Source organism: Delftia sp. CH05, from assembly GCF_009827015.1.
Taxonomy (GTDB): Bacteria; Pseudomonadota; Gammaproteobacteria; order Burkholderiales; family Burkholderiaceae_C; genus Comamonas; species Comamonas tsuruhatensis.
Genome location: NZ_WUMG01000045.1, coordinates 1 through 48,609, shown reverse-complemented (window position 1 = coordinate 48,609; position 48,609 = coordinate 1). Strand labels below are relative to the sequence as shown.

Below are 48,609 nucleotides of genomic sequence, written 5' to 3'. Positions count from 1 at the left end.
ACGCAGGGGGGAGCCGGGGGCTCGGTTGGAGTTTTGCTGGCGGGCCATGGTGGTCGGTCGCGCTTGTCTTGCGTGGGGGCGTGGATGGGAGGGGACAATGGCCGTGGAAAACGGGCGCGCGATTTTAGCGGCGAAACAGGCCATTGCCGGTGACAGCCAGGAACTGCGGGGAATCCCCAGGTAGACGCGCCCAAGGGTGTTTCAGTCAGTGGCATGTAAGACCGGCCCCCGACAGTCACACCACAATTTTTATTTGGCCAGCCCAGGAGACAAGCAAGCATGAGCACCGCAACAGCATCCCCCATTGAATCGGTACTGGTGGAGAACCGGGTCTTCCCGCCGCCGGCAGACTTTGCCGCCAAGGCCCGCATCTCCGGCATGGAGCAGTACAAGGCGCTGTGCGCCGAGGCAGAGAACGACTACCAGGGCTTCTGGGCCCGCCTGGCGCGCGAGAACGTGGTCTGGTCCAAGCCCTTCACCCAGGTGCTGGACGACAGCAATCCCCCCTTCTTCCGCTGGTTCGCCGATGGCGAACTCAATGCCAGCGCCAATTGCCTGGACAAGCACATGGGCACGGCCGTCGAGCACAAGACGGCCATCATCTTCGAGGCCGATGGCGGCGAGGTCACCAAGGTCAGCTACCGCGAGCTGCTGGAGCGCGTCTCGCAGTTCGCCAACGCGCTCAAGGCGCAGGGCGTGCAAAAGGGTGACCGTGTCCTGATCTACATGCCCATGACCATCGAGGGCGTGGTGGCCATGCAGGCCTGCGCGCGCATCGGCGCCACGCATAGCGTGGTGTTCGGCGGCTTCTCGGCCAAGGCGGTGCAGGAACGCATCGTCGACGTGGGCGCCGTGGCCGTGATCACCGCCAACTACCAGATGCGCGGCGGCAAGGAACTGCCGCTCAAGGCCATCGTGGACGACGCGCTGGCGCTGGGCGGCTGCGAGGCCGTGCGCCATGTCTTCGTCTACGAGCGCACGGCCACCGCCTGCGCCATGACGGCGGGCCGCGACAAGACCTTCGGCGAGATCCTGGCCGGCCAGAGCACGGAGTGCGCGCCCGTGGCCGTGGATTCCGAGCACCCGCTGTTCATCCTCTACACCAGCGGCTCCACCGGCAAGCCCAAGGGCGTGCAGCACTGCACGGGCGGCTACGTGCTGTGGGCCAAGCAGACCATGGAGTGGACCTTCGACCTCAAGCCCAGCGACGTGTTCTGGTGCACGGCCGACATCGGCTGGATCACGGGCCACACCTACGTGGCCTACGGCCCGCTGGCCGCTGGCGCCACGCAGATCGTGTTCGAGGGCGTGCCCACCTTCCCCAATGCGGGCCGCTTCTGGCAGATGATCGAGCGCCACGGCTGTACCATCTTCTACACGGCGCCCACGGCCATCCGCTCGCTGATCAAGGCCGCCGACAGCGATGCCGCCGTGCATCCGAAGAACTGGAACCTGTCCAGCCTGCGCCTGCTGGGCAGCGTGGGCGAGCCCATCAATCCCGAGGCCTGGATGTGGTACCACAAGCATGTGGGCGGCGAGCGCTGCCCCATCGTGGACACCTTCTGGCAGACCGAAAACGGGGGCCACGTGATCGCCCCCATGCCGGGTGCCACCCCGCTGGTGCCGGGTTCGTGCACGCTGCCGCTGCCGGGCATCATGGCCGCCATCGTCGACGAGACCGGCCACGAACTGCCCAACGGCGCAGGCGGCCTGCTGGTGGTCACCAAGCCCTGGCCCAGCATGATCCGCACCATCTGGGGCGACCCCGAGCGCTTCAAGAAGAGCTATTTCCCGGCCGAACTCGGCGGGCAGACCTATCTGGCAGGCGACGGCGCCGTGCGCAGCGAGGACCGGGGCTACTTCCGCATCACCGGTCGCATCGACGACGTGCTCAATGTCTCGGGCCACCGCATGGGCACGATGGAGATCGAATCGGCCCTGGTCGCCAAGACGGATCTGGTGGCCGAGGCCGCCGTCGTGGGCCGCCCCGACGACCTGACCGGCGAGGCCATCTGCGCCTTCGTGGTACTGAAGCGGGCACGCCCCACGGGCGAGGAAGCCAAGCAGATCGCCAAGGAGCTGCGCGACTGGGTGGCCAAGGAAATCGGCCCCATCGCCAAGCCCAAGGACATCCGCTTCGGCGACAACCTGCCCAAGACGCGCAGCGGCAAGATCATGCGCCGCCTGCTGCGCTCGATTGCCAAGGGCGAGGCCATCACCCAGGACACGAGCACGCTGGAGAACCCGGCCATCCTCGACCAGCTGGCCGAGACGAACTGAGGTCCGACACGACCGCCATGAAGAACCGGAGCCCTGGCTCCGGTTTTTTCTTGGCCGGACTGCGGGTGGCGCCCTGTCTTGCAGTCCTATTTTGTGTGGGCCGACAGCTCAGGCATGATGGTTGCGGTACAACCGAAGCTGTTGCTTTCACCACTGCCGAGGGAGGCCTTTCACCATGAATCTGAGAACCCTGTCGTTGCTGATCACCGTGGCCCTGATTGCGTTGCTGGCGGCATTCAACTGGAACACGCTGGCCGCGCCATCCGTCGTGTCGCTGGGCGTCACCGATGTCCAGGCGCCGCTGGGCGTGCTGATGCTGGCGCTGACCTGCCTGCTGGGCGTGTTCTTCGTCGCCTATGTGCTGTGGCTGCAGGGCTCGGTGCTGATGGAGGCGCGCCGACACGCCAAGGAAATGCAGGCCCAGCGCGACCTGGCCGACAAGGCCGAGGCCTCGCGCTTCACCGAGCTGCGCACCGTGCTGGAAGACCTGCATGCGCGTGACAAGGAGGTGCTGATGGCGCGGCTGGATGCGCTGGAGGCCCATCTGGTGCAGCGCGCCCAGGAGTCGGACAACAGCACGGCCGCCTATGTGGGGCAGCTGGAGCAGCAGGTACGCCTGCACCAGCAGCCCGGCACGGGCGCTGCGGACTACAGGTAAGGGGGCCGGGCCCGGATTCACCGGCGGACCATGAAAAAACCGCGCGACTTGCGTTGCGCGGTTTTTTTGCGGGCCCTGAGGCGGGGCCCCGAAGGAAAGGCGGAGCCTACTTCAGCGACATCACCCAGGCGGCCAGCTTCTTGGCATCGGCTTCGTTGACCTGGGGGTTGGCGGGCATGGGAACCGGGCCCCAGACACCGCTGCCGCCCTTCATGATCTTGCCTGCCAGCTTGTCCACGGCGTCCTTCTGGCCGGCGTACTTGGCGGCCACATCCTTGTAGGAGGGGCCCACCAGCTTCTTGTCCACTGCGTGGCATGCCATGCAGTTCTTGGAGGTGGCAAGTGCCTGGTCGGCCATGGCGGGGGCCACGGCGGCGACGGTCAGGGCAAATGCAATCAATGTCTGCTTCATCATGAGTTCCTGGGGTGTTGTCGGGAATAATTATGCGAACCATTGTAGTGGGCGCGCATGCGTGATGCGTTACCTCGTGTGAAGCGCTTTGTGGCGAAGGAGAAGTGATGTATCTGTTGGGAATTGCGGTCCTGCTCACCTTGCTCAAGCTGGCCGATATCGAACCTGTCGCCACCTGGTCGTGGTACGTCATCCTGGGCGCCTATGGCTTGACGGCGGCCTGGTGGGCCTGGGCGGACATGTCGGGCTACACCAAGCGGCGCGCGGCTGACAAGATCGAGCAGCGGCGCCTGAAGCGCATCGAAAAGAACAAGGAAGCCATGGGCACGGGCACGCGTTCGCGCCGCTGATCGGATCTGAATTGCGCAGCAGGCTTCGCCGCAGGCGATGCCTGGGGTCTGCAAAGGGGCGGTCCACGCCGGCCGGGGCATTCCTGCGCCCCAGCGGTGCGGCGGGTGCTGCGCCATAATCTTCGCCCAGACCCTGGCCTTCCCCACAGGACCAGGGACGGACCGAGACGACAGACAACTGGATTGCCCATGCCCGCATACCGTTCCAAGACTTCCACCGGCGGCCGCAACATGGCTGGTGCGCGCGCCCTGTGGCGTGCCACCGGCATGAAGGATGGCGACTTCGACAAGCCCATCATCGCCATCGCCAATTCCTTCACGCAGTTCGTGCCCGGCCACGTCCACCTCAAGGACCTGGGCCAGCTGGTGGCGCGCGAGATCGAGGCCGCAGGCGGCGTGGCCAAGGAATTCAACACCATCGCCGTGGACGACGGCATCGCCATGGGCCACGACGGCATGTTGTACTCGCTGCCCAGCCGCGACATCATCGCGGACTCGGTGGAGTACATGGTCAACGCCCACTGCGCCGACGCGCTGGTGTGCATCTCCAACTGCGACAAGATCACCCCCGGCATGCTGATGGCCGCCATGCGGCTGAACATTCCCGTGATCTTCGTCTCGGGCGGCCCCATGGAAGCGGGCAAGACCAAGCTGGCCAATCCCACCACGCACACGCTGGAATTCAAGAAGCTGGACCTGGTCGATGCCATGGTGATCGCGGCCGACTCCAACTACACCGACGAGCAGGTCGCCCAGGTCGAGCGCTCGGCCTGCCCCACCTGCGGTTCGTGCTCGGGCATGTTCACCGCCAACTCCATGAACTGCCTGACCGAGGCCCTGGGCCTGTCCCTGCCCGGCAACGGCACGGTGCTGGCCACGCATGCCGACCGCGAGGAACTGTTCAAGCGCGCCGGCCGCCGCATCGTCGAGCTGGCCCGCGAGTACTACGAGCAGGAAGACGCATCCGTGCTGCCGCGCTCGGTGGGCTTCAAGGCCTTCGAGAACGCGATGACGCTGGACATCGCCATGGGCGGCTCCACCAACACCATCCTGCACCTGCTGGCCATTGCCCGTGAAGCCGAGATCGACTTCACCATGGCCGACATCGACCGCCTCTCGCGCCAGGTGCCCCAGCTGTGCAAGGTCGCGCCCAACACGCAGAAGTACCACATCGAGGATGTGCACCGCGCCGGCGGCATCTTCGCCATCCTGGGCGAGCTGGCTCGCGCCGGAAAGCTGCACACCGACGTGCCCACCGTGCACGCCAAGACCCTGGGCGAAGGCCTGGCGCAGTGGGACATCACCACCACCCAGGACGAAGCCGTGCGGCACTTCTACCTGGCAGGACCGGCCGGCATCCCCACCCAGGTGGCCTTCAGCCAGAACACGCGCTGGCCCAGCCTGGACCTGGACCGTGCCGAAGGCTGCATCCGGTCCTACGAGCATGCCTTCTCCAAGGAGGGCGGCCTGGCCGTGCTGACGGGCAACATCGCCCTGGACGGCTGCGTGGTCAAGTCGGCCGGCGTGGACGAAAGCATCCATGTGTTCGAGGGCACGGCCCACGTGACCGAGTCGCAGGACGAGGCCGTGCAGAACATCCTGGACGACAAGGTCAAGGCCGGCGACATCGTCATCGTGCGCTACGAAGGCCCCAAGGGCGGCCCCGGCATGCAGGAAATGCTGTACCCGACCAGCTACATCAAGTCCAAGGGCCTGGGCAAGGCCTGCGCGCTGCTGACGGACGGGCGCTTCTCGGGCGGCACCTCGGGCCTGTCCATCGGCCACTGCTCTCCCGAAGCTGCCGCTGGCGGCGCCATCGGTCTGGTGAAGAACGGCGATCGCATCCGCATCGACATTCCCAACCGCAGCATCAACGTGCTGGTCTCCGACGAGGAACTGGCCCGCCGCCGCGCCGAGCAGGATGCCAAGGGCTGGAAGCCCGCCCAGCCGCGCCCGCGCAAGGTCTCGGCCGCGCTCAAGGCCTATGCCAAGCTGGTGATGTCGGCCGACAAGGGCGCCGTGCGCGACCTGTCGCTGCTGGACGACTGACACCGGGCTGCACCGCCGCCCGGCGGTGCGCACCCGATGGAAATGAAAAGGGATGGAAGGCCTTGCGGCTTTCCATCCCTTTTTCTTTTCTCTTCTCTCAGGCCCTTGAGGGCTCTTGTTTCATCGTGGGGCGACCGGCTTGCCGTTTCATCGTGGCTGCCGGTTCGGGTTTTCATCGTGGAGCAAACAGCCCACTCTCATTTATGGGAAGTGCCTGAAAAACTGGCGCGGCCAAAACAAGGGACAGCGAGCAAGGGCCGCCCCGCCGCGAGGCTGTCGTCCCCCTCCCGCGAAGCGAGAGAGGGGGAAGGCGCGAAGCGCCTCAGGGGGAGCTTCATTCAGGCGGGCTCGCCCATCTTGCTTTGCAGGTAGTTGGGCAGGCCGATCTTCTCGATCAGGCCCAGTTGCTTCTCCAGCCAGTAGGCGTGGTCTTCCTCGGTATCGCGCAGCTGGGCCAGCAGCAGGTCGCGGCTGTTGTAGTCGCCGTGGCGCTCGCACAGGGCCATGGCCGAGCGCAGGCTGTCGCGCACGCGGTATTCGGTGGCCAGGTCCTTGCGCAGCATCTCTTCGACGGTCTCGCCGGGCGTGAACTCATGCGGGCGCATGTCGGGGCGGCCGCCCAGGAACAGGATGCGGCGCAGGATGGCGTCGGCGTGCTGGGTTTCCTCTTCCATCTCATGGCCGATGCGCTCGAACAGGCGCAGCAGGCCCTGGTCCTCGTACTGGCGCGAGTGGATGAAGTACTGGTCGCGTGCGGAAAGTTCGCCGCGCAGCAGCTCTATGAGGCATTCGATGACTTCTGGCTGGCCTTGCATGTTCTTCTTCTCCTGACTGTGTTGAACACCGCAAGTATCGCGTGAACCCCCGGATCGGCCAAAACACCTGCCGCAATTCCCCGCGTGCCGCGCATTGCATGCATGCGCGACGCAGAAGCATTCGCATCGCCACCGGTCTGGGTGGTGACCGGCCTAGGGTAAACGCTGTATTGCTATGTCGAATAATAGTTATTTATCATAACGATTATGGATCCGAAGCATCGGTGTCCAACCTCCCATTTCCCTTTTGCACAAGGAAGCGCAATGAGCACCGAACGTACCGAAGAACAGACCGTGTCCTGCACCGTCGAAGGCCGCGTGGCCTGGGTGAAATTCAACCGCCCCGAAAAGCGCAATGCCATGAGCCCCCAGCTCAACCGCCAGATGATGCGCGTGCTCGACGACCTGGAGTTTCGTGACGACGTGGGCGTGGTCGTTCTGGCCGGTGAGGGCACGGCCTGGACTGCCGGCATGGACCTGAAGGAATACTTCCGCGAGACCGAGGCCACGGGCCTGGCCGGCACCCGCAAGGCCCAGCGCGAGAGCTATGGCTGGTGGCGCCGCCTGCGCTGGTTCCAGAAGCCGACCATCGCCATGGTCAACGGCTGGTGCTTCGGCGGCGGCTACGGCCCGCTGTTCGCCTGCGACCTGGCCTTTGCCTCGGATGACGCCAAGTTCGGCCTGTCCGAAATCAACTGGGGCATCCTGCCCGGCGGCGGCGCCTCCAAGGTGGCGGTGGAGCTGCTGTCCTTTCGCCGCGCCATGTACCACGCCATGCTCGGCGAGAACATCGACGGCCGCACGGCGGCCGAGTGGGGCCTGGTCAACGAATCCCTGCCGGCCGACCGCCTGCAGGCCCGCGTCACCGAAGTGGCCGAGGCCCTGCTGCAGAAGAACCCCATCGCCCTGAAGGCCACCAAGGACGCCATCCGCCGCGTGCGCGACATGAGCTACGACAACGCCGAGGACTATCTGGTGCGTGCCCAGGAAGCCGCCAACAGCTTCGACAACGAAGGCCGCAAGGAAGGCATGCGCCAGTTCCTGGACGACAAGACCTACAAGCCAGGTCTCGGAACCTACGACTTGAGCAAGCAAGTCACCCCCTGAGGCGCTTCGCGCCTTCCCCCTCTCTAACTCGCTTCGCGAGTGAGGGGGACGACACCCTCAGTGCGGGGCGGCGCGGCCGGCTTAGGCCCTTCCTCGGTGTCCCTCGCTTGGGCAGCGTCCACCACGCGCGGTAGGCCTCCCAGCTTTAATCATTGGAGACAAGAATGACAACGACAGAGATGGCGGCCGCCGTGCGGCCCGACATCGGCAGGCTGCTGAGGCCGCGTTCCATCGCCATCGTCGGCGCCTCGGCCACGCCGGGGGCGCTGGGCGCATCGGTGCTGGGCAATCTGGAGCGCAACGGCTTCGCTGGCGACATCCACCTGATCAATCCCAAGCGCAGCGAGATCGCCGGCCGGGCCTGCCTGGCTTCGGTGGACCAGCTGCCCGAGGGCGTTGACGTGGCCGTGCTGGCCATCCCCCAGCCCTTTGTGCTGGACACGGTGCGCGCGCTGGCGGCGCGGCGCGTGGGCGCGGTGGTGATCTTCTCGGCCGGCTTTGCCGAGGCAGGCGAGCGCGGCATGGCCGAGCAGCGCGAGATCGCACGCATCGCCGCCGAGGCCGGCATGGTGGTGGAGGGCCCCAACTGCCTGGGCTGCATCAACTACCTGCAGCGCGTGCCGCTGACCTTTGTCGAGGTGAATATCGACGCGCAGCAGGTCGATGCCGCGCGGCCCGCCATTGGCGTGGTCTCGCAAAGCGGCGCCATGATGACCGTGCTGTGCACCACGCTGGCCAGCCGCGCGCTGCCGCTGTCGCACGCCATCTCCACGGGCAACGAGGCCGCCAGCCATGCCGAGGACTATGTGGACTTCCTGCTGGAGCAGCCTTCCACGCGCGTGGTCGCCATGATCGTCGAGCAGTTCCGCCAGCCCGGGCGCATTCTGGCCGCCGTGGCCCGTGCGCGCAGCCTGGGCAAGTCGGTGGTGCTGCTGCATCCGGGCAAGAGCAGCGCGGCGCGCGCCTCGGCCGCCACGCACACCGGCGCCATGGCCGGCGACTATGCGCTGATGCGCACCAAGCTGGAACGCGCAGGCGCTGTGTTTGCCGAGACACTGGAGGAGCTGGGCGACATCGCCGAGATCGCCATCCGCTGCCCGGTGCTGCCATCGGCTGGTGCAGCCGGTGCAGCAGCTGCAGCTGGAGTTGCCGTGCTGGGCGAGTCCGGTGCCTTCAAGGCGTTGACGCTGGACTGGGCCGAGGAGCTGGGCCTGGCGCTGCCCGCCATCGGCGACGACGACTCGCCCGCGCTGCGGGCTGCGCTGCCCGAGTTCGTGGGCGTGAGCAACCCGCTGGACCTCACGGCCCAGGGCCTGGTCGAGCCGGACCTGTATTTCCGCACGCTGGATGCGCTGTTTGGCGATGCGCGCTTTTCCACCATCATCGTCGGCCTTATCCAGGGCGACCCGGTGACCTGCGGCATCAAGATGCCGCCCGTGCTGCGCGCCGTGCGCGAGCTGCGGCCGGCCAAGCCCGTCATCGTGGCGGGCCTGGACGAGGGCGCGGCCGTGCCTGCCGAGTTCATCGCCGAGATGCGTGCGCTGGGCGTGCCGTATTTCCCCAGCACCGAGCGTGCCCTGCGCGCCGTGCAGCGCCTGACCGCTTTCAGCGAGCGCAGTTTCGAGCGCACCGATGCCCAGCCCGTCGCGCTGGCCCTGCCCGCAGGCCGCACGGTGGTGCCCGAGTACGAATCCAAGGCCGTGCTGGCCCAGGCCGGCGTGCCGTTTGCGAAGGGCCGCCTGGCCACCTCGGCCGAGCAGGCCGTGGCGATTGCGGCGGAGATCGGCTGGCCCGTGGCGCTCAAGGCGCAGTCGGCCGACCTCAGCCACAAGAGCGATGCAGGCGGCGTGATCCTGAACATTGCCGATGCGCAGGCTATGGGCGAGGCCTGGAGCCGGCTGCATGCGAATGTGGCCGCCTATGACAGCGCCATTGCGCTGGACGGCGTGCTGATCGAGGCCATGGGCCAACGTGGCCTGGAGATGATCATCGGCGCGCGCAACGATCCGCAGTGGGGCCCGGTGATCCTGGCCGGCCTGGGCGGCGTGACGGCCGAGATCATGCGCGATGCGCGCCTGCTGGACGCCGACCTGTCCACCGGCGAGGTGCTGCGCGAGCTGGACCGGCTGCAGGGCGCGCCGCTGCTGCACGGCTACCGTGGCGCCCCGGCGCTGGACCGCCAGGCGCTGGCCGAACTCATCGTGCGCCTGGGCCAGGTGCTGCGCGGCACGCCGGCCATCCGCGAGATCGACCTCAACCCGGTCATCGTGCTGCCCGAAGGGCAGGGCGTGGTGGCGCTCGATGCGCTGATGCTGGTCGAGCACAGCGCCGGCTGATGCCCGCGCAAGGGCTGGCGCGGCGCGCCGGCCCTTTTCATGCGCAGCCCTGTCTCGCTTTCCCGCTTTCTTTTTTCCGCTTTCCCTTCCTCCACAGGAGGTCTCCATGAGCCTGCCTTACCCGCCGGGCCGCGTGTCCACGCCCGCGCCGGCCGAGTCGAACGGACTCGGCTATGCCTACTACGTCACCATCATCCTGCTGCTGGCCTACACCCTGTCCTTCGTGGACCGCCAGATCCTGGGCCTGCTGGTGCAGCCCATCAAGAAGGATCTGCAGCTGTCGGACTGGGTCTTCAGCATCGTCCACGGCTTTGCCTTCGCCATCTTCTACACCTTCGTCGGCATCTTCCTGGGGCGCCTGGCCGACCGCTGGAACCGCCGCAACCTCATCGTCATCGGCATGGCGATCTGGGTGGTGGCCACGGCGGCGGGCGGCTATGTCACGGGCTTCGTCTCGCTGTTCGTGGCGCGCATGTTCGTGGGCGTGGGCGAGGCGGCGCTGTCGCCGGCGGCCTATTCCATGCTGGCCGACTACTTCCCGCCCGAGCGCCGCGCACGCGCCATGAGCATCTACACCTCGGGCGTGTACATCGGCTCGGCCACGGCCTTCATCGTGGGCGGCCTGGTCATCCAGGCCACCAGCCAGGCCGGCGAGGTGGTGTTCCCGCTGCTGGGCAGCTTCAAGCCCTGGCAGGCGGCCTTCATCTTCGTGGCCCTGCCCGGCATTCCGCTGGTGGCGCTGATGTACACCGTGCGCGAGCCGCTGCGCCGGGGCCTGCAGGCCCGGGCCGCATCCGCCAAAGTGGCCGCGCCCGCGGGACCGGCGCCCGACCTGTCCCATGTGTTGCGCAACAAGCGCGCCTTCCTTCCGCTGCTGCTGGCGCCGGGCATCACGGCCATGATCACCTTCGGCGTCACGGCCTGGCTGCCGGCCACCTTCATCCGCCAGTGGGGCTGGACGCCTGGCGAGATCGGCCCGGCCTACGGCGTCATCATCCTGACCTTCGGCATTGGCGGCATGCTGCTCAGCGGCTTCCTGGCCGACTACCTCACGGCGCGCGGCAAGCAGGTGGGGTCGATCGTCATCTCGCTGGTGGCCACCGGCGTGCTCGTCATCACCGGCCTGGTGCTGGCCTTTGCGCCCACGCCCACGGTGGCCCTGGTGGCCGTGGCGGCCACCACCTTCTTTCTGGGCATGCCGGTGGCGCTGGCGCCGCCCATCCTGCAGGCGGTCACGCCCAACCAGCTGCGCGGCCAGGTGACTTCCATCTACCTGCTGCTGATCAACCTGATCGGGCTGGGCCTCGGTCCCTTCCTCGTGGCCTTTTTCACGGACTTCGTCTTCCATGACGAAAAGCTCGTGGGCCTGTCGCTGGGCCTGGTGTCCGCACTGGCCGCGCTGCTGTCCGTGCTGTGCCTGGCCAGCGCCATCGGTCCCTACCGCCGCCTGGTCGCGGCCACGGAGGGCCGGGCATGAGCGCGCAGGCATCACATTGCTCGCACTACCAGCCGCCGCTGCAGGACATCCGCTTCGTCCAGCAGCACTGGCTGGGCGCCGAGGGCGACTGGCGCCGCATGCCGGCCCATGAAGCCCTGGACCAGGAGACGGCCGACATGGTGGTCGAGGCGGCCGGGCGCTTTTGCGCCGACGTGCTGGCCCCGCTCAACGGCCCGGCCGACCTGCAAGGCTGCCGCCTGGAGCAGGGCAGGGTGCGCACGCCCGACGGCTTTCCCGCCGCCTATGCAGCCTTCGTGGAGGCAGGCTGGCCCGCACTGGCCTGCGCCCCCGACGCTGGCGGCCAGGGCCTGCCCCAGCTGCTGGACGCCGCGCTGCACGAAATGCTGGCCTCGGCCAACCATGGCTGGACCATGTATCCGGGCATCCTGCACGGCGCCTATGCCTGCCTGCACGCGCATGGCGACGAGCACCTGCGCGCCACCTACCTGCCACACATCGTCAGCGGCCGCTGGCTGGCCACCATGTGCCTGACCGAGCCCCAGGCCGGCTCCGACCTGGGCCTGCTGCGCAGCCAGGCCAGGCCCCGCGGCGATGGCAGCTACAGCCTGGACGGCAGCAAGATCTTCATCTCGGGCGGCGACCAGGACATGAGCGAGAACATCGTCCACCTGGTGCTGGCGCGCCTGCCCGATGCGCCTGAGGGAACGCGCGGCCTGTCGCTGTTCCTGGCGCCGCGCGGCATTCCCCGGGACGACGGCAGCTTTCTGCCCAACGCCATCCACTGCGATGGCATCGAAAAGAAGATGGGCATCAAGGGCAGCGCCACCTGCGCCATGCGCTTCGAGGGCGCGCAGGCCTGGCTGGTGGGCCAGCCCCACCAGGGCCTGGCTGCCATGTTCGTGATGATGAACTCGGCCCGCCTGCACGTGGGCCTGCAGGGCCTGGGCCATGCCGAGATGGCCTGGCAGCTGGCGCGCGCCTATGCGGCCGAGCGACGCCAGATGCGCGCCCAGCCCCGGCCTGCCGATGCGCAGGGCCCCGCCGACCCCATCGCCCTGCAGCCGGCCGTGCAGCGCATGCTGGCCGACCTGCGCGTCTGGACCGAAGGCATGCGCGCCATTGCAGGCTGGGTGGCGCACCAGCTGGACCTGGCCGAACAGGCGCCGGATGCCGAGGAGCGCGCCCAGGCCCATGCGCTGGCCTCGCTGCTCACGCCCGTGGTCAAGTCCTTCTTCACCGAGCGGGGCTTTGCGCTGGCCAGCGAGGCTCTGCAGGTCTTCGGCGGCTACGGCTATGTGCACGAGTACCGTATCGAGCAGACGCTGCGCGATGCCCGCATCGCCATGATCTACGAAGGCACGAACCAGATCCAGGCGCTGGACCTGCTGCAGCGCAAGGTGGCCTCCAGCGGCGGTGCCGCGCTGGCGCCGCTGCTGAAGGTGCTGCGTGAAGAAGCCGATGCCTGCGACGCCGCGGGCATGGAGACCGGCTTTGCAGGCGCGCTGCGCAGCTGGGCCGAGCGCATGCAAGCGCTGACGGGCGAGCTGTGTACCGGCGCTGCCGGCGACAGGCAATTGCTGGCGCGTTGTGCCGAGGACTACTTGCGACTGGTCGGCACGCTGTGCATGGCCTTTGCCTGGGCGCGCGCGGCGCGCGTCAGCCTGCCGCTGGCCGATCCGGCGCTGCGCCGCTCCAAGGCGGACAGCGCGGCCTGGTTCCTTGCGCATGGCCTGCTGGATGCGGAGCACTGGCTGCGCCGCACCGAGGCCGCTGCCCGTACGCCGCTGCCAGCCGCCGTGGCTTGAGCGGGCTGCCGGGGCTTTTATGATGGAACGCCGCACCGGCCCTGCAGAACCGCAGGCGCCGGTGCGGCCTTGCTTCGTTGCGCCTTCTTCCTCTTCCGGATCCGTGTCCATGGACAGCTCCTTCGAACCCGCCGTCGACCAGTCGCGCCTGCAGCGCTTTCTGGGCTACCGCCTCACGCGCGCGGAAATCCACATCCACAAGCTGTTTGCGCGGCGCGTGGCCGAACTGGACCTCAAGCCCAGCGAGTTCTCCATCCTGGTGCTCATCCACGCCAACCCGGGCATCTACCTGCGCCAGCTGGGCGAGGCGCTGGACATCTCGCCCTCCAACCTGGTGCCCGTGGTCGAGCGCCTGGTGCAGCGCGGCCTCATCGGGCGCCAGCCCGATCCGCGCGACCGCCGGCTGCAGCAGCTGCACCTGACGGACGACGGCAGCGCACTGCAGGCGCGGGCCGAAGGCGTGGTGGTGCAGCTGGAAGACGAACTGGAGCAATTGCTCACCGCCACCGAGCAGCGCCATCTGCTGTCTGCCCTGGACAAGCTCACGGCCATCCAGGAAGGCCCGCAAGGCTGAGCGGGCGGGACGCCATCTTTCCAACCCCTGGCCGGCGCCGGCCATGCGGCGCTGCGGCACAATGCCGACCATGCTGATGTACCCGCAGATCGATCCCGTGGCCCTGCAGATCGGGCCCCTCGCCGTGCACTGGTACGGCCTGACCTATCTGGCCGCCTTCGGCCTCTTCCTCTGGCTGGGCACGCGCAGGCTGCGCCACCCGCCCTTCGTGCGCATGCAGGGCGACCGCGCCTGGACGCGCAAGGACGTGGAAGACATTCTTTTCCTGGGCGTGCTCGGCGTGGTCGTCGGCGGGCGGCTCGGCTACTGCCTGTTCTACAAGCCCGGCTACTACCTCAGCCATCCGCTGGAAATCTTCTACGTCTGGCAGGGCGGCATGAGCTTTCATGGCGGGCTGATCGGCGTCATCGGCTCCATGGTCTGGTTCGCGCGCTCGCGCGCACGCTCGTGGCTGGAGGTGGCCGACTTCGTCGCGCCCTGCGTGCCCACGGGCCTGGCGGCGGGCCGTGTCGGCAACTTCATCAATGGCGAACTGTGGGGCCGCTTTGCCAGTCCCGAGCTGCCCTGGGCCATGGTCTTCCCGCAAAGCGGCTCCATGCTGCCGCGCCATCCTTCGCAGGTCTACCAGTTCCTGCTCGAAGGCCTGCTGCTGTTCGTGCTGCTGTGGCTGTATGCACGCAAGGAGCACAAGCCGGGCCAGGTGGCGGCGGTCTTCCTGACCGGCTATGGTGCCTTCCGCTTCATTGCCGAGTACTTCCGCGAGCCTGACGACTTCCTGGGCCTGCTGTCGCTGGGGATGAGCATGGGCCAGTGGCTGTGCGTGCCCATGGTGATCGGCGGCATTGCCATGTGGCTCTGGGCGGCGGGGCGTCCGGCCTATCCGGCCCATGCGGGCAAGCCGGCCTGAACCTGGCTGGACACAATGCGAAGCGGGCCCTGGGCCCGCTTTCTTTTTGGCGTGGCGCGCGCGTGCTGGGGATTGCCCGAAGACAAGAACGCGACATCGGCGTACACGCGCTGGCGTACAGACTCCCATAATGTGAGCAGCAAGGGATTGTCATTGGCCCGTTGGCGGCATGACAGTCCCGTGACCGCTTGATATGGAGGAGTGTCTGAATGGGTCTGGCTACCGACTGGATTGCCCGCAATGTGTCCCGCTTTCGCAGCACCGAGGCCGCTGCGCCTGCAAAAAAGGCCGAAGGCGATGCAGCCAAGGCTCCCGCGCCGCGCGGCACGGCCCAGCGCCTGCAGGCCACTCTGCGCCGAGGCCAGGAAGTGCTGTCCCCGCGCGAGTTGCGCAAGCTCATGGAAGACCTGCAGGCCGCCGCCGACGCAGCGCTCAGCGATGTCGAGGGCGGCCGCCACGCGCAGCAGCTGATGGACTGGTATGCCCAGGCCGAGCTGCCGGCGCGCCAGGATTTCTGGGCGCTGATCGTCGAGCAGTTCGGCCCCGACACCGACGCCTTGATGACCGCACGCAAGCGCTATGACACGGCCACCAGCGACGCCGAGCGCGGCCATGCCGAGATGGATCTGCGCCGCGCGCTGATGTCGCCGCGCACGCGGCTGCTGCAGCGGTTTGCCCAGCCCCAGGGCGGCATGGGCTTTCTGGTGGACCTGCGTGCCGAACTGCTGGCACTGCCCAAGGCGGAGCAGCAGCGCTTTTCCGCGCTGGATGCCGAGCTGGAGCATCTGTTTTCCACCTGGTTCGACGTGGCCCTGCTGGAGCTGCGCCGCCTGAGCTGGGACTCGCCGGCCTCGCTGATCGAAAAGCTCATCCAGTACGAGGCCGTGCACGACATCCGCAGCTGGGCCGATCTCAAGAACCGCCTGGACAGCGACCGCCGCTGCTACGGCTTCTTTCACCCCCGCATGCCCACCGTGCCGCTGATCTTCGTGGAGGTGGCGCTGGTGGACAAGATGTCCGACAGCATTGCCCCACTGCTGGACGAGACCGCCGCAGCCTCCGACCTGGGCCGCGCCACCACGGCCATCTTCTACTCCATCAGCAACACCCAGACCGGCCTGCGTGGCGTGAGCTTCGGCGACTCGCTGATCAAGCATGTGGTGGAGACGCTGACGGGCGAATTCCCCCGGCTGCGCCATTTCGCCACGCTGTCGCCCATTCCGGGCCTGCGCGCCTGGATCGCCAAGCACGGCGACGCCATCCTGGAGAAGATGGACGAGCGCCAGCGCAAGGCCTTCGAGCTCAAGGCGGGCGGCATGGGCGCCGAGCACCTGCTGGCGGCGCTGGATGCGCCGCAGGATCTCAAGCCCGACGCGCCCGTGCGCCGCGCCCTGCTGTTCTGCGCTGCCCACTATCTTGGGCGCGAGACGGCCAAGGGCCGGCCGCTGGACCCGGTGGCGCGCTTTCACCTGGGCAACGGCGCGCGCGTGGAGCGGCTCAACTGGGCGGCCGACCTGTCGGCCAAGGGGCTCAAGCAGTCGCTGGGCCTGATGGTCAACTATCTCTACGACCTCAAGCGCCTGGACAAGCATCGCGGCCTGCTGGCGCAGGGCCGCATACCGGTGTCCTCGGACATCGAAGCCCTGTGCAAATGAAAAGGGGCGCGGCGCAGGCCGTGCCCCTTTTCTTGCACAGGGATTGCTGCGCCTGACAACGAAGACAGCCTCAAAGAGGCGACAAGGAGACAAGTCATGCAAGCTTCCCACCCCACGGGGCGGCGCGCGGTGTTGCGCGCGGCCGGGGCCTCGATGGCCGCGCTGGCCCTGCCCATGGCAGCCCGCGCCGCGACGGACTGGCCGTCCAAACCCGTGAACCTGGTCGTGCCGTTTCCGGCCGGCGGCGGCACCGATGCCTTTGCCCGGCCGTTCTCGGCCCAGTTCGCCAAGAGCGCGGGAAAGACCCTGGTGATCGACAACCGTGGCGGCGCAGGCGGCACCCTGGGCGCCAGCTACGCGGCCAAGCTGGCGCCGGACGGCTACAACTTCTTCATGGGCGGCACCCACCATGTGATTGCGCCGTCCATGTACCCGCGACTGGACTATGACCTGGAGCGCGACTTCGTCGCGCTGGCCCTGCTGGCCAGCGTGCCCCAGGTGCTGGTGGTCAACCCGCGCAACGTGCCGGGCAAGACCGTGCAGGAGCTGCTGGCCGACCTGCGCAAGCGGCCGGGCAAGCTCAACTACGCATCGGCGGGCGCGGGCACATCGCACCATCTGGCCGGAGAGCTGTTCAAGCTGCAGACCAATACCTTCATCACCCACATTCCCTATCGGGGCGCAGGCCCGGCGCTGCAGGACCTGATCGCCGGCAATGTGGACATGATGTTCGACGGCCTGGGCTCCTCGGCCCAGCACATCAAGAGCGGACGCATCCGTGCGCTGATGGTCTCGGGCGACAAGCGCAACCCCGCCTTCCCCGACGTGCCCTGCGCGGCCGAGTCCGGCCTGCCCGACTACACGGTCACGACCTGGTACGGCCTGTGGGCGCCCAAGGGCACGCCGCAGGCGGTGCAGACCCAGGTCATCGACCAGGTGCAGCGCATAGGCTCGGCCGAAGAGATCAAGTCCATCTGGGCGCGCAACGGCGCCGACTACGGCGGCATGAACCAGCAGCAGTTCGCGGCCATGGTGCATGGCGAGATCGCGCGCTGGGCCCAGGTGGTCAAGGCCTCGGGCGCCAAGCTGGAGTAGCGGACGAGGGGCCGGTCAGGGCGGCGGCATGCGCGTGCATGTCACCACCCTGTCACGGGCCTTGGCTACGGTCCATCCCTTCTGAGATCCATCCTGGGAGGGAATATGAACAAGGCAGACAAGGTCCGCTCGCCCGCATCCGTGCTGCTCGCGCTGGTCCTGGCTTTCGGCACGGCCACGGGCCTGGCAGGCTGCGGCGGCAGCGACGACGGCCCCGAGACCATCGGCTCGCTGCGCCTGATCGGCGACTACAACATCAAGACCAAGACACTGTTCGACGGCGTGGAGTTCGGCGGCATCTCCGGCCTGGACCGCGCGCCCGATGGCAGCTACTGGGCCATCTCCGATGAGCGCGGCGGCGAGCGCGGCACGCCGCGCTTCTACAACCTGGGCATTCAGTTCGATGACAAGGCCATCCAGGCCGTGACCATCCGCAAGATGGTCACGCTCAAGGGCCGCGACGGCCAGCCGCTGCCCGGCACGCGCCGCACCGTGGACCCCGAAGGCATCCGCGTGGCACCCAACGGCAATCTCTATGTGTCCAGCGAAGGCAACTTCAGCACCGACCCCGCCAGCCTGTTCCAGCCCTTCGTGCGCGAGATCAGGGTGGACGGCAGCTTCGTGCGCGACTTCGAGACGCCTGCGGCCTTCAACTACGTGGACAACACCACCAGCGGAGGGCGCAACAACAAGCTGTTCGAGGCCCTGGCCGTCACGCCCGACGGCAGCGTGTTCACGGCCAACGAGGATGCGCTGGTGGAAGACGGCCCCCTCACCACGCTGGCGGCGGGCAGCGTGGTCCGCGTCCTCAAGCTCGATCCGGCCACGGGCAAGTCCGGCGCGCAGTACGTCTACCAGCTGCCGAAGATTCCGCTGGACAAGGCCGCCAGCGGCAGCTTTCCGCCCGACAACGGCCTGCCCGAGCTGCTGGCGGTCTCCAACCACGAGTTCATCGCCATCGAGCGCGCCTTTGCCGACGGCGTAGGCAACACCATCCGCCTGACGCGCGCCACCATCGAGCCGGACACCACCGATGTGCGCAGCTTCAAGAGCCTGGTCGGCGCCAGCTACAAGCCCATGAAGCGCGAGCTGCTGCTGGAGATGCCCGTGACCTACCAGGGCGTCAAGCTGGACAACATCGAAGGCATCTCCTGGGGCCCGCGCCTGGCCAACGGCAACCGCACCCTGGTGCTGGTGGCCGACAACAACTTCGCGGACAACCAGGTCACGCAGTTCCTGGCCTTCGAAGTGCGGCCCTGAGCCCTCTTCGGGCTATCTCGGCTTGCGCGGGCGTTCATAGCCTGCGCTTGCGGGCGCGCCCAGCACCATGTCGGTGAAGGCGCTGCCGCCTGCGCAGATGTGCTGGCGCATGGCCTCGGCGGCCAGCTCCGCCTGGCCCGCGCAGATCGCAGACACCACGGCCACGTGCTCCTGCTGCGAGCGCGCCAGCCGGCCCGGCTTCTCGAACATCCGGCCCCGGTAGGGCGTGATGCGCAGCCGCAGCAGCCGGGTCTGTTCCACGATGAAGTCGTTGCCGCTGGCCTCGTATATCAGTTCGTGCAGCTGCATGTTGGCCTGCACATAGCCTTGGGCATCCTGCGCCTGGGCGCAGGCGGCGGTGTGCGCCAGCGCCGCCTGCAGCCGCTCGCGCAGCTGCGCATGGATGCGCGTGGCGGCCAGCCGGGCCAGCACGCCTTCCAGCTCGGCCAGGCCTTCCATCATGGCCACCAGCTCGCGCGCATCCAGGCGCCGCACATAGATGCCCGAGCGCGGAACGATCTCCACCAGCCCCTTGGCCACCAGCAGCAGCAGCGCCTCGCGCACGGGCGTGCGCGAGGCGCCGAAGCGCTCGCACAGGGCCGGCTCGTCGATGGCATCGCCGGGCTGCATGGCGCCTGAGCGCAGCTCGTCTTCCAGCGATTGCCGTATACGCTCCTGCAGGCTGGACGTGGCCGGGGTTTTCTCCAATGGCTGCTTGGCTGGAAGCATTTTCTAATTCAAATATATCTGATTGACTGACTGATACATATGACACCCAGACTCGGCATCCAGGATCACCTGGCCACCATCACGCTGCAGCGCCCCGAAGCGGCCAACAAGCTGGCCCCCGAAGACCTGGGCACGCTGGTCGCGCATGTGGAGCTTATCAACCGCCGCGACGATGTGCGCGTGGTGGTGCTGCGCAGCGAGGGCAAGTACTTTTGCAGTGGCTATGATATATCAGAGATCCAAGGCAGCCAGACCGAGGGCAGCAGCTTCGGCGAGATGGTGGACGCCATCGAGCAATGCCGCGCCGTGACCGTGGCCGCCATTCACGGCGGCGTCTACGGCGGTGCCACCGACATGGCCCTGGCCTGCGACTTTCGCGTGGGCAGCACGGCGGCCGAAATGTTCATGCCGGCCGCGCGCCTGGGCCTGCATTTCTACGCGGGCGGGCTGGAGCGCTATGTCTCGCGCCTGGGCCTGGACACGGCCAAGCGGCTGTTCCTGACCTGCGAGCGCATCCAGGCCCCGGAGATGAAGGCCTGCGGATTCCTCACCCATCTGGCCGAACCCGCCGCCTTCGACGCGGCCGTGGCCCAGCTCACCGGCACGCTGGTCGCCATGGCGCCCATCCCTTTGTTCGGCATGAAAAAGCACCTGAACCTGATCGCGCGCGGCCGCCATGACGTGGCCGAGATCACGCGCGAGGTGCAGCGCAGCATCGCCTCCGAAGACCTGCAGGAGGGCGGCCGGGCCTGGCGCGAGAAACGCAGCCCGGAGTTCAAGGGGCGCTGAACCGCATCCTCCCGCATACACGCAGATTGCCCGTGGTGCTGCCTACCGCCCACAGCCCACGGAACCGGCGCGGCCCAACCCGGGGACACCGAGGAAGGGCCGCTCCCGCACCGAGGGTGTCGTCCCCCTTTGGGGGAAGGCGCGCAGCGACTCAGGGGGTATCAATAAACAGGAGACAAGCCATGTTCAAGCGTTTTGCACTGTCGTTGCTGCTGGCCGGATTGGCCGGTGGCGCGATGGCCCAGTCCTATCCCGCGCGGCCCGTCACGCTGGTCGTGGGATTTCCGCCCGGTGGCGGCGCCGACGCGGTGGCGCGCATCGTGGCCGACAAGGTCGGCAAGATCCTGGGCCAGCCCCTGCTGGTGGACAACCGCCCGGGCGCCGGCACCACGCTGGCCTCCGAGCATGTGGCGCGTGCAGCGCCCGACGGCTACACGCTGCTGCTGGGCAGCGCCAACATCTATGGCTCGGACCAGCTGCTCTACAAGAGCGCGCGCTATGAAGGCGCGCGCAATTTCACGGGCATCACGCGCTGGAGTTCGGCCCCCATGCTGCTGGCCGTGCGCAAGGATTTTCCGGGCCAGAGCGTGGGCGATCTGGTGGCGCTGGCGCGCAGCCAGCCCGACAAGCTCAGCTATTCCTCCTCGGGCGCAGGCGTGATCACGCACCTGGCCACGCTGTCGTTCGCGGGCGCCAGCGGCGGCCTGCGCATGCTGCATGTGCCGTTCAAGGGCGGGGCGCCATCGATACAGGCCGTGGCCGCTGGCGATGTGGACCTGACCTTCGGCACGCCGCCCTCGGTGCTGCCGCTGGCCCAGGCGGGCAAGCTGCGCATGCTGGCCGTGAGCACGGCCGAACGCTCGCCGCTGTTCCCCGATCTGCCGGGCATGAAGGAGTCCGGCGTGCCGGGCTTTGACTACACGTTCTGGTTCGGCCTGTTCGCCCCGGCGGGTCTGCCCGAGGACGTGGCGAAGAAGCTGTTCGATGCCAGCACCAAGGCGCTGGAAGACCCCGATGTGAAGGCCAGGCTGGCCAAGCAGGGCAATCTGGCCGCGCCCTCGGCATCCCTAGAGGAATTCCGTGCCTGGGCCCTCAAGGAAGGGCAGGAGTCCAAGGCCCTGACCCAGCGTTCCGGCGCCGGGCTGCAGTGAGACCCCCCCTGAGGCGCCACGCGCCTTCCCCCTCTCGCTTCGCGGGGGCGACGACACCCTCGGTGCGGGGGGCGGCCCTTCCTCGGTGTCCTGGACTTGGGCCCCGCCGGTCCCATGGGTTGTGGGTGTCGCGTCAAGCAATAGATAACGATATGGAAATCCCTATGAATGAACAAGCCACGGGCCTGCCGCTGCAAGGCCTTACTGTCATCGACCTCACGCGCGTGCTGGCCGGCCCCATGTGCACGCAGATGCTGGCCGACCTGGGCGCGCGCGTGATCAAGGTGGAGCAGCCCGGCACGGGCGACGATGCGCGCGGCATCGGGCCGTTCGTGGACGGGGGCTCGGCCTATTTCCTCTCGGTCAATCGCAACAAGGAGTCGATTGCGCTGGACCTCAAGCAGCCCCAGGATCGCGAGGTCTTCGAGCGCCTGCTGCAAGGCGCCGATGTGCTGGTCGAGAACTTTCGCCCCGGCACCATGGACAAGCTCGGCTATGGCTGGGAGACCCTGCATGCACGCCATCCCCGGCTGGTGATGACCTCGGTCTCTGGCTTTGGCCAGACGGGTCCCTACAGCGGCTTTCCCGCCTACGACATGGTGGTGCAGGCCATGAGCGGCATGATGAGCGTGACCGGCCACCCGGACGCCGGGCCCTGCCGCGTGGGCGTGTCCATCGGCGACCTGGGCGCGGGCCTGTACGCGGTCATCGGCACACAGGCGGCCTTGATGCGCCGCTCGCGCACGGGGCAGGGCGAGCGCGTCGATGTCTCCATGCTCGACTGCCAAGTGGCCTTGCTGGAGAACCCCGTGGCCCGCCTGGGCGCGCTGGGCAGCGTGCCGGGGCCAATCGGCACGCGGCATCCCTCCATGGCGCCCTTCGATGTGTTCGCGGCGCAGGACGGCTGGTTCGTCATCGCCGTGGGCAGCGATGCGCTGTTTCGCAAGCTCTGCGGCCTGCTGCAATTGCCCGAACTGGCACAGGACGCGCGCTTTGCCGGCAATGCCCTGCGCTGCGAGCACCAGGCCGAGCTCAAGGCCGCGCTGCAGGCGCGCCTGCGGGACAGTCCCAGGGCGCATTGGCTGGGGTTGCTCACTGATAATGGCATCCCGGCGGGGGAGTACAACAGCGTGGCCGACATCGTCGAGCACCCCCAGGTGCGCGAGCGCGGCATGCTGGCCCAGGTGCAGACCCCCAGCGGCCAGACGCTGCGCGTGGCGGGCAATCCCTTGCAGGCCTCGCTCGGCCAGCCCCTGGTGCGCAGGCAGCCGCCCGCGCTGGACGCGGACCGCGAGCGCATCCTGCGCGAGCTGTCCGTGGCGCCGCCTTCGCCAATCCATGAACGTGCCTGAGATTTCCCGGTCCCCAGCGGATTCTTCCTTCTTCTTCACAGCCATGACCAACCGCAATCTGTTCGCTGCCTTGCGCGCCGCCTTTCCCCAGGATCTGCAAAAGTGGGCCGTAGAGGCCATAGGCGCTGACGGCGCCAGCCTGTTCTACAGCTGGGCCGACCTGGACCGTGGCAGCGCGCGCATGGCCAACCTGCTGCAGTCGCTGCAGCTGCCGCCCGCCAGCCGCATCGCCGTACAGGTGGACAAATCGGTGGAAGCGCTGATGCTCTACCTGGCCACGCTGCGCAGCGGCCATGTCTTTCTGCCGCTGAACACCGCCTACCAGGCCGCCGAGATCGAGTACTTCGTGGGCAATGCCGAGCCCGCCGTCGTGGTCTGCACTCCGGCCAATTTCGGCTGGGTGTCCAAGATCGCCTTCACCTCGGGCGTGGCCCATGTCTACACCCTGGGCGACGACCGCAGCGGCACGCTGCTGGAGCGCGCCGCCCACCATGGCGACGAGCATGAGGTGGTGGAGCGCGGCGAGGACGACCTGGCCGCCATCCTCTACACCAGCGGCACCACGGGCCGCAGCAAGGGGGCGATGCTCACGCACGGCAACATGCTGTCCAACGCCGAGACGCTCAAGGACTACTGGGGCTGGCAGGACGGCGACGTGCTCATCCACGCGCTGCCCATCTTCCATGTGCATGGCCTGTTCGTGGCCATCCATGGCGCGCTGCTCAACGGCAGTCCCATGATCTGGCTGGCCAGGTTCGAACCCGGCACGGTGATCTCGCGCATGCGTGACGCCACCGTCTTCATGGGCGTGCCCACGCTCTACGTGCGCATGCTGGCCGATGCGCGGCTCACGCGCGAGGCGGCGGCCCACATGCGGCTGTTCATCTCGGGCTCGGCACCCATGCTGGTGGAGACGCACCGCGACTGGCAGGAGCGCACCGGCCACGTCATCCTGGAGCGCTACGGCATGAGCGAGACCATCATGCTGACCTCCAACCCCTACCGTGCCGATGGCCGCAACGGCGGCCAGTCCGAGCGCCGCGCCGGCACCGTGGGCTTTGCGCTGCCCGGCGTGGGCGTGCGCATCGTGGACGACGCAGGCCAGCCGGTGGCCGTGGGCGAGATCGGCAACATCCAGGTGCGCGGCCCCAATGTGTTCAAGGGCTACTGGCGCATGCCCGAGAAGACGGCCGAGGAGTTCACGGCCGATGGCTGGTTCCGCACGGGCGACGTGGGCAAGCTCGACGAGCGGGGCTATGTCAGCATCGTGGGCCGCAGCAAGGACCTGATCATCTCGGGCGGCTACAACGTCTATCCGGCCGAGATCGAAGGCTTCATCAACGAGCTGCCCGGCGTGGCCGAAAGCGCCCTGGTCGGCGTGCCGCACCCCGACTTCGGCGAGGTGGGCGTGGTGGTGGTGGTGCCGCGTCCTGGCGCTTCGCTCGAGCCCCAGGCGGTGGTCGATGCGCTCAAGAGCCAGCTGGCCAATTTCAAGATTCCCAAGCGCTGCTTCGTGGTGCAGGAGCTGCCGCGCAACACCATGGGCAAGGTGCAGAAGAATCTCCTGCGCGACCAGCACAAGCAGTTGTTCGCCTGAGTGGTCGCCAAGGCGCGGGTCGCGCCCTGGCCTGATTGAAAAAGCAAAAGGCATCGGCGCCGCCGATGCCTTTTTTTGTGCAGCGAAAGCCGAAGCTGCCGCTACCCTTCAGCGCAGTACCAGCACGGGAATGTGGGTGTGCGTGAGCACGTGCTGCGTCTCGCTGCCCAGCAGCAGGCGCTGCAGGCCCTTGCGGCCGTGCGAGGCCATGACGATGAGGTCGCAGTCGCGGCGCTTGGCCACGTCGATCACGCTTTCGGCCACCAGGTCGGACTTGACGATCTCCGTGGTCACGTGGACCTTGAGCGCCTGGCCCTTGGCGTGGATGGCATCCAGCACGGTCTGCGCGTTGGCCGTCCACTGGCCTTCGATGCGTTCGATCTGCTTGAGATCCACGGTTTCGCCGCCTTCGAAGTAGCTGCGCGGGTAGTGCTGGACCACCTTGACGACGATCACGCTGGCGCCGCACAAGGCGGCAAGGCCCAGGCCGCTGTCCACGGCCTTGTCGGAAAGCTCGGAACCGTCGGTGGCGATCAGGATGCGGTTGTACATGCGTGCTCCTTTCGTGTGTGCTGATGGGTGGGACGAAGTCAGCATAGACCCAACCATGAGTTAACGGTTGATTAATGTCAATACGCTTATCATGCCCCCCGATTACGCTAAGAACCATGCCCCACACCATTGCAGCCCCATCCAACGAGGCGGCGGTGGCGGCGCCTGATTCAGGTCTCTCGCCCTCGCAGCAGGCCACGGCCCGGCTGCTGGATGATCCGCAGGAGTGGAGTTCGTTCGGACGGCCCGCAGGCCCCGCAACTCCCGCCGACCCTTCCAAAGAACCCACCGATTTCCCTGCCTGGGATTCGCACGTCGTTCTGGAGGGCATGCACTGTGCCGCATGCGCGCTGACCATCGAGGATGCGCTGCGGGCCGTGCCCGGGGTGGAGAAGGCCGAAGTCAGCGCAGCCACGCGCCGCGCGCGAGTCACCTGGCGCCACGAGCAGGTGCTTCCGTCCCAGTGGATGGAGGCCGTGCGGCGCGCCGGCTACCAGGCGCTTCCTGCGCGCGATGCCTTTGCGCGCGAGCGCCGCCAGGCCGAAAGCCGCCGTGCGCTGTGGCGCTGGCTGGTGGCCGGCTTTTGCATGATGCAGGTGATGATGTATGCGTGGCCCGCCTACGTGGCCCGCCCCGGCGACCTGTCGCAGGAGATGGAGACGTTGCTGCGCTGGGCCTCCTGGGTCATCTCGCTGCCCGTGGTGCTGTTTTGCTGCGGACCCTTTTTCTCCAGCGCGCTGCGCGACATACGCCAGCGCCGCGTGAGCATGGACCTGCCCGTGGCGCTGGGCATGCTGATCACCTTCGTGATCAGCTCGCTGGGCACCTTCGATCCTTCGGGGCCCTTCGGCGAGGAAGTCTTCTACGACTCGCTGACCATGTTCGTCTTCTTCCTGCTGTCCGGCCGCTGGCTGGAGCTGCGGCTGCGCGACCGCACGGCCGGTGCGCTGGAAGCCGTGATGAACCGCCTGCCCGATGCCGTGCTGCGCGAGAACGCAGCCGGCCATTTCGAGCGCGTGGCCACGCGCCGCCTGCGTGCCGGCGACCTGGTGCGCGTGCTCAGCGGCGAGGCCTTCCCGGCCGACGGCACCATCGTGCGCGGCCGCACCCATGCCGACGAGGCCCTGCTCACGGGCGAGTCCACGCCCGTGCTGCGTGCCGAGGGCGACAGCGTCACGGCCGGCAGCTACAACCTGGACGCCGTGGTCGATGTGCGCGTGGACGGCGTGGGGGCCGACACGCGCTTCGCCCAGATCGTGGGTCTCATGGAAAGCGCCTCGCTGCAAAAGCCGCGCCTGGCCCAGCTGGCCGACAAGGTGGCGCGGCCCTTCCTGGTCGTGGTGCTGATGGCCGCGCTGGGCGCTGCCATCTGGTGGTGGCCCACCGATCCCGGCAAGGCCATGATGGTGGCCGTGGCCGTGCTCATCGTCACCTGCCCCTGCGCGCTGTCGCTGGCCACGCCCGTGGCCATGCTCACGGCCGCCGGCACGCTGGCGCGCAGCGGCGTGCTGGTGCGCAACCTGCAGGGCCTGGAAGCGCTGGCCGCCGTGGACACCCTGGTGTTCGACAAGACCGGCACGCTCACACGCGACGGCCTGGCGCTGTCCTCGTTCGAGCCTGCGCGCGGCGAGGATGCCGACGAGGTGCTGGCGCTGGCGGCGCTGCTGGCGCGCCAGTCCATGCACCCGGCCTCGCGCGCCATCGCGCAGGCTGGCGCCCATGCCGCGACGCACTGGAAGCTGGACACCATGCAGGAAGTGGCAGGCCTGGGCCTGGACGCCTGGGTGCAGGGCCCGGGCGAACGCCGCCATCTGCGCCTGGGATCGGCCCTGCATGCGGGCGTGGCGGGCGAGCAGCCCGTGCAGGGCGTGTTGCTGGCCGAGCAGACCGAACAGGGCTGGCATACGCTGGCGCGTTTTGTACTCAGCGAGGACGTGCGGCCCGAGGCCGCCGCCGTCGTGCAGGCGCTCGGCAAGCAGGGCATCGCCGTGATGCTGCTGTCCGGCGACCGCGAGGACGCCGCACGCGCCATGGCGGCGCGCGTGGGCATCACCCAGGCCCACGGCGGCTGCAGCCCGCAGGACAAGCTGGAGCGGCTGCAGCAGGCGCAGGCAGCCGGCCACCATGTGGCCATGGTGGGCGACGGCCTCAACGACGGCCCAGTTTTAGCTGGAGCGCATGTCTCTTTTGCTTTTGGTAGAGCAGTGCCGCTGGCACAATCGCGCGCAGATTTCGTTGTTCTGGGCGACAGCCTGGAACTGGTGCTCCAGGCATGTCTGTTGTCGCGCCGCACACTGCAGGTGGTGCGCCAGAACATGGCCTGGGCTGCCGCTTACAACGCGGTGTCGATTCCACTGGCCCTGGCGGGCTTCATGCCTGCCTGGGTGGCCGGCCTGGGAATGGCACTGAGTTCGCTGCTGGTGGTGCTCAACGCCGCGCGCCTTGCGCGCAGCCTTCCACTGGCCTTGACGAATCACACGGGCACGCCTGCTGCGCCCGCAGCGTCCGTCACCATGCCGACGGGCTCCACCGCAACGGTGGGGAGGTTCTGACTATGGACATTCTCTATTTACTGATCCCGCTGTCGGTGGTGCTTGTGCTCGCCATCCTCGCGGCCCTGTGGTGGGCCGTCTATCGCGGGCAATTCGAGAGCGTGGAACAAGAGGGCGAACGCATTCTTCGGGACGATTGACGTGGGTCAACACGCCCGACAGCGAAGAAAGTAACACTTTGATAGCAATCTAAGGGGTGCACGATGGATAGTTCAAATAACAACGCTGTCTATTACGACGATACCGTCGTAAGGCAGTTCTCTATCATGGCCGTCGTCTGGGGAGTGGTGGGCATGGCTGTCGGGGTGTTGATCGCCTCGCAGCTGGCCTGGCCGGAACTCAACTTCGGCATTCCATGGCTGAGCTACGGACGCCTGCGTCCGCTGCACACGAACGCCGTGATCTTTGCCTTTGGCGGATCGGCGCTGTTCGCAACCAGCTACTACGTGGTGCAGCGCACCTGCCAGACGCGGCTGTTCATGCCCAAGCTGGCCAGCCTGACCTTCTGGGGCTGGCAGATCGTCATTCTCGCCGCCGCGATCAGCCTGCCGCTGGGCTACACCCAGGGCAAGGAGTACGCCGAGCTGGAGTGGCCGATCGACCTGCTGATCGCCGTGACCTGGGTCTCGTATGCCATCGTGTTCTTCGGAACCATCGGCATCCGCAAGGTCCGTCACATCTATGTTGCCAACTGGTTCTTCGGCGCCTTCATCATCGCCGTGGCGCTGCTGCACATCGTCAACAGCGCGGCCATTCCGGCCGGCTGGATGAAGAGCTACTCGGCTTACGCCGGCGTGCAGGACGCCATGGTGCAGTGGTGGTACGGCCATAACGCCGTGGGCTTCTTCCTGACCGCAGGCTTCCTGGGCATGATGTATTACTTCATTCCCAAGCAGGCTGGCCGTCCAGTCTACAGCTACCGCCTGTCCATCGTCCACTTCTGGGCGCTGATCTTCACCTACATGTGGGCGGGTCCTCACCACCTGCACTACACCGCGCTGCCCGACTGGACGCAGTCCGTGGGCATGGTGTTCTCGCTGATCCTGCTGGCTCCCAGCTGGGGCGGCATGATCAACGGCGTGATGACGCTGTCGGGCGCATGGCACAAGCTGCGCGACGACCCCATCCTGCGCTTCCTGATCGTGTCGCTGTCGTTCTACGGCATGTCCACGTTCGAAGGTCCGATGATGTCCATCAAGACCGTCAACGCGCTGTCGCACTACACGGACTGGACCGTGGGCCACGTTCACTCGGGCGCCCTGGGCTGGGTGGGCCTGATCACCATGGGCTCGCTGTACTACCTGATCCCGCGCCTGTTCGGCAAGACCAAGATGCACTCGGTGGGCGCCATCGAGCTGCACTTCTGGATGGCCACCATCGGCATCGTGCTGTACATCGCCGCGATGTGGATCGCCGGTGTGATGCAGGGCCTGATGTGGCGCGCCGTCAATCCCGATGGCACGCTGACCTACACCTTCGTCGAAAGCGTCAAGGCCAGCTATCCGTTCTACGTGATCCGCGTGGCCGGTGGCCTGCTGTACCTGGGTGGCATGCTGGTCATGCTGTGGAACACCTGGAAGACCGCGATCTCCGGCCGTTCCGTGAAGGTGGCCGTGCCTGCCGTCGTGGCCCACGCCTGAGCGTCTAGGAGCATTACTCATGTCCGATCACAACCATAGCGCTCCCAAGAGCTTTTCCCACGAGAAGGTGGAAACCAACAATTTCCTGCTGATCGTGCTGACCCTGCTGGTGGTCGCCGTCGGCGGCCTGGTGGAAATCGTTCCGCTGTTCTTCCAGAAGTCGACCACGGAAGCGGTGGCGGGCCTCAAGCCCTACACGCCGCTGCAGCTGATGGGCCGCGACGTCTACCTGCGCGAGGGCTGCTACAACTGCCACTCGCAGATGATCCGCCCCTTCCGCGCCGAGACCATGCGCTACGGCCACTACTCGGTGGCTGGCGAGTTCGTCTACGACCACCCCTTCCAGTGGGGTTCCAAGCGCACGGGTCCCGACCTGCACCGCGTGGGCGGCAAGTACAGCGACGAATGGCACCGCATCCACCTGAACAACCCGCGCGACGTGGTGCCCGAGTCCAACATGCCTGCCTACTCCTGGCTGGAGAAGAACAAGGTGGATGACACCGTGGTCGCCCAGCACATGAGCGCGCTGCGCAAGGTGGGCGTGCCCTACAGCGACGAGGAAATCAGCGGCGCCGCCGAGCAGGTCAAGGGCAAGACGGAAATGGACGCCGTCATCGCCTACCTGCAGGTGCTGGGCCGTTCGGTCAAGTAAAGGAGAGCGACATGGACATCACCACCATGCGCATCGTGGCCACGCTGGCCTCTCTGGCCTGCTTCATCGGTATCTGGTGGTGGGCGTTCGCCCGCCGCAACCAGGCCCGTTTCGAAGAGGCCGCCCAGCTGCCGTTCGAGCAAGACTGAGTCCCTCCACCAGAACGAGAACTTCCCATGAGCGATTTCGTAAACAACTTCTGGTCGATCTATGTCACGGCGATCACGCTGGGCGGCATCATCGGCTGCCTGCTGCTGCTGTATCTCACCGCACGCAAGAAGGTGGTCCCCTCGGCCGACAACACCACGGGCCACGTCTGGGACGAGGACCTGCGCGAGCTGAACAACCCCATGCCCAAGTGGTGGATGTGGCTGTTCATCATCACCTCGGTGTTCGGCTTCGCCTACCTGGCGGCCTATCCGGGCCTGGGCTCGTTCGCGGGCAAGCTGGGCTGGACGCAGCTGGGCGCCTATGAAAACGAGATGGCCAAGGCCCGCGCGGACCTGGAGCCGTTGTACGCCAAGTTCACGAGCATGAGCACCGAAGACATGGCCAAGGACCCCCAGGCCATGGCCATCGGCGAGCGCCTGTTCATGAACAACTGCGCGCAGTGCCACGGCTCGGATGCACGCGGCGGCAAGAGCTTCCCCAACCTGACCGATGGCGACTGGCTGCATGGCGGCACGCCCGACAAGATCAGGGAAACCATCACGGCGGGCCGCATCGGCATCATGCCGCCCATGGCCGCTGCCGTCGGCACGCCCGATGATGTGCGCAACCTCTCGCACTATGTGCTGAGCCTGTCGGGCAGCCCGCACGACTCGCTCAAGGCTTCGCTGGGCAAGTCCAAGTTCACGGCCTGCGCCGCCTGCCATGGCATGGACGGCAAGGGCAACCAGGCCCTGGGCGCGCCCAACCTGACCGATGACATCTGGCTGCACGGCTGGGGCGAGGGCGCCATCACGGCCATGATCAACAACGGCAAGCACAACGAGATGCCTGCCCAGAAGGACAAGCTGACCGAGGCGCAGATCGCGGTGCTTGCCTCCTATGTCTGGGGCATGTCGCACAAAGACGGCGCAGTCCGTCAATAAGGACAGGGGGCGGCGCTGCGGCGCCGCCTTTTTGCCTTTTGAGTTTTCAGATATTCCAAAAAACCAAGGAACCCACCATGAAGCCCGAGAACGGGGATGATGCCGGGAAGCCTCCCCGCAAAGTCATTCCGATCACGCCTGCCGACCCGGACCCGGGCCAGCTGGTGTCGATGTTCGAGTCCGAGAAGAAGGTCTACCCGCGCTCCATCAGCGGTGTCTTCGCACGCTGGCGATGGGCTCTGGTGTTTCTCACCCAACTGGTTTTCTATGGCCTGCCCTGGCTGGAATGGGGGCAGCGCCAGATGGTGCTGTTCGACCTGGGTGCGCGGCGCTTTTACCTGTTCGGGCTGGTGCTGTACCCGCAGGATTTCATCTACCTGGCGGGCCTGCTGATCATCTCGGCGCTGGCGCTGTTCCTGTTCACGGCCGTGGCCGGTCGCCTGTGGTGCGGCTTTTCCTGCCCGCAGACGGTCTACACCGAAATCTTCATGTGGGTGGAGCGCAAGGTCGAGGGCGACCGCAGCGCGCGCATGCGCCTGGACAAGAACGGCTGGACTTTTGAAAAGCTCTGGAAGAAGTCGCTCAAGCAGTTGCTGTGGATTGCCATTGCCCTGTGGACCGGCTTCACCTTCGTGGGCTACTTCGTGCCCATCCGCGAGCTGGGCGGCGAGCTGCTGGCGCTGCAGGGCAGCTGGCAGGTCTTCTGGGTGCTGTTCTACGGCTTCGCCACCTATGGCAACGCCGGCTACATGCGCGAGCAGGTCTGCAAGTACATGTGCCCCTATGCGCGCTTTCAGAGCGCCATGTTCGACCGCGACACCATGATCGTCAGCTACGACACGGGCCGGGGCGAGCCGCGCGCGCCTCGCACCAAGAAGGTGGACTACAAGGCCCAGGGCCTGGGCGACTGTATCGACTGCAAGATGTGCGTGCAGGTCTGCCCCGTGGGCATCGACATCCGCAACGGCCTGCAGTACGAATGCATAGGCTGCGGTCTGTGCATAGACGCCTGCAATTCCATCATGGACAAGATGGAGTATCCGCGCGGCCTCATCCGGCTGACCACGCAGAACGCCATGGCCGGCCTGTGGCGGCGGGCCCAGGTGCTGCGCCGCATCTTCCGTCCGCGCGTGCTGGTCTACTCGGCCGTGCTGATCGGCCTGAGCATGGCCATGATCGTGAGCCTGGCGCTGCGCCAGTCGGTCAAGGTCGACGTGATACGCGACCGGGCGTCGCTGTCGCGCATCGTCGCGGGCGGCAAGCTGGAAAATGTCTACCGCCTGCAGATCATGAATGCCACCGAGCAGGCCCAGCGCTACCGCATCAGCGCCCATGGCCTCGACGGGCTGGAGCTGGCGTCCGAGCAGGAGGTCGAGGTCGGCCCGGCCGAGACGCGCGGCATTGCGGCGCGGCTGCAGATTCCCTACGGTTCCGCCGAGCCGGGCTCGCACACCGTATTCTTCGATATCGATGCCGTGCATTCAGGCGCGGGACGCGCGTCCGAAAAGGCCGTCTTCCTGGTGCCCCGGTGATATGTCTGGCCGGCACCGCCCAGGCTGCGCCGGCTGTTTGAAAGAAAGAGGTTATCCATGTCTTCCAGTCCCGCAGTCTCCGCGCCCGCCACGGCCCCTTCGCATCCGGACGCCGGCAAGCCCTGGTGGAAGTTCGCCCATGTCTGGCTCGTGGTGGCCGGCCCGGCCGCCGTCGTGGTGGCTGGCGTGGTCACGGCCGTCATTGCGATCAATGGCGCCGATCCCGTGATCGATCCTGACTATTACCGCAATGGCATCACCATCAACGAGCGTGCCGATGGCGTGCGCGAAGTGCCCAAGAGCCTGGCGCCCGCGGTCACCGGCCGCAACCACGCGGCCACGCCCGCGCAGGACCATCCCACGGACCGCTGAAGGCAGGAAAATGCCGTGCACAAGGCCGCAGTCGCGGCCTTTTTGCATGGTGGATGGCATCTCCAGCATGCGCGAGGGCCAAGGGTTTCCTACAGGCAGTGCAGGGTGCGCAGGGCTTGGCACGGTGCGCGGGCGGCGCGCACAATGAAAGCCACCCCTCGACAGCTCAAGGAGATCGCTGATGTTGGCCCAACGCTGGATGTGGATTGCCTGGCCGGCCTTTCTGGCCGCCGCCGTGATGGAGATGCTGGTATTCGCCTTCGTGGACCCGCTGGAGCTGCACTGGCTCGGCGACCTGGGCTGGTCGCGGCAGGGAATCTACACGCTGGCCTTCTTCGCCTTCTGGGGCGTGACCATGCTGTCCAGCCTCATGACCACCATGCTGGGACGCTCCACGCACGATCTCAACGACGGCGTGGTCTCCGAGCCGGACCCAAATCTGGCCATGCAGGGCCTGGGGCGCGATTGAACCTGCGTGCACTGCAATGGCAATGAACAAGGCCCGCGACAGCGGGCCTTGTTCATTGCCGGGGGGCGGGGCCTTGCGGCCTCACTGGCACTGCTGGCTGTTGACGATGCGCTTGAGCGCGTCCGTGTCCAGGATGCGCAGATGGCGCTGGCGCACCTCGATGATGTTTTCTTCGGCAAACTTCGAGAAGGTGCGGCTCACCGTCTCCAGCTTCAGGCCAAGGTAGCTGCCGATTTCCTCGCGCGTCATGCGCAGCACCAGTTCCGACTTGGAAAAGCCCCGGGCGTGCAGGCGCTGCACCAGGTTGAGCACGAAGGCGGCCAGGCGCTCCTCGGCACGCATGCTGCCCAGCAGCAGCATCACGCCATGCTCGCGCACGATCTCGCGGCTCATGACCTTGTGCACATGGTTTTGCAGGGCCGTGACCTCGCGCGACAGGTCCTCCAGCTTGTCGAAGGGCATGACGCAGACCTCGGCGTCTTCCAGCGCGACCGCATCGCAGGTGTGGTGGTCGTTGACGATGCCATCCAGGCCGATGATCTCGCCGGCCATCTGAAAGCCCGTGACCTGGTCGCGCCCGTCCTCGGTGGCCACGCAGGTCTTGAAGAAGCCCGTGCGGATGGCGTACAGCGAGGTGAAGGACTCACCGTTGCGAAACAGCAGGCCGCCGCGCTTGACCTTGCGGCGCGTGGCCACGATGTCGTCGATGCGCTGCATCTGCTCGGCATCCAGGCCCATGGGCATGCACAGCTCGCGCAGGTTGCAATTGGAACAGGATGCTTTGATGGTCTGAAGGTTCATGGAGTAAACATCAGCGGCGCAGCAGTGCGCCGGCGGTGACCTCGTGGATGGCGATGAGTTGGATCAAATTGTCGCAGCACTGCCGCGAACAACTCTTGATATGAGTCAAGGACGCGGCCAATGGGCTGCGGCACAGTGGACGACATTAGAGGAAAAAACCCATGACCGCTGTCACCCCAGAGCTGCTGCGTCGCTTCGACGTACCGGGGCCCCGATACACCTCGTTCCCCACGGCCGATCGTTTCGTGGAGGCTTTCGGTGCTGAAGACTATATCCTGGCACTTGAGCACCGCAAATCGAGTACCGCAGCGCGGGCCATGCCTTTGTCGCTGTATGTGCATGTGCCGTTCTGCGAGTCGCTGTGCTACTACTGCGCCTGCAACAAGATCGTGACGCGCCACCACGATCGCGCGGCCGTCTACCTGGACTACCTGGCGCGCGAGATGGCCTTGCACACGGCCCATTGCGGCAAGGGCCAGGCCGTCAGCCAGCTGCACCTGGGCGGCGGCACGCCCACCTTCTTCTCGGACGATGAACTGCGCACGCTGATGGCCCTGCTGCGCGAGCATTTCAAGCTGGAGCCGGGCGGCGAATACTCCATCGAGGTCGATCCGCGCACCGTCAGCGTCGAACGCCTGGCCGTGCTCAAGGAACTGGGCTTCAACCGCCTGAGCTTCGGCGTGCAGGACTTCGACGAACAGGTGCAGATCGCCGTGCACCGCGTGCAGCCGGCCGAGCAGGTGTTCGCGCTGGTGGCAGCGGCACGGCAGCTGGGCTTTGCCTCCATCAACGTGGACCTGATCTACGGCCTGCCCAAGCAGACGCCCGAGTCCTTCGAGCGCACGCTGGCCCAGGTCAATGCGCTGCGGCCCGACCGCATCGCGCTCTATGCCTATGCCCACCTGCCCGAGCGCTTCAAGCCGCAGCGGCGCATCGCGGCCGAGGACCTGCCCCAGGGCGCCGACAAGCTGGCCATGCTCTCGCGCTCCATCGCGGCCTTCATGGACGGCGGCTATGTCTACGTCGGCATGGACCACTTCGCCTTGCCCGAGGACGCGCTGGCCGTGGCCAAGCGCCAGGGCCGGCTGCATCGCAACTTCCAGGGCTACAGCACCCAGCCCGACTGCGACCTGATTGCGCTGGGCGTGTCGGCCATCGGCAAGGTGGGGGCCAGCTACAGCCAGAACGCCAAGACGCTGGAGGAGTACTACGACGCCATCGACGCCGGCCACCTGCCCGTGGTGCGCGGCCTGGCACTGTCGCGCGATGATCTGGTGCGGCGCGCCGTCATCATGGCCATCATGTGCCAGGGCGCCGTGCTGTTCGAGCCCATGGAGCAGGCCTGGCTGCTGGGCTTTCGCGAGTACTTCGCCCCCGAGCTGGCGGCGCTTCAGGACCTGCAGGCCAAGGGGCTGGTGCAGATCAGCGACGAGGGATTCCAGGTCACGCCCATGGGCTGGTACTTCGTGCGTGGCGTGGCCATGCTGTTTGACCGATATCTGCAGGCCGACAAGAACCGGGCGCGGTTTTCGAGGATCATCTAGGCCCCATGCTGTTGTCGCTGCTCTGGACCGCTTTGATCATGGGGCTCGTCGGCGGGCCCCATTGCCTTGCCATGTGCGCCGCGCCCTGCGGCGTGGTCACGGGCGGGGCGGGGCAGGGCACGGTACAGGGTGGTGGGCAGGTGGTCGCCGTCCATGGACTGCAAAGCCGGCTGTGGCTGCGCACGGCGCTGTTCCATAGCGGGCGGCTGGCCGGCTATGCCAGCCTGGGCGCTGCCTCGGCGCTGGCCATGGAAAGCCTGTCCTGGCTCACCAGCCAGACCACGGCGCTGCAGCCGTTCTGGACGCTGACCCATGTCGCCGTGATGGCCTGGGGCCTGGCCATGATGGTGCAGGCCCGCCAGCCCGCCTGGCTGGAGTCTGCGGGCCGCGCCGCCTGGCGGCGCGTGCAGCCCTGGGTGTCCGCCCCTGGCGGCACGCTGGCGGCGGGCTATGCCTGGGCGCTCATGCCCTGCGGACTGCTGTATTCGGCCGTGCTGGTCGCCGCGCTCAGCGGTGGCCCCTTGCAGGGCGCATCGGCCATGGCGGCCTTTGGCGTGGGCAGCGGGCTGTGGCTGGTGGCCGGCCCCTGGCTGTGGCGGCTGGGCCGCCAGCGCCTGAACGGCCTGCGTGCCGAATGGGGCACGCGGCTGGCCGGCCTGATGCTGGTGGGCGTGGCCGTATGGGCGCTGTGGATGGACCTGATCTACAAGCCCAGTCTCTGGTGCCGATGAACAACAGCGGGGGACAGACTTGGTCCTGAGGGTCGCGGATTGCCTGCAAGGCCCTCAGAACTGGAGATAATGCCCGAATCATCGGCTTACATTTGCCGATTCCTTCAGCCTCGGGGCCGTTGCCGCGCGTGAACCATTCCGTCCTCATCGATATCCGAGACCTCCGTCCGGGCATGTTTGTCCAGCTCGATGTTGGATGGCTGAACCATCCCTTTCCGGTCAGCAGCTTCAAGATCACCTCCAGCGCACAGATCCAGACCCTGAAATCCCTGGGCCTGGAGGCGGTGCGCTGCGTTCCGCACAAAAGCGACGCCTGGCCGGCCGAGGTGCGCACTCCGCCGCCGCAGCCGCTGCCCGCTGTGGCGGCCGCTGCAGCCGAACCCGCCGAGGAACCTGCACCCGCAGCGCCGCTGCTGCTGTCCGTGCCCAACTGGCGCGGCCGGCTGGAGGACTGCAATGCGCGCTTTCAGAAGGTGGAGCGTGGCTATGTGGCCATCGAAACCACCCTTGCCAGCGCGCCCGAGCAGGCGCGCATGCCCACCGAAGCCCTGGTCGACGGCTGCCTGGCCGAACTGGCCGGCCCGCAGGACGTGGCGATTCACCTCCTGTCCGATGGCGTGGGCAGCAACCAGAGCGTGCACGCCGTCAACGTGACCGTGCTCGGCCTGCTGCTGGGCCGGGCCCTGGGCCTGGAGGCTGCGCTGCTGCGCGACCTGGGCCTGGCGGCGCTGCTGCACGATGCCGGCAAGCCGGTGGCCGGCGCCGAAGGCATGCACGGCCTGGCCCTGGAGTCTTCCGTGCCCGACGCGCTGCGCGACCGCTACGAGCGCCATGTGGGTGAATCGGTGGCCATCGCCATGCGCATGGGCCTGTCGGCCCAGGTCACCACCGCCATCGCACAGCACCATGAGTGGGCCGACGGCACGGGATTCCCGCTGAGCCTGGTGGCCGAGGACATGGAGCTCACGGGCCAGATCCTGGCCCTGGTCAACACCTATGACCGCCTGTGCAATCCCGGCGATGCGCAGACGCCGCACACGCCGCACGAGGCGCTGTCCATGCTGTTCAGCCGGCTGCGCGACAAGTTCGCCGCGCCCGTGCTCAATGGCTTCATCCGCATGATGGGCGTGTTCCCGCCAGGTTCGGTGGTGGAGCTGACCGATGGGCGCCATGCCATGGTCATGTCCGTCAATGCATCGCGGCCGCTCAAGCCTTCGGTGATGGTCCATGACGCCAGCGTGCCGGCCGCCCAGGCGCCCGTGCTGGCGCTGGAGCTGTTTCCCGCGCTGGGCATACGCCGGGGCGTGGCTCCTGCGCAGTTGCCGCGCGACGCGCTGGACTATCTGTCGCCGCGCCGGCGTGTCTGCTATTACTTTGAACGGGCGGTGGAATTGGATCCGCCGAAGGTGGCGTCTTGAACAAGCAAGCGCTCAACCGCGCCTGGCCCCGCCTGCTCGATGCACTGCAGGAGGCGCTGTGGCTGATCGATGCCCGCAGCCTGAAGGTGCTGCGCGCCAACGCCGCCAGCGAATCCGTCACCGGCTATGAGACCGATGCCGCCGTGGGACTGCCCGTGCAGGTGCTGGCCGCCACGCCGCAGCAGCAGGCGTTCTGGAGCGACCCCTTCAACTGGCAGGCCGGCGCCCAGTTCATTTCCGAGGTGCGCCGTGCCGACGGCCAGCTGGCGCCCGTGGAGATGCGCGTGCGCGCGCTCGACGGCGAGGTGCTCCTGGTCAGCATGCTGGACCGGCGCGAGCAGGCGCTGCACGAGGCCGAATTCGAAAGCCTGCTGGGCGAGTTGCGCGCCACGCTGGAGTCGGCGGCCGACGCCATCCTGGTGTGCGATCCCGATGGCCGTATCCGCGCCTTCAACCACCGATTCGCCACGCTCTGGGGCATTCCCGAGGCGTTGCTGGTGCGCCGCAACGACGCGGCCATCCTCGATCACCTGGCCGGCCAGGTGCGCGATGCCGAGTCCTACGCGCAGCAGTTGAAGCTGCTGTCGGCCCAGCCCCTGATGGAAGCGTCCGACGTACTGGACCTGCGCGACGGCCGCATTCTGGAGCGCCGCGCCGTGCCCCAGCTGCGCCGGGGCCTGCCCATGGGGCGCATTTTCTCCTTCCGCGACATCACGGCCGAGGCCCAGACCCAGGCGGGCCTGGAACTGGCTGCGCGGGTCTTCGAGTCCAGCCTGGACGGCATCTTCATCGCCGATGACCACATGGACGTGGCACGCACCAACCCGGCCTGCGAACGCTTGCTGGGCGGCATGCCCGTGCAGGGCCGCACGGTGGAATCGCTGTTCGAAGCCACCGAAGACCCATCCGACACGCTGGGCGACCTGGCCCGCATACAGTGGCATCAAGGCGGCTTCTGGGAGGGCGACCTTTGGCTGCGCCAGGCCGGCGGTGCGCGCTGCGCCGTGCGCCTGTCCTGGGTGCCGCTGCGCAATGCGCAGGGCGACGTGGTGCAGAGCATCGGCTTCATGCGCGACCTCACCCAGCAGCGCGTGGCACAGCAGCGCATCGAACAGCTGGCCTACAGCGACGCGCTCACCGGCCTGCCCAACCGGCTCAATCTCACGGAGCGCGTGGATGCGGCCATCGAGGCCGCACGCGCAGGCGGCACGGTGTTCAGCATCCTGTTCATCGACCTGGACCGCTTCAAGATCATCAACGACTCGCTGGGCCACCAGTTCGGCGACCGAGTGCTCAAGCTGGTCGCGCAGCGCCTGAGCGACTGCATGCGGCCGGTAGACATCCTGTGCCGCCTGGGCGGCGACGAGTTCGTGCTCTACCTGCACGGCTGCAACGCCGAGCTGGCTGCCGCGGTGGCCAGGCGCATCCTGCAGGAGATGGAGCGGCCCTTCCTGCTCGACGGCCTGGGTTTTTCCGTGCAGTGCAGCATCGGCGTGGCCCAGTACCCGGCCGACGGCCTCACGCTGGACGAGCTGATCCGCCAGGCCGACACGGCCATGTACCGCGTCAAGGAGCGGGGCCGGGGCCATTTCAGCTTCTACCAGCCGCAAATGAGCGCGGGCCTGCTGTCGCGCATGAAGCTGGAGCATGCCATGCGCCAGGCGCTGGAGCATGGCCGCATGGCCGTGTACTTCCAGCCCCAGGTGCACATCGACAGCGACCGCATCGTCGCGGCCGAGGCGCTGCTGCGCTGGACCGACCCCGAATTCGGCGTGGTCTCGCCCGGTGTCTTCATCCCGCTGGCCGAGGAGTCGGGCTACATCGTCACGCTGGGCGCCTGGGTCATGGAGCAGGCGGTGCAGGAGGCTGCGCGCTGGCAGAAGCAGGGCATGCCGATCAAGGTGTCGGTCAACGTCTCGGCGCTGGAATTTCGCCAGTCGGGCTTTGTCGAGCGCGTGACCGAGCTGCTGCGCCGCTATGGCCTGGAACCCCATCTGCTGGAGCTGGAGCTGACCGAAAGCATCCTGCTGCAGGATGCACAGGACATGGCGCTGCGCGTATGCCAGATCGCCGATCTGGGCGTGGGCATGGTCATCGACGACTTCGGCACCGGCTATTCCAACCTGGCCTATCTGAAGAAGCTGCCCATCTCCAAGATCAAGATCGACCAGAGCTTCGTGCGCGGCCTGCCCAGCGACGAGGGCGACCAGGCCATCGTTGGCGCCATCATCAGCCTGGGGCTGGCGCTGGGCGTGGAGATCGTGGCCGAGGGCGTGGAAACGCACGAGCAGCTGACGGCCATCCACCGCATGCAGGGCCACTACTTCCAGGGCTTTCTGTGCGCGCCGGGCCTGCCGCGCGAGCAATTCGGCGAATGCCTGCAGGCCCAGCGCGCCGGCATTGGCGCCATCGCCTACCGGCAGAGAATGGCCCAGGTGGCAAGCGCTCAGCTGCCCGCGCTCAAGCCCTTCCAGAGCATGTAGGCCGCCAGGCCGAACAGCAGCGTGGCGAAGATCCGCTTGAGCTGGGCCACGGGCAGCCGGTGCGCGGCCCGCGCGCCCAGCGGCGCGGTCAGCACGCTGCAGCAGGCCAGTGCCAGCAGGGCCGGCAGCCACAGGTAGCCCAGCGAGTATTCGGGGCGCCCCGCGTCACCCGCGCCGGTGAAGATCAGGCCCGCCGCATTCACCACGGCAATCGGAAACCCCAGCGCCGCGCTGGTGCCCACGGCCATGTGCATGGGCACCGAGCAGCGCATCATGAAGGGCACGCTGATGAAGGCCCCGCCCGCACCCACCAGCCCCGAGATGAAGCCCAGGCCCGTACCCGCACCGTACAGCCCCAGCGGTCCCGGCAGGGCGCGCGTGGCCGTGGGCTGGCTGTTGCTGCGCAGCATGCGCAGCGCCATGTAGCCGATGAACACGCCAAAGAACAGCGCCAGGTACTTGCCACGCAGCAGTGCGAAGACTCCCAGGCTGGCCAGCAGCCCGCCCGTGATGATGCCCGGCGCCAGGCTGCGCACGATGTCCCAGCGCACGGCGCCGCGACCGTGGTGGGCGCGCAGGCTGGAGATCGAGGTGAACACGATGGTGGCCATGGCCGTGGCGATCGCCATCTTCACGGACAGGTCCGGGCCGACGCCACGCTTGTCGAGAAAGTAGGTCAGAAACGGCACAAGCACCATGCCGCCGCCCACTCCCAGCAGGCCGGCCAGGAAACCGGAGCACAGGCCCAGCAGGGCCAGTTCGAGAAACAGCAGATCAGGCATGCGGCGGCAGATCGGTAGTGGAGGGGCGGGCAACAAAAAACCCGGCGCACCGTGGAGGTGCGCCGGGTTGGAATCAGGTGTCTGCAAAGACCACTGGGCCGTCATCCTGAACCGGGGTTCAGGGGGGCAAGGGCAGCCAGACGTTGGGTTCATCTGACGCGAGACGATCACGCTCGAATGGCAATGTACCAAGCCCGGGCTCATAGAGCATTGGTCCAAGGAACTATAAAGCCCGGCGGGTTTGCAGACGCCTCCATTCTAAGGCCGTTGATCAGGCCCGCGATCAAGTTCTTTGAACGGCATGGGCTTTTCATTGACATGGGCGATGCAATGAAAACAGCCTCCGAAGAGGCTGTCGTGCGGGGCAAGGAAAGGCAGCGGCGGCCCAGGCTCAGATCAGCCGCGCATCGCCCTCCAGGGCCTGGTCCAGGCGCAGCACCAGTTGCTCGGCAAGGGCCTGCTGGCGCGCACGCTCGGCCAGCTCCTCGGGGCTGGGCTCGGGCGGCTGGGATGGGGCGTTGTGCTGGGAAGCGGCCTCGTCATGCAGGGACTGCATCTCGGCCTGGGCCGTGGCCATGGCGCTTTCCTGGGCTTCGCGGTCCAGCACGTCGAAGGCCATGTTCAGCGCGGACAGCACGGCCACGCGCTCGCGGGAGCGGACCTTGCCGCTGTCGCGGATGCGGGTCATGGCCGTGTCCACACGGCGCACGGCTTCGAGCAGACGCTCTTCCTGGCCATCGGGGCAGGTCAGCACATAGCTTTGCTGCAGGATTTGCACTTCGATCTGCTTCATGGGCGTTCGGGGCGTCGGCGGTTGCGAAGGGGTCAGGCCCCCTGGTTGGAGGGCAGGCGCTCGATCAGGGCATCGACGCGGGCCCGGGCGGCGTTGAGCCGCGAGCGCAGCGAATCACGCTCCTGGGTCAGGGCCGCCACCTGCTCGGCGAGCAGCGCATTGGTGCGTTGCAGTTCCTCGTGGCGAACCAGCAGGCGCTCCACGCGCTCTGCAATGTGGTCGAGGGAAGTCTGGGAGGTCATAGACGCTGAGATTGTAGGACGTGCGAACGAAGTGAGCACATTCCGTGGAAGTATCCGAGGAAACCTGGTAACAGGCAGGCGTACACGGCTTGACGTCAGCGCCTTGCTCGGGTATTGGAGAGCGAGCGCCAGACTGTCTCACAAAATCGTAGCGCCATCTGTAGGACTCGTCTGCTTCGGCGGGATGTATTGCGTAAGCATTGGTTGCGGCCGCGGTGCGGGCGCGCACTACAATGCGCCGCGCGGAGCGAACACATGAACATTGACCTTGGCCAGGGCGGGGCACGCTGCCCGGCGCTGCTGATCACTTCCACGGCTTCGGGCCAGGGCAAGACCACGCTGACGGCTGCGCTGGCGCGGCTGCATGCGCGCCAGGGCCGGCGCGTGCGCGTGTTCAAGTGCGGCCCCGACTTCCTGGATCCGCACTGGCATGAACTGGCCAGCGGCGCGTCCGTGCACAGCGTAGATCTGTGGATGACGGGCGAGTCCGACATGCGTGCACGCCTGCACGCAGCCGCCTGCGAGGCCGATCTCATCCTGGTGGAAGGCGTCATGGGGCTGTTCGACGGCACGCCCTGCGCGGCCGATGTGGCCGAGCGGCTGGGCCTGCCGGTACTGGCCGTCATCGACGCCTCGGGCATGGCCGGCACCTTTGGCGCGCTGGCCCATGGCCTGCAGCACTATCGGCCGGGCCTGCGCTGGGCCGGCCTGCTGGCCAACCGCGTGGGCAGCGCCCACCATGCCGATCTGCTGCGTGCCGGCCTGCGCGATCCCTCGCTGTGGCTGGGCGCGCTGGCGCGCGTGCAGGGCAAGGGCGCCGCCTCGCTGCTGCCCGAAAGACACCTGGGCCTGGTCGCCGCACATGAACTGGACGATGCGCTGGTGCGCCTGGACGTGGCCGCCGATGCGCTGCAGGCTACGCCGCTGGGCCAGTTGCCCTGGCAGGCCGGGCCGGGGCAGGGCGCCAGCTGGCAGGACTGGTCCGTGGATTTTGAGCTGCCTGCCGAACGCACCGAGCAGGTGCAGCCCTGGCTGGCGGGCCGCACCGTGGCCGTGGCGCGCGATGCGGCCTTCAGCTTCATCTATGCGGCCAACCTCGACTGCCTGCGTGCCATGGGTGCGCGGCTGACGTTTTTCTCGCCGCTGGCCGGCGAGCGCCTGCCGGATTGCGATGCGCTGTGGCTGCCCGGGGGCTATCCCGAGCTGCACCTGGATGCTCTGGCCGCCAATGCCGCGCTGCGCGGCGACATCGCCGGCCACGTGGCTGCCGGCCGCCCGGTCTGGGCCGAGTGCGGCGGTATGCTGGCGCTGTGCGAGCGACTGACCGACACCGCGGGCCGGACCACGGACCTCTGGGGCCTGTTGCCCGGCCATGCCTGCATGCAGCCGCGCCTGGCGGGACTGGGCATGCTGCAGCTGCCCACGCCCTGGGGCCTGCTGCGCGGCCACACCTTTCACTACAGCCGGCTGGAGACATCCATGACCGAGGCCGGGCGCAGCAGCCGTCCGGGACAGGACGCCCATCCCGACCGGGGCGAGGCGCTGTACCGCCACGGCAGCGTGCATGCCAGCTATTTCCATGCCTGGTTTGCCTCGCAGCCGCGTGCCGTGGCCGCGCTGCTGGGCGCCGACATTCCCCCGGGGACCGCGTGATGATCGAGCCCATCTCCACCGTTTCGCTTCCCCGCAGCCAGCTCATTGTGGGCGGCCAGAAAAGCGGCAAGTCGCGCCGCGCCGAATTGCTGGCCCGCGCCTGGCTCGATGGCGCACCGGACCGCGAGGCCGCGCTGATCGCCACCGGCCAGCCCTGGGACGACGAAATGCGCGAGCGCATCGCCCGCCACCGGCGCGACCGCGCCGAGCGCGTGCCCGGCATGGCCACGCTTGAGGAGCCGCTGGACCTGGCCGCCATGCTTGCGCGGCACAGCACGCCGCAGCGCCTGCTGGTGGTGGACTGCCTGACGCTGTGGCTGACCAACTGGATGATGCCGGCCCAGCCTTCCGAGGAACTGGCGCGCGGATGGTCGGGCCAATGCACGGCCTTTCTTGACGCCTTGCAGGGCGCGCCCGGCCCGGTGATCCTGGTCGGCAACGAGATCGGCCTGGGCGTGATTCCGCTGGGATCGCAGGTGCGCGCCTTCGTCGATGCGCTGGGTGTGCTCAACCAGCGTGCGGCGCAAAGCTGCGAAACCGTCACGCTGATGTGCGCCGGCCTGCCGTTGGCGCTCAAGGGCCCGCAGCCGTGAGGCCATGGCGTCCCGCCCTGTGGGGCCTGGCGTTGGCACTGGCGCTGTCTGCGGCGCAGGCTGCCATCCGGGTCACGGACGGGCGGGGCGTTCCGGTGGAGCTGCCACAGCCGCCGCAGCGCATCGTTAGCCTGCTGCCCTCGCTGACCGAGACCGTGTGCGAGCTGGGCGGCTGCCAGCGCCTGGTCGGCGTGGACCGCTATTCGAACTGGCCGGCCCATGTGAAGACCCTGCCCGTGATGGGCGGCGGAATCGATCCCAACATCGAGGCCATCGTCGCGCTCAAGCCCGATCTGGTGCTGGTGTCCATGGCCTCGCGCTCGGTGGCGCGGCTGCAGGCATTGGGCCTCAAGGTCGTGGCGCTGGAGCCGCGCACCCATGCCGATGCGCAGGCCGTGCTGCGCACCGTGGGCCAGTTGCTGGACCTGCCGCCCGGGCAGGGGGCCGACCGTGTCTGGTCCGCCATCGAGGCGCGCATGCAGGAGGTGGAGCGCAGCATGGCCCCCGCGCTGCGCGGGCAGACCGTGTACTTCGAGGTCAACCGCGGCCCCTTTGCCGCAGGCGAGTCTTCGTTCATCGGCGAGACCCTGGCGCGCCTGGGCATGCGCAACATCGTGGGTGCGCAGCTGGGGCCGTTCCCGCGCATCAACCCTGAATTCGTGGTGCGCGCCGATCCGGACTTCATCCTGGGCGGCGACCGCAGCCTGGGCACATCGGGCGAGCCCTATCCGGGCTGGGGCCGCCTGCGTGCCATGCAGGCCGGGCGCGTCTGCCGCTTTGTGCCGGCCGAGCTGGACGTGCTGGTGCGCGCCGGCCCGCGCATGGCCGAGGGCGCTGCGCTGATGGCGCGCTGCCTGAACGGGGCCGCACGGTGAGGCAGGCCCGCAGGCACCACAGCGGCCTGGCTGCGCCGTGGATGGCACTGGCCCTGCTGGCCGTGAGTGCCCTGCTCATGCTGCTGGGCGCGGGCGTGGGCAGCACGGGCTGGGAAAGCGTGTGGGCCGCGCGCAGCGATCCGCTGTCTTGGCAGATCGTCACCGAGATCCGGCTGCCGCGCACGGCGGGCGCCTGGCTGGCCGGCGGCCTGCTGGGGCTGGCCGGGGCCATTGCCCAGGGCGTGTTCCGCAACCCGCTGGCCGATCCCTATCTGCTGGGCAGCGCCTCGGGCGCCTCGCTGGGCGTTGCATTGAGCATGGCGGCGCTGGGCGCCTCGCCCTTTGCACTCGCGGGCCTGGCGCGCCTGGGCGTCACGGGCGCGGCCTTTGCGGGCGCGGCCCTGGCCGTGCTGCTGACCCTGGTGCTGGCCCAGGGCGTGCACAACACCATGCGCCTGCTGCTGGCCGGTGTGGTGGTGGGGGTGGTGCTGGGCGCGGCCGCATCGCTGGTGCTGCTGATGAACCCGGACATCATGCAGGCCATGCAGGCCTTTATGCTGGGCAGCACCTCCTTCATCGGCTGGGGCGCCTGCGCGCTGATGCTGGCCGTGCTGCTGGCCACCGCCCTGGGCGCCTGGTGCCTGGGCCGCGTGCTCGACGGCCTGTCCCTGGGCGAGGCCACGGCCCACAGCCTGGGCCTGCCGCTGGCGCCGCTGCGCATGGTGCTCATCTTGCTGCTGGCGCTGGCCACGGGCACGGCCGTGGCGCAGACCGGGCTGATCGCCTTCGTCGGCCTGGCCGCGCCGCATCTGGTGCGCTCCATGGTGCGGTCCATGCACCGCTGGCTGCTGGTGCTCAGCGCGGGCATGGGCGCCGTGCTGCTGCTGGCCGCCGACCTGCTGGCGCGCTGGCTCATCGCCCCGCAGGAGCTGCCCGTGGGCGCGCTCACGGCCTTGCTGGGCGGCAGCTACCTGCTGTGGCTCATGCACCGCCGCCACGCCCTGCGCGGCGGGGAGGGCGCATGACGGCCCCCGCCCTGCAAGCGCGCGCCCTGAAGGTTCGCCTGGGCGATCGACAGGTCCTGGGCGGCCTGAGCCTGGCCCTGCCCGCCGGCCGCTGGACCGCCATCGTCGGCCCCAATGGCGCAGGCAAATCCACGCTGCTGCGCGCCCTGGCAGGCATGGAGTCCGGCGCTGGCGTGCAAGGGGCGGTGGAGCTCCTGGGCCGCCCGCTGCGGCAATGGAGTGCGCGCGAACGGGCCTGCTCGCTCGCCTGGCTGGGCCAGAACCAGCCCGTGGCCGGCGACATGCGGGTCCATGACGTGGTCATGCTGGGCCGCCTGCCGCACCAGGGCTGGCTGGCTGCGCCCAGCCAGGCAGACCATGCCGCCGTGGAGCAGGCGCTGCGCCAGACCCAGGGCTGGGACTGGCGCATGCGCAGCGTGGGCAGTCTCTCGGGCGGGGAGCGCCAGCGCGTGCTGCTGGCGCGCGCCCTGGCCGTGCAGGCCCATGTGCTGCTGATGGACGAACCCCTGGCCAACCTCGACCCGCCGCACCAGGCCGACTGGCTCGAATGCGTGCAGGCCCTGGTCGCCCAGGGCCGCACCGTGGTCAGCGTGCTGCATGAGATATCGATGGCCTTGCAGGCCCAGGACCTGGTCATTCTCGACAAGGGGCAAGTGGTGCACCAGGGGGCCTGCGCCGACGCGGCCACGCATGCGGCGCTGGAGGCCGTGTTCGAGCACCGGCTGCGCATCCGCGCCATCGACGGGCAGTGGCTGGCCCTGCCACGGCTGCGGGGGCAAGCTGCGGCTCCCTGATCGCCTGTTGGAAAAAATGTCTCTCCATGCGCCGTATCTGAGCCGCTGGGCTCTGACCATCGATGGCCAGCCCCTGTCCACTCCGCGCGGTGTGTTGCTGCCCGTGCGCGCGACGTGGCCGTGCTGCATGGCGACCTTCACCACGGCAATGTGCTGGACTTCGGCCCCCTGGGCTGGCTGGCCATCGACCCCAAGGGCCTGCATGGCGAGCGCGGCTTCGACTACGCCAACATCCTGAGCAATCCCGACCCCGCCAGCGCACTGGCGCCGGGGCGCTTTGCGCGCCGCATGGCCACCATTGCCGAAGTCTCGGGCATTGAGCACAGGCGCCTGTTGCAATGGGTGCTGGCCTGGTCGGGGCTGTCTGCCGTCTGGAGCATGGAAGACGGTGACGATCCTGGCGCTGCAATGGCTGTGGCGCAAATGGCGGCTTCGGCCTTGGCATGCTGATTTTCAGACTGCGATACATCTCTTTTTCTGTCGCAACAGGGTGAAATGGCGCTTCACAAAAAAAGGGTGGAGGAATTTTTCGATGCTTGCCGATGCACTGGGGATGTTTGAACAGCAGGGATTTGTCATCTGGCCAAGACCCATGGAGAAGGGCCTTCTCGACAGCTTGGTGGCATCTGTTGAAGCCATCCAGCGCCATGTGCAGGCCAGGACACTGGATCCGGCGCTGGACGAGCTGTTGGTGTACGAGAAAGATCTGCCGGCCAGCAAGCGCGCCGGCTTGGATGGTGCCCTTACCGGAAACTCGATCTTCATTGTTGGAGATCCCGCCCGCTTTGATGAAGTCTTCGCAGAGACACTTCACGATGCCGCGCTTGTCTCGGCGGCAACGACGCTTCTTGGCGTGGACGAGGCAGTGGTCCATTTCATGAACGTGACCATCAAGAATCCCGGATTCGGACGGTCAATCTCCTGGCACCGCGATTATCCCAATGGGTATTTCTGCACCAGGGATTCCAGCTTTGTTCGTCTGATGATCTGCCTGGATGGCATGTCGGTGGAGAGCGGTGCCACCTGCTTTGATGCGGGCACTCATCGCATCTCCGACCAGGAGGCGCAGCAGCAGAAGGTGAGTGGCACCTGGCCCACTCCCGATCCGGCCGACACCGTCACCGTGCAGTGTGACCCAGGCCAGATCGTGGCGATCCACCCGAAGGTGCTTCATGGCGGAGGCATGAATACCGGCTCTGGAATGCGGCGCAACGTCATCCTGCAGATTGGCACTCTGGGTGCAGAGCCCATGACACACGCCGAAGAATCTCTGACCGGCATCGTCATCGGCGCGAAAGGCTGCAGGGAACACCTGAATCGCTGAAGGCGTATCGGGTGATGTCGCCCCCGTATTCCCGACCCCACCCTATTCGCAATAAAGCAGCTGGTCAGCCCCTGCAGCGTGTTGCCGCCTGAACTCCCGAGGCGACCGCATTTTCAGCGAAGAATGCGGATGCACCTCGTTGAAGTGCTCGAAGGCCGCTGGCAGTTGCGCCAGTACCGTCTGCGCGTCACTCAGGTCCATGCGCGCCACATAGTCGCGCTTGAAGGTGTTGACGAAGCTCTCGGCCATGCCGTTGCTCTGCGGGCTGCAGACGGGAGTGTTAATGGGCTTCAGGCCCAGAGCGCGTG

Annotated in this window: 46 protein-coding genes; 37 read left to right on the top strand and 9 right to left on the bottom strand. The window is 67.5% G+C overall.

The window, feature by feature from the left end; genetic code table 11:
* The first annotated feature begins 279 nt into the window (after positions 1 to 279).
* Positions 280 to 2,280 (top strand): acetate--CoA ligase, encoded by a 2,001-nt coding sequence (gene acs, locus GRX31_RS24940; RefSeq protein WP_016445177.1) that lies wholly within the window; start codon positions 280 to 282, stop codon positions 2,278 to 2,280.
* 175 nt (positions 2,281 to 2,455) lie between these two features.
* Positions 2,456 to 2,938 (top strand): hypothetical protein, encoded by a 483-nt coding sequence (locus tag GRX31_RS24935; protein WP_016445178.1) that lies wholly within the window; start codon positions 2,456 to 2,458, stop codon positions 2,936 to 2,938.
* 106 nt (positions 2,939 to 3,044) lie between these two features.
* Here GRX31_RS24935 and GRX31_RS24930 read toward each other — a convergent pair whose 3' ends face one another.
* Positions 3,045 to 3,350, bottom strand: coding sequence for a c-type cytochrome (locus tag GRX31_RS24930; protein WP_016445179.1), 306 nt, complete (start codon positions 3,348 to 3,350; stop codon positions 3,045 to 3,047).
* Between the two features lie 107 nt (positions 3,351 to 3,457).
* On the opposite strand from GRX31_RS24930, the gene GRX31_RS24925 reads away from it, so the two are divergent.
* Both GRX31_RS24925 and ilvD read left to right on the top strand, forming a co-directional pair.
* On the top strand, positions 3,458 to 3,700 hold the full coding sequence (locus GRX31_RS24925) for a TIGR04438 family Trp-rich protein (protein WP_016445180.1): 243 nt from the start codon (positions 3,458 to 3,460) through the stop codon (positions 3,698 to 3,700).
* Positions 3,701 to 3,889: 189 nt separating this feature from the next.
* On the top strand, positions 3,890 to 5,749 hold the full coding sequence (gene ilvD, locus GRX31_RS24920; RefSeq protein WP_016445181.1) for a dihydroxy-acid dehydratase: 1,860 nt from the start codon (positions 3,890 to 3,892) through the stop codon (positions 5,747 to 5,749).
* Positions 5,750 to 6,087: 338 nt separating this feature from the next.
* Here the strand turns inward: ilvD and bfr are convergent, their stop codons facing one another.
* Complete coding sequence (bfr, locus tag GRX31_RS24915; protein WP_016445182.1) at positions 6,088 to 6,564, bottom strand: bacterioferritin; 477 nt, start codon at positions 6,562 to 6,564, stop codon at positions 6,088 to 6,090.
* A gap of 264 nt (positions 6,565 to 6,828) precedes the next feature.
* Between bfr and GRX31_RS24910 the strand changes: the two genes are divergently transcribed.
* The 9 genes from GRX31_RS24910 to GRX31_RS24870 all read left to right on the top strand — a co-directional run bounded on the left by GRX31_RS24910 (position 6,829) and on the right by GRX31_RS24870 (position 18,762).
* The gene (locus GRX31_RS24910) at positions 6,829 to 7,671 is read left to right on the top strand and encodes a p-hydroxycinnamoyl CoA hydratase/lyase (protein ID WP_016445183.1); all 843 of its coding nucleotides are present in this window, start codon (positions 6,829 to 6,831) and stop codon (positions 7,669 to 7,671) included.
* A 164-nt stretch (positions 7,672 to 7,835) separates the two neighbouring features.
* Positions 7,836 to 10,007, top strand: a complete 2,172-nt coding sequence (locus GRX31_RS24905; RefSeq protein ID WP_160855390.1) for an acetate--CoA ligase family protein — start codon at positions 7,836 to 7,838, stop codon at positions 10,005 to 10,007.
* 106 nt (positions 10,008 to 10,113) lie between these two features.
* The gene (locus GRX31_RS24900; protein ID WP_017405759.1) at positions 10,114 to 11,484 is read left to right on the top strand and encodes an MFS transporter; all 1,371 of its coding nucleotides are present in this window, start codon (positions 10,114 to 10,116) and stop codon (positions 11,482 to 11,484) included.
* Positions 11,481 to 13,271 (top strand): acyl-CoA dehydrogenase, encoded by a 1,791-nt coding sequence (locus GRX31_RS24895; protein ID WP_047217624.1) that lies wholly within the window; start codon positions 11,481 to 11,483, stop codon positions 13,269 to 13,271. The genes GRX31_RS24900 and GRX31_RS24895 overlap by 4 nt, the downstream gene beginning before the upstream one ends.
* Before the next feature lie 109 nt (positions 13,272 to 13,380).
* The gene (locus tag GRX31_RS24890) at positions 13,381 to 13,845 is read left to right on the top strand and encodes a MarR family winged helix-turn-helix transcriptional regulator (RefSeq protein ID WP_016445187.1); all 465 of its coding nucleotides are present in this window, start codon (positions 13,381 to 13,383) and stop codon (positions 13,843 to 13,845) included.
* A gap of 61 nt (positions 13,846 to 13,906) precedes the next feature.
* Positions 13,907 to 14,752, top strand: coding sequence for a prolipoprotein diacylglyceryl transferase (gene lgt / locus GRX31_RS24885; protein ID WP_223275185.1), 846 nt, complete (start codon positions 13,907 to 13,909; stop codon positions 14,750 to 14,752).
* A gap of 209 nt (positions 14,753 to 14,961) precedes the next feature.
* On the top strand, positions 14,962 to 16,407 hold the full coding sequence (locus tag GRX31_RS24880) for a malonyl-CoA decarboxylase (RefSeq protein WP_016445189.1): 1,446 nt from the start codon (positions 14,962 to 14,964) through the stop codon (positions 16,405 to 16,407).
* A 96-nt stretch (positions 16,408 to 16,503) separates the two neighbouring features.
* Positions 16,504 to 17,502 carry a Bug family tripartite tricarboxylate transporter substrate binding protein gene (locus GRX31_RS24875; protein WP_133072901.1) on the top strand — a complete coding sequence of 333 codons (999 nt, stop codon included), beginning with the start codon at positions 16,504 to 16,506 and terminating at the stop codon, positions 17,500 to 17,502.
* Positions 17,503 to 17,607: 105 nt separating this feature from the next.
* Positions 17,608 to 18,762, top strand: coding sequence for an esterase-like activity of phytase family protein (locus tag GRX31_RS24870; RefSeq protein ID WP_133072900.1), 1,155 nt, complete (start codon positions 17,608 to 17,610; stop codon positions 18,760 to 18,762).
* Between the two features lie 12 nt (positions 18,763 to 18,774).
* Here GRX31_RS24870 and GRX31_RS24865 read toward each other — a convergent pair whose 3' ends face one another.
* Positions 18,775 to 19,491: a GntR family transcriptional regulator gene (locus tag GRX31_RS24865; RefSeq protein ID WP_026062479.1), complete on the bottom strand. Its 717-nt coding sequence runs from the start codon at positions 19,489 to 19,491 to the stop codon at positions 18,775 to 18,777.
* Between the two features lie 39 nt (positions 19,492 to 19,530).
* Between GRX31_RS24865 and GRX31_RS24860 the strand changes: the two genes are divergently transcribed.
* The 4 genes from GRX31_RS24860 (at position 19,531) to GRX31_RS24845 (ending at position 24,380) form a co-directional block, all read left to right on the top strand.
* A complete protein-coding gene (locus GRX31_RS24860) occupies positions 19,531 to 20,280 on the top strand; it encodes an enoyl-CoA hydratase/isomerase family protein (RefSeq protein WP_160855388.1) in 750 nt (249 codons plus the stop codon).
* Between the two features lie 182 nt (positions 20,281 to 20,462).
* Positions 20,463 to 21,431, top strand: coding sequence for a Bug family tripartite tricarboxylate transporter substrate binding protein (locus tag GRX31_RS24855; RefSeq protein ID WP_016453082.1), 969 nt, complete (start codon positions 20,463 to 20,465; stop codon positions 21,429 to 21,431).
* A gap of 164 nt (positions 21,432 to 21,595) precedes the next feature.
* On the top strand, positions 21,596 to 22,783 hold the full coding sequence (locus GRX31_RS24850) for a CaiB/BaiF CoA transferase family protein (RefSeq protein ID WP_047327122.1): 1,188 nt from the start codon (positions 21,596 to 21,598) through the stop codon (positions 22,781 to 22,783).
* Positions 22,784 to 22,826: 43 nt separating this feature from the next.
* Positions 22,827 to 24,380, top strand: coding sequence for a malonate--CoA ligase (locus GRX31_RS24845; RefSeq protein ID WP_160855386.1), 1,554 nt, complete (start codon positions 22,827 to 22,829; stop codon positions 24,378 to 24,380).
* A gap of 108 nt (positions 24,381 to 24,488) precedes the next feature.
* Here the strand turns inward: GRX31_RS24845 and GRX31_RS24840 are convergent, their stop codons facing one another.
* Positions 24,489 to 24,932, bottom strand: coding sequence for a universal stress protein (locus GRX31_RS24840; RefSeq protein WP_016445196.1), 444 nt, complete (start codon positions 24,930 to 24,932; stop codon positions 24,489 to 24,491).
* 116 nt (positions 24,933 to 25,048) lie between these two features.
* Between GRX31_RS24840 and GRX31_RS24835 the strand changes: the two genes are divergently transcribed.
* From GRX31_RS24835 to GRX31_RS24795, 9 genes are all read left to right on the top strand, one after another.
* Positions 25,049 to 27,484, top strand: coding sequence for a heavy metal translocating P-type ATPase (locus tag GRX31_RS24835; protein ID WP_160855384.1), 2,436 nt, complete (start codon positions 25,049 to 25,051; stop codon positions 27,482 to 27,484).
* 2 nt (positions 27,485 to 27,486) lie between these two features.
* On the top strand, positions 27,487 to 27,624 hold the full coding sequence (ccoS, locus tag GRX31_RS24830) for a cbb3-type cytochrome oxidase assembly protein CcoS (RefSeq protein ID WP_013803228.1): 138 nt from the start codon (positions 27,487 to 27,489) through the stop codon (positions 27,622 to 27,624).
* Between the two features lie 63 nt (positions 27,625 to 27,687).
* Complete coding sequence (gene ccoN / locus GRX31_RS24825) at positions 27,688 to 29,124, top strand: cytochrome-c oxidase, cbb3-type subunit I (protein WP_016445198.1); 1,437 nt, start codon at positions 27,688 to 27,690, stop codon at positions 29,122 to 29,124.
* 19 nt (positions 29,125 to 29,143) lie between these two features.
* Positions 29,144 to 29,776 carry a cytochrome-c oxidase, cbb3-type subunit II gene (ccoO, locus tag GRX31_RS24820; protein ID WP_016445199.1) on the top strand — a complete coding sequence of 211 codons (633 nt, stop codon included), beginning with the start codon at positions 29,144 to 29,146 and terminating at the stop codon, positions 29,774 to 29,776.
* 11 nt (positions 29,777 to 29,787) lie between these two features.
* Positions 29,788 to 29,925, top strand: a complete 138-nt coding sequence (locus GRX31_RS24815; protein WP_016445200.1) for a cbb3-type cytochrome oxidase subunit 3 — start codon at positions 29,788 to 29,790, stop codon at positions 29,923 to 29,925.
* A 27-nt stretch (positions 29,926 to 29,952) separates the two neighbouring features.
* Complete coding sequence (gene ccoP / locus GRX31_RS24810) at positions 29,953 to 30,870, top strand: cytochrome-c oxidase, cbb3-type subunit III (RefSeq protein ID WP_160855382.1); 918 nt, start codon at positions 29,953 to 29,955, stop codon at positions 30,868 to 30,870.
* Between the two features lie 77 nt (positions 30,871 to 30,947).
* Positions 30,948 to 32,402: a cytochrome c oxidase accessory protein CcoG gene (ccoG, locus tag GRX31_RS24805; protein WP_016445202.1), complete on the top strand. Its 1,455-nt coding sequence runs from the start codon at positions 30,948 to 30,950 to the stop codon at positions 32,400 to 32,402.
* 57 nt (positions 32,403 to 32,459) lie between these two features.
* Positions 32,460 to 32,774, top strand: a complete 315-nt coding sequence (locus GRX31_RS24800) for a FixH family protein (protein ID WP_016445203.1) — start codon at positions 32,460 to 32,462, stop codon at positions 32,772 to 32,774.
* A 181-nt stretch (positions 32,775 to 32,955) separates the two neighbouring features.
* Positions 32,956 to 33,243: a hypothetical protein gene (locus GRX31_RS24795; protein ID WP_016445204.1), complete on the top strand. Its 288-nt coding sequence runs from the start codon at positions 32,956 to 32,958 to the stop codon at positions 33,241 to 33,243.
* A gap of 81 nt (positions 33,244 to 33,324) precedes the next feature.
* Here GRX31_RS24795 and fnr read toward each other — a convergent pair whose 3' ends face one another.
* The gene (gene fnr, locus GRX31_RS24790) at positions 33,325 to 34,044 is read right to left on the bottom strand and encodes a fumarate/nitrate reduction transcriptional regulator Fnr (protein ID WP_016445205.1); all 720 of its coding nucleotides are present in this window, start codon (positions 34,042 to 34,044) and stop codon (positions 33,325 to 33,327) included.
* A 161-nt stretch (positions 34,045 to 34,205) separates the two neighbouring features.
* On the opposite strand from fnr, the gene hemN reads away from it, so the two are divergent.
* The 4 genes from hemN (at position 34,206) to GRX31_RS24770 (ending at position 40,220) form a co-directional block, all read left to right on the top strand.
* Positions 34,206 to 35,588: an oxygen-independent coproporphyrinogen III oxidase gene (gene hemN / locus GRX31_RS24785; RefSeq protein ID WP_016445206.1), complete on the top strand. Its 1,383-nt coding sequence runs from the start codon at positions 34,206 to 34,208 to the stop codon at positions 35,586 to 35,588.
* A 5-nt stretch (positions 35,589 to 35,593) separates the two neighbouring features.
* Positions 35,594 to 36,319, top strand: coding sequence for a sulfite exporter TauE/SafE family protein (locus tag GRX31_RS24780; protein WP_016445207.1), 726 nt, complete (start codon positions 35,594 to 35,596; stop codon positions 36,317 to 36,319).
* Between the two features lie 173 nt (positions 36,320 to 36,492).
* On the top strand, positions 36,493 to 37,737 hold the full coding sequence (locus GRX31_RS24775; protein ID WP_016445208.1) for an HD-GYP domain-containing protein: 1,245 nt from the start codon (positions 36,493 to 36,495) through the stop codon (positions 37,735 to 37,737).
* A complete protein-coding gene (locus GRX31_RS24770; protein ID WP_016445209.1) occupies positions 37,734 to 40,220 on the top strand; it encodes a bifunctional diguanylate cyclase/phosphodiesterase in 2,487 nt (828 codons plus the stop codon). The genes GRX31_RS24775 and GRX31_RS24770 overlap by 4 nt, the downstream gene beginning before the upstream one ends.
* Here the strand turns inward: GRX31_RS24770 and GRX31_RS24765 are convergent.
* The 3 genes from GRX31_RS24765 to GRX31_RS24755 form a co-directional block, all read right to left on the bottom strand.
* Positions 40,184 to 41,002 carry a sulfite exporter TauE/SafE family protein gene (locus GRX31_RS24765; RefSeq protein WP_016445210.1) on the bottom strand — a complete coding sequence of 273 codons (819 nt, stop codon included), beginning with the start codon at positions 41,000 to 41,002 and terminating at the stop codon, positions 40,184 to 40,186. The two genes, GRX31_RS24770 and GRX31_RS24765, sit on opposite strands and share 37 nt — an antisense overlap.
* Before the next feature lie 391 nt (positions 41,003 to 41,393).
* Positions 41,394 to 41,795: a cell division protein ZapA gene (locus GRX31_RS24760; RefSeq protein ID WP_016445211.1), complete on the bottom strand. Its 402-nt coding sequence runs from the start codon at positions 41,793 to 41,795 to the stop codon at positions 41,394 to 41,396.
* Positions 41,796 to 41,827: 32 nt separating this feature from the next.
* Positions 41,828 to 42,037: a hypothetical protein gene (locus GRX31_RS24755; RefSeq protein WP_012204637.1), complete on the bottom strand. Its 210-nt coding sequence runs from the start codon at positions 42,035 to 42,037 to the stop codon at positions 41,828 to 41,830.
* Positions 42,038 to 42,292: 255 nt separating this feature from the next.
* Between GRX31_RS24755 and GRX31_RS24750 the strand changes: the two genes are divergently transcribed.
* The 7 genes from GRX31_RS24750 (at position 42,293) to GRX31_RS24720 (ending at position 48,301) form a co-directional block, all read left to right on the top strand.
* Complete coding sequence (locus GRX31_RS24750) at positions 42,293 to 43,690, top strand: cobyrinate a,c-diamide synthase (RefSeq protein WP_160855380.1); 1,398 nt, start codon at positions 42,293 to 42,295, stop codon at positions 43,688 to 43,690.
* A complete protein-coding gene (locus GRX31_RS24745) occupies positions 43,690 to 44,283 on the top strand; it encodes a bifunctional adenosylcobinamide kinase/adenosylcobinamide-phosphate guanylyltransferase (protein WP_160855378.1) in 594 nt (197 codons plus the stop codon). Before GRX31_RS24750 ends, GRX31_RS24745 begins: the two co-directional genes overlap by 1 nt.
* Positions 44,280 to 45,158: a helical backbone metal receptor gene (locus GRX31_RS24740; protein WP_160855376.1), complete on the top strand. Its 879-nt coding sequence runs from the start codon at positions 44,280 to 44,282 to the stop codon at positions 45,156 to 45,158. The genes GRX31_RS24745 and GRX31_RS24740 overlap by 4 nt, the downstream gene beginning before the upstream one ends.
* Positions 45,159 to 45,199: 41 nt before the next feature.
* Positions 45,200 to 46,183 carry a FecCD family ABC transporter permease gene (locus GRX31_RS24735; protein ID WP_047217633.1) on the top strand — a complete coding sequence of 328 codons (984 nt, stop codon included), beginning with the start codon at positions 45,200 to 45,202 and terminating at the stop codon, positions 46,181 to 46,183.
* Positions 46,180 to 46,977 (top strand): ABC transporter ATP-binding protein, encoded by a 798-nt coding sequence (locus tag GRX31_RS24730; RefSeq protein ID WP_160855374.1) that lies wholly within the window; start codon positions 46,180 to 46,182, stop codon positions 46,975 to 46,977. Before GRX31_RS24735 ends, GRX31_RS24730 begins: the two co-directional genes overlap by 4 nt.
* Before the next feature lie 45 nt (positions 46,978 to 47,022).
* Positions 47,023 to 47,427, top strand: coding sequence for an aminoglycoside phosphotransferase family protein (locus GRX31_RS24725; protein ID WP_442874097.1), 405 nt, complete (start codon positions 47,023 to 47,025; stop codon positions 47,425 to 47,427).
* 82 nt (positions 47,428 to 47,509) lie between these two features.
* Positions 47,510 to 48,301, top strand: coding sequence for a phytanoyl-CoA dioxygenase family protein (locus tag GRX31_RS24720; protein ID WP_160855372.1), 792 nt, complete (start codon positions 47,510 to 47,512; stop codon positions 48,299 to 48,301).
* Between the two features lie 42 nt (positions 48,302 to 48,343).
* Here GRX31_RS24720 and GRX31_RS24715 read toward each other — a convergent pair.
* On the bottom strand, positions 48,344 to 48,609 hold a 266-nt coding region (locus tag GRX31_RS24715; RefSeq protein ID WP_160855370.1), incomplete at its 5' end, for an integrase core domain-containing protein.

Excerpts from the sequence above, each read along its gene's own strand:
- acs (WP_016445177.1), top strand. The coding sequence starts at position 280 with ATGAGCACCGCAACAGCATCCCCCATTGAATCGGTACTGGTGGAGAAC.
- GRX31_RS24935 (WP_016445178.1), top strand. The coding sequence starts at position 2,456 with ATGAATCTGAGAACCCTGTCGTTGCTGATCACCGTGGCCCTGATTGCG.
- GRX31_RS24930 (WP_016445179.1), bottom strand. The coding sequence starts at position 3,350 with ATGAAGCAGACATTGATTGCATTTGCCCTGACCGTCGCCGCCGTGGCC.
- GRX31_RS24925 (WP_016445180.1), top strand. The coding sequence starts at position 3,458 with ATGTATCTGTTGGGAATTGCGGTCCTGCTCACCTTGCTCAAGCTGGCC.
- ilvD (WP_016445181.1), top strand. The coding sequence starts at position 3,890 with ATGCCCGCATACCGTTCCAAGACTTCCACCGGCGGCCGCAACATGGCT.
- bfr (WP_016445182.1), bottom strand. The coding sequence starts at position 6,564 with ATGCAAGGCCAGCCAGAAGTCATCGAATGCCTCATAGAGCTGCTGCGC.
- GRX31_RS24910 (WP_016445183.1), top strand. The coding sequence starts at position 6,829 with ATGAGCACCGAACGTACCGAAGAACAGACCGTGTCCTGCACCGTCGAA.
- GRX31_RS24905 (WP_160855390.1), top strand. The coding sequence starts at position 7,836 with ATGACAACGACAGAGATGGCGGCCGCCGTGCGGCCCGACATCGGCAGG.
- GRX31_RS24900 (WP_017405759.1), top strand. The coding sequence starts at position 10,114 with ATGAGCCTGCCTTACCCGCCGGGCCGCGTGTCCACGCCCGCGCCGGCC.
- GRX31_RS24895 (WP_047217624.1), top strand. The coding sequence starts at position 11,481 with ATGAGCGCGCAGGCATCACATTGCTCGCACTACCAGCCGCCGCTGCAG.
- GRX31_RS24890 (WP_016445187.1), top strand. The coding sequence starts at position 13,381 with ATGGACAGCTCCTTCGAACCCGCCGTCGACCAGTCGCGCCTGCAGCGC.
- lgt (WP_223275185.1), top strand. The coding sequence starts at position 13,907 with ATGCCGACCATGCTGATGTACCCGCAGATCGATCCCGTGGCCCTGCAG.
- GRX31_RS24880 (WP_016445189.1), top strand. The coding sequence starts at position 14,962 with ATGGGTCTGGCTACCGACTGGATTGCCCGCAATGTGTCCCGCTTTCGC.
- GRX31_RS24875 (WP_133072901.1), top strand. The coding sequence starts at position 16,504 with ATGCAAGCTTCCCACCCCACGGGGCGGCGCGCGGTGTTGCGCGCGGCC.
- GRX31_RS24870 (WP_133072900.1), top strand. The coding sequence starts at position 17,608 with ATGAACAAGGCAGACAAGGTCCGCTCGCCCGCATCCGTGCTGCTCGCG.
- GRX31_RS24865 (WP_026062479.1), bottom strand. The coding sequence starts at position 19,491 with ATGCTTCCAGCCAAGCAGCCATTGGAGAAAACCCCGGCCACGTCCAGC.
- GRX31_RS24860 (WP_160855388.1), top strand. The coding sequence starts at position 19,531 with ATGACACCCAGACTCGGCATCCAGGATCACCTGGCCACCATCACGCTG.
- GRX31_RS24855 (WP_016453082.1), top strand. The coding sequence starts at position 20,463 with ATGTTCAAGCGTTTTGCACTGTCGTTGCTGCTGGCCGGATTGGCCGGT.
- GRX31_RS24850 (WP_047327122.1), top strand. The coding sequence starts at position 21,596 with ATGAATGAACAAGCCACGGGCCTGCCGCTGCAAGGCCTTACTGTCATC.
- GRX31_RS24845 (WP_160855386.1), top strand. The coding sequence starts at position 22,827 with ATGACCAACCGCAATCTGTTCGCTGCCTTGCGCGCCGCCTTTCCCCAG.
- GRX31_RS24840 (WP_016445196.1), bottom strand. The coding sequence starts at position 24,932 with ATGTACAACCGCATCCTGATCGCCACCGACGGTTCCGAGCTTTCCGAC.
- GRX31_RS24835 (WP_160855384.1), top strand. The coding sequence starts at position 25,049 with ATGCCCCACACCATTGCAGCCCCATCCAACGAGGCGGCGGTGGCGGCG.
- ccoS (WP_013803228.1), top strand. The coding sequence starts at position 27,487 with ATGGACATTCTCTATTTACTGATCCCGCTGTCGGTGGTGCTTGTGCTC.
- ccoN (WP_016445198.1), top strand. The coding sequence starts at position 27,688 with ATGGATAGTTCAAATAACAACGCTGTCTATTACGACGATACCGTCGTA.
- ccoO (WP_016445199.1), top strand. The coding sequence starts at position 29,144 with ATGTCCGATCACAACCATAGCGCTCCCAAGAGCTTTTCCCACGAGAAG.
- GRX31_RS24815 (WP_016445200.1), top strand. The coding sequence starts at position 29,788 with ATGGACATCACCACCATGCGCATCGTGGCCACGCTGGCCTCTCTGGCC.
- ccoP (WP_160855382.1), top strand. The coding sequence starts at position 29,953 with ATGAGCGATTTCGTAAACAACTTCTGGTCGATCTATGTCACGGCGATC.
- ccoG (WP_016445202.1), top strand. The coding sequence starts at position 30,948 with ATGAAGCCCGAGAACGGGGATGATGCCGGGAAGCCTCCCCGCAAAGTC.
- GRX31_RS24800 (WP_016445203.1), top strand. The coding sequence starts at position 32,460 with ATGTCTTCCAGTCCCGCAGTCTCCGCGCCCGCCACGGCCCCTTCGCAT.
- GRX31_RS24795 (WP_016445204.1), top strand. The coding sequence starts at position 32,956 with ATGTTGGCCCAACGCTGGATGTGGATTGCCTGGCCGGCCTTTCTGGCC.
- fnr (WP_016445205.1), bottom strand. The coding sequence starts at position 34,044 with ATGAACCTTCAGACCATCAAAGCATCCTGTTCCAATTGCAACCTGCGC.
- hemN (WP_016445206.1), top strand. The coding sequence starts at position 34,206 with ATGACCGCTGTCACCCCAGAGCTGCTGCGTCGCTTCGACGTACCGGGG.
- GRX31_RS24780 (WP_016445207.1), top strand. The coding sequence starts at position 35,594 with ATGCTGTTGTCGCTGCTCTGGACCGCTTTGATCATGGGGCTCGTCGGC.
- GRX31_RS24775 (WP_016445208.1), top strand. The coding sequence starts at position 36,493 with ATGTTTGTCCAGCTCGATGTTGGATGGCTGAACCATCCCTTTCCGGTC.
- GRX31_RS24765 (WP_016445210.1), bottom strand. The coding sequence starts at position 41,002 with ATGCCTGATCTGCTGTTTCTCGAACTGGCCCTGCTGGGCCTGTGCTCC.
- GRX31_RS24760 (WP_016445211.1), bottom strand. The coding sequence starts at position 41,795 with ATGAAGCAGATCGAAGTGCAAATCCTGCAGCAAAGCTATGTGCTGACC.
- GRX31_RS24755 (WP_012204637.1), bottom strand. The coding sequence starts at position 42,037 with ATGACCTCCCAGACTTCCCTCGACCACATTGCAGAGCGCGTGGAGCGC.
- GRX31_RS24750 (WP_160855380.1), top strand. The coding sequence starts at position 42,293 with ATGAACATTGACCTTGGCCAGGGCGGGGCACGCTGCCCGGCGCTGCTG.
- GRX31_RS24745 (WP_160855378.1), top strand. The coding sequence starts at position 43,690 with ATGATCGAGCCCATCTCCACCGTTTCGCTTCCCCGCAGCCAGCTCATT.
- GRX31_RS24735 (WP_047217633.1), top strand. The coding sequence starts at position 45,200 with ATGGCACTGGCCCTGCTGGCCGTGAGTGCCCTGCTCATGCTGCTGGGC.
- GRX31_RS24730 (WP_160855374.1), top strand. The coding sequence starts at position 46,180 with ATGACGGCCCCCGCCCTGCAAGCGCGCGCCCTGAAGGTTCGCCTGGGC.
- GRX31_RS24720 (WP_160855372.1), top strand. The coding sequence starts at position 47,510 with ATGCTTGCCGATGCACTGGGGATGTTTGAACAGCAGGGATTTGTCATC.